Origin of the sequence: Solibacillus isronensis (genome assembly GCF_900168685.1) — a bacterium.
Classification (GTDB): domain Bacteria; phylum Bacillota; class Bacilli; order Bacillales_A; family Planococcaceae; genus Solibacillus; species Solibacillus isronensis_A.
Genome location: NZ_FVZN01000013.1, coordinates 1 through 57,671 on the forward strand (window position 1 = coordinate 1; position 57,671 = coordinate 57,671).

Here is a 57,671-nt window from a genome sequence, read left to right on the forward strand (position 1 = left end):
AAGGTGCAAGCACCAATAAAATTTCCGCTCGACTTGCATGTATTAGGCACGCCGCCAGCGTTCGTCCTGAGCCAGGATCAAACTCTCCATAAAAGTAGTTTGAAAGCTCATTTGCTTTGCTAGCGATCCAACTTCGTTAGAAGTTGAAATCTATTGTTTGCTTCATTTAAGAAGCTTGTTTCATTAACGTTGCTTGTTCAGTTTTCAAGGTTCATTGTGCTCCGAAACGGAACTTCTCAATGTTATCATTTCATAACTATTATGTCAATAACATTTTTTAATATTTTTTCGCTTCAGTAGCGACTTCAATCAGTATATTACAATGTTTTATTGAAGTCAATAATTATTGTAAAATATTTTTGAAGTAACTATCCTCTTAAGGACAAATAATAATATACCTCAAAAGGATAGCTAAAATCAAGCTTTTTTTCTAAAAAACTTTTTCAAGTCTACTACAAACAACATAATCCCCAGAATAACGACCAATCCGCCTACTATTTGGGAAACAGTCAAATATTCATTGAAGATAAAGATCGCAAGTAGCGCTGCACCAACCGGTTCGAATAGAATGGCAATCGAAATTACATTCGTACTTGTCCATTTCAATGCCCAGTTGAAAAGATTATGCCCTAATAAGTTTGGTATAATCGCCAATAAAATAAACCACATCCAATCAATCGCCGGATATGGACCGAATGATTCCCCTTTTATAATAATATAAAAGAATAAAGTAATTGTACTTACGGAATACACGACCATCGTATAAGTAACAAGAGACAATCTTTTCCGTACATCTTGCCCGAACAATAAATAACCCGTTATTAAGGCACATGCAATCAATGCTAATATATCTCCATAAAGTGCCGTACCACTAATTTGAAAATCTCCCCAGCTAATAAGGACGCTGCCTAAAATCGCAATGCCGCCAGCAATAAATGTCTGGAGCGTTATTTTTTCTTTGAAGAATAGATACGTTCCGATAAATGCAAATAGCGGCTGCATCGTTACCAATACAGTAGAACTTGCTACAGATGTGTAATTTAACGATTCAAACCATAATATAAAATGAAATGATAAAAATACCCCTGCGATTGACGAAAATATCCAATCACGTTTTGACAGCACTTTTATTTCATTGCTATATTTCATTAAAAACCACGGGAGCATTATCAATATCGAAAACAGCATTCGGTAAAATGCAATAACTCCAGCATCTGCAGTTGATAGTTTTACAAAAATCGCAGAAAGGGAAACAGAGATTACGCCAATAATAATAGGAATATACGGGTGGATTGGTGGTCTTTCCACTAAAACCCCTTCTTTCTATATAATATATCATCTAATACGAAATATTTTGCGATACCTCATATTCACATTATCAAACTATACCTTATAAAAGGTTTTTTTTCGATAGAATTTGAATTCCATTTTTAATGAAGGAGATGTTTGGATATGGAATGGTTAGCGAATGATAAATTTACGCTAGAAATTTTATTAAAATTACTAATTGCGGCTACACTAAGTTTAATTATTGGTATCGAAAGGGAATTGAAAAAGAAGCCAGTCGGTCTAAAGACAAGTTTAGTGATCGCGACATTCAGTTGTTTACTTACAATCATCTCAATTGAGACGGCCTATTCAACTCCTGCACGTGACGATATTAACATTACGATGGATCCGTTGCGTTTAGCCGCGCAAATTGTAAGCGGTATTGGTTTTTTAGGTGCCGGTGTTATTTTGCGTAAAGGGAATGACAGTATTACCGGACTTACGACAGCCGCCATGATTTGGGGAGCTGCCGCTATCGGAATTGCTGTGGGTGCAGGTTTTTATATTGAAGCATTTATTACTGTCCTTATAGTCGTATTGGGAATTGAACTTCTTGCTCCTTTCTTATTGAGGTTCGGTCCAAAGCGTCTAAGAATGCGCGAAGTTTCTTTAATTATTAATACCGACCAAGCAGACAATATAAAAAATGTCGTGGATTATTTGAGGGAGCATGATATGTATATCGATAATATTTCAATTCGTGATGTACCATTTTCCGAAAAACTATTACATGAAATCGATATACGATTATCTACCGTCGAAACGAACCATACTATCGAACTTTATAACCGGCTTAGAAAATTGGATTATGTAGTAAATATTAAAATCGAATATTTAGATTAACGGAGGAAAACGCAATGGGAGAATTTTTCAGATTACTAAAGGATGGCAATAAACCATCCTTACTCGCAGCATTCGTCAATACATTTTTAGGAACAATCAAGGGGGTTGCGTTCTTCTTTACAGGAAATGTTGCGATGTTTGCCGAAATGATGCACTCTTTCGGGGATGCCGCAAACCAATTTTTCGTATTCATAGGCTCTGCCTTAGCAAAAAAGGCTCCTACTCCAAAATTTCCGAATGGATACGGACGTATTGTTAATTTAGTCTGTTTGGGGGCTGTTTTGATTGTAGCAATCCTTTCATATGAAACAATTAAAGAAGGATGGCATCATTTTATCCATCCTGCATCGGAATCGTCAGGAATTTGGATCGCTCTTGGTGTATTGGCAATCGGTATTATCTTGGAAGGCTTTGTTTTAAATAAAGCAGCTAAAGAAGTGCTTCATGAAGTTAGTGTAGAACCTAAAGGAATTATAATTCTCCAGTCCGCAAAATATTTAAAGCGCGCAAAACCGGCAACAAAGCTTGTATGGATGGAAGACTTAGTAGCAACTTCAGGTAATGTCCTGGCGTTTTTAGCAATTATCATTGCGTATTTTACCGGTTTCTACCGATTGGAAGGATTTATTTCAATGGTAATCGGTTTAATGATGTTTTATGTAGTAGGTCGTGTCTTTTTAGATAATGCGCGTGGTGCAATCGGTGAAACGGATGAGGAAATGCTTGTGCATATCGGAAATCTTGTTATGGAAGATCCGCATGTAACGGATATCGCACGACTAGAAGTAATTAAAGAAGGCGAATTTTTACATGTTGAACTTATTGCGGAGACAGATCCGAATTTATCACTCGCCTATTTAGATGATGTACGTGACCATTTAACAACACTGCTGTTAAACCAAAAAGGTGTAACAAAAGTTACGATGGCGTTTGATGAAGATAATGGCGAACGCAGCTGGACACATATCGCTACAAAACCTGAATCAGAAAAAGGCATGATTTAATTGAATCAAGTAAAAAGGAAGCTGGTCCCACTATCCGACCGCTTCCTTTTTTTACGTTCTTATAAAGACATTTCTAAAATTTTGCGTACATCGTCTGCTTCAAGTTTATTGAAGTTGCCGAATGGACCATATACCAGGCAATGCTCAACCATTTCTTCGAAGTGTGTAGCATCAATATCATAGTCAGCTAATCGATTCGGAGCACCAAGAGATGTCCAGAATGCTGATAATGCCTCAATACCTTCCAATGCAACTTGTTCTTCTGTTTTGTTTGTCGGATCGACATTGAATACATTTACGGCTAATTTTGCAAAACGGGAAGGATTCACATGTAAATTATGCTTCATCCAGTTCGGGAATATAATAGCTAAGCCGCCTGCATGTGCAATATCGTAATACGCTGAAACTGCATGCTCAATATTATGTGTTGCCCAGTCACCGCGTGAACCTAATGCAAGGAATCCATTCAATCCGATTGTTCCTGCAAGCATTAATGTTTCACGATGCTCGTAGTTAGACGGATCTTTCAATGCTTTTGGCGCAACATCAATAAGCGTACGTAAAATTCCCTCGCTCATTTCATCTGTAATCGGCGTGTTTGTCGCATTGTTGAAGTACTGTTCAAAAATATGCGACATTGTATCAACAACACCATTTACAGTTTGGTTTGCCGGCACTGAATAAGTATAAGATGGATCTAAAATCGAGAATTTCGGGAAAGTTGCCGGACTGCCCCAACCATACTTCTCTTTTGTTTCTAAATTTGTAATAACCGAACCTGAGTTCATTTCAGATGCTGTTGCAGCTAATGTTAAAACAGTTGCCAATGGTAATGCTTCAGTTGCCATTACTTTTCTTGTAACAATATCCCAAGCATCCGCTTCTACCTTTGCACCTGCAACGATTAATTTAGAGCAGTCAATTACCGAACCGCCCCCTACTGCCAACACGATATCAACCTGATTCTCTTTACAAATTTTAATACCTTTACGAGCTGTTTCTACACGAGGGTTAGGCTCGACACCTGATAATTCGAATACGTTCATATTCAAGTCATTTAAAATGGCCATAATATCATCGTACACACCATTTGATTTAATACTTCCTCCACCATACACGATTAAAATATTCTGGCCGTATTGAGGAAGTTCTTTTCGTAAATGTTCGATACTCCCTTTACCAAAATGAATCTTTACTGGATTATAAAATGAAAATTCGTTCATCAATGGTTCCCCCTATTTTTCAAAAAAGTCCCACTCCAATAATAGGAGTGAGACTTAATAATATAATGATTATACCCATCCACGGAAGCGAGAGGCCTCGGCAGTGCGGCGAACACCTACCATATAAGCAGCTAAACGCATATTAATATTGCGGTTTTGTGCTGTTGTGTAGACATTTTCAAACGCAGCAGTCATTTTTGAATATAATTTTTCACGTACTTCTTCTTCCGTCCAATAATAACCCATATTGTTTTGAACCCATTCAAAGTAAGACACCGTTACACCACCAGCCGATGCTAAAACGTCTGGTACAAGAAGAATACCGCGCTCTGTTAAAATCTTTGTCGCTTCAGCTGTTGTCGGACCGTTTGCTGCTTCTACAACAATGTTTGCTTTAATTTGATGTGCGTTGTCTGCTGTAATTTGATTTTCAATGGCAGCAGGAACTAAAATATCGCAATCCAGTTCTAAAAGCTCTTTGTTTGAAATTGTGTTTTCAAACAATGTCGTAACTGTTCCAAATGAATCACGGCGATCTAATAAGTAATCAATATCCAAACCGTTCGGATCATGCAACGCACCGTGTGCATCTGAAATACCAATAACTTTTGCGCCTAAATCACTCATAAACTTCGCTAAGAAACTACCTGCGTTACCGAAGCCTTGAATAACAACTCGTGCACCTTTAATATCGATATTGCGTTTTTTTGCAGCTTCTTCGATGACAATTGTAACACCTTCTGCAGTTGCACGGTCACGACCTTGTGAACCGCCAAGAACGATTGGTTTACCTGTAATGAATCCTGGCGAGTTAAATTCATCCATACGGCTGTACTCATCCATCATCCAAGCCATAATTTGAGCATTTGTAAATACGTCTGGTGCGGGAATATCTTTCGTCGGACCAACTACTTGACTAATCGCACGAACATAGCCGCGACTTAATCGTTCAATTTCGCCCATTGACATTTCACGCGGGTCACAAATAACGCCACCCTTACCTCCACCATATGGAAGATCAACAATGCCGCATTTTAACGTCATCCACATCGAAAGTGCTTTCACTTCTTCTTCCGATACCATCGGGTGGAATCGTACGCCACCTTTTGTTGGACCTACTGCATCATTATGCTGTGCACGGTAACCAGTAAATACTTTTGTCGTACCGTCATCCATTTTTACTGGAATACGCACAGTCAACATACGAACCGGTTCTTTCAATAATTCATACATTGCTTCATCATAGCCTAGTTTATTTAATGCCTCATGAATTACTTCTTGAGTTGATGTAAATAAGTTCAAATTTTCAGCCATTTTATAATTCGCCTCTTTAAATTTTGATGTATTTGGGTCTTTCCGCCAACATTGTAACATACTTTATTCAGAGTTTGTTAAATATTTAGCCACATTTTATACACTTTTAATATTTTCGTTGATAATTAACGAAGAAAGCGCTTTTTTCACGAAATTTGCTCAAAACTGACCAATTTACCCCATAAAAAAACATGTCCAACTTATTTAAAAATAAATTGAACATGTCCTGCTTAATGTCCAGATTGTTCGATCCAATCTTTCAATTTTTCCTTTAAAACTTGAAAGCCATCCGCATCCACTTCATCAACCCGATCTTGCAAAGTACGCCGTGGCGGCATATCCCTTTTCCGGTGGAACGGCACTTCCTGCAACTCGCGTATCGATAGGCTTATTTTTTTTTGATCTGTATCCACATCCAGAACTTTAACTTGTATTTCATCCCCGACGGATAAAAAATCACTTACATCCTTCACAAAACCGTATGTGATTTCAGAAATATGCACAAGTCCCTGCGTATATTCATCTAAAGCAACAAAAGCTCCGTATGGTTGAATTCCTGTCACTTTACCCGTTAGCACGTCACCCACTTCAATTTTTTTTGCCATACTTTGTTCCTACCTTCTTTTCGTATATACGTAAATGTCATGTTAAATTATAACATATGAGACGGGCTGTAACAAAGAATCGCTTTAATCTAGCGTTTTTAAGTCATTAAATAAGAGTCTTTTAAAATAAATGTGAAAATTTTTTCTCTTTCTATATTTGCATCCAATAAATTCACAAAACTTTTTGCTAAATACATGAATCGTACTGTAAAATGAGTAATTGCATATATATGAGGAGGTTTTGTTTTGTCATCTAGAGATCAATTTACATCTAAGATAGGATTCATACTTGCGGCAGCAGGAAGCGCAATCGGTCTTGGCGCGATTTGGAAGTTCCCCTATATGGCGGGCACGAATGGCGGTAGTGTATTTATTATTTTGTTTGTTATATGTACAGTTTTAATTGGCTTGCCGATTTTAATTGCGGAATTTATGATTGGACGACGCGGTCAGAAAGATCCGATTACATCGTTTAAAGAACAGGCTCCAAATAAACCATGGTTTATGATCGGTTGGATCGGCCTTGTTGCTTGTGGGTTAATATTATCCTTCTATAGTGTTGTAGGTGGTTGGATATTAAGCTATATACTTCGGGCTGTTAGTTTTTCACTTACAGGACAAGGGGTTAATTTCAGCACTTTGTTTTCAGATATTATTTCCAATCCATGGGAAGTGTTAATCGCACAAGGTGCTTTCATGCTTCTAACATTATTTATTGTACAAGCCGGGATTAAAAACGGAATTGAAACAGCAAGTAAATGGATGATGCCGATTTTATTCCTATTTTTCATTTTGCTGTTTATCCGTTCCATTACATTGGATGGTGCGATGGAAGGCGTTAAGTTCATGTTCATTCCAGACTGGTCATACTTGAACGGCGATACGTTAATGTTAGCATTAGGTCAGGCATTCTTCTCTCTTAGTATTGGAGTTGCGGCAATGATAACATACGCATCTTATTTATCTAAGAAAGAAAAGATTGTAACTTCTGCAGTCAATGTAGCAAGTATGAATATCGCGATTTCTTTATTGGCGGGCCTTGTAATATTCCCTGCTGTATTCGCATTAGGCTTCTCTCCTACAGAAGGACCGGGCTTAGTATTTATTATGATTCCAGCTGTTTTTGAGCAATTGCCATTTGGCGGTTTTTTATTGTTGGTATTTTTCATCTTACTTCTTTTTGCGACAGTCACATCAGCGATTGCATTGCTGGAAGTGGTCGTTTCAATTGGTATTCGAGAAAAAACTGCCCAGCGTAAAAAAGCATCTTGGTTATTAGCATCAATTATTTTTGTCATCGGTATCCCTAGTGCTTTATCATTCGGAATTTTATCGGATATCACCATTTTTGAACGTTCCATTTTTGACTTTGTTGATTATGTAACAAGCGCGATTTTAATGCCGATCGGTGCATTTTTAACTTCTATTTTTGCCGGATATTATTATTCAAAGAAAATTTCTCGAGAAGAAATGATGACATCACCAGCTGTTTATAATTGCTGGCTTTTCATTGTACGCTATGTAGCCCCACTTTCAATTGCGGCTATCTTTATTAATAAGGTGTTCTTTAATTAAACTTGAAAAACTTGTTCGATTAAATTCGGACAAGTTTTTTTATTTTACAATTAAGAGGACTTTATAAGTTGTTGTTCATATGATAGTAAACATACGGGGAGGAGATGGGAAATGAAATTGCAGTTTCAGGAACAGTTGAAAACTTTACGCTCGGAAAAGAATTTATCAATTGAAGAGCTTTCATTACGAACACAAGTAAGTATTGAAAAACTGACAGCCTACGAAAACGGTGAGCGAATTCCTTCAACCCAAACCATTTTGATTTTATCGACTGTTTTGGAAGTACCGGTTTCTAACTTAATAGACGGATTACATTAAAATGCGGGCGACCTCAATTACAGGTCGCCTGCATTTTTATATAATACACTTCGCTTCGAATTTTACGGCAATTAATTTATATGCGATGGCAACACATTGCTCAAAAGGAATCCATTGTTCAAAAGAGTATTCATAAACTCTTTGAATGACTTTCGCCAATATTGTTGGATCGTCAATATTTTGAAGCGCAGCGACAACATCTGCCGTTTCAGTAGCATAACTTTCGGAACCGTAGCTAAAAGGATCCCACTGCTCTAATAAATGTACACACTTTTGATTCATTTCAATATTATCCATTTGATTCACCTTACTACCTCTTATAATAGTTAGTATGATACCATAATTTGAAAGAAAGCATAAGAAAAGAGGGTTCAAATGTCTATTTTTAATAAAGTTCATGAGCGTCGCAGTTCCGCATCTGTAAAATGGGATATGATGAATGTCGTCTACAATTTGAAAGATACAACAGAATTACTGCCGATGTGGGTAGCAGATATGGACTTCCCTCCACCTGCAGCTTTAACAGAAGCGTTAAAAACTCGATTAGAGCATCCTATCTTCGGCTACACTTTTGCCGATGATGATGTAAAAAATTCGATTGTTCACTGGTATAATACTCGCCATCAATGGACGATTGATCTAAACACGATTATTTTCCAGCCTGGTGTTGTCCCGGCAATCGCAACCGTTATCGAAACCTTTACAGAGGCTGGCGATAAAATCGGAATGTCCACACCGGCGTATCCTCCATTCACAAATGTACCTGCTGCTCAGCAACGTGAAGTCGTGACATGTGAATTAACCGAACAAGATGGTCATTATACGATGGATTTTGATAAGCTTGAAGAAATATTCCGCTCCGGTATTAAACTGTTTGTTTTATGTAATCCACATAACCCTATCGGTATTGTATGGAGCCCTGAAGAATTGGAACAACTGGTTGCATTATGTATTCAATATGATGTGTATCTATTATCCGATGAAATCCATGCTGATATTTCAATTCTAAAATCGTATACACCAGTCTTAACATTAGCGAATGCAAACGAAGCAAAAATTATCACATGTATTGCACCAACTAAAACTTTCAATATTGCCGGAATTCATGCTGCTATGATTGTTGCACCGGACAGAAAACTATATACGGCAATCGAGAAAAATACACAGGCGCACGGGAACTTAGGTTTAAATACATTTGCTTCCACTGCTGTAAAAGCTGTCTATACAGATGGCGCACCTTGGTTGGACGAGCTTCTTAGTTATTTAAAAAACAATATGGAATATGTTGTGAAAGAATTGAACGCTATTGAAGGACTTAAAGTAGAGATTCCTGATGCAACGTATTTAATGTGGATTGACTACCACAAGACAGGGATTGAAGAAAAGGAACTAATGGGACGCCTACTATCGGTAGGACAAGTTGCGTTAGATCCAGGGACAAAATACGGGGAAGCTGGAAGAGGCTTCTTACGTATAAATGTTGCTTGTCCATTTGAACTGTTGCAGGACGGGGTTGAACGCATTAAACGAACGATGGCTACATTCGAATAAGCAAGCAAAAGGGGTAGCCCGGGATTAATAATTTCCGGACTGCCCCTTCTTCTATTACATCATTTTGATTATTGTTTTTATTGTTCTTCCTTAGCGTTTTCTTTAGTGATACGTGCATCACGTTCTTTTAATGCGCGTTCTTCTAAAATTTTAGCCTGTGCAGCCTGGCGAGCAGCGATGCGGCGGACGAACCGGAATGTAATAAAAACAATAATCAGTAGAATGGCGAATTCAATTGCAGCGGGAAGATACAATGACTTGTCTTCCGGGAAATATAAAAAGCCACCAGAGAAATTCATTAAATATTGGTTCACTTGCCCACACGTCCTTTAAAAATTAGTCAATTACTGTGATTGACTCAATCTTAACATCTTCTTTAGGCTTATCGTGCATATTTCGGTCAACTTTAACAATATTGTCAACAACATCCATCCCTTCAACAACTTGGCCAAATACTGTATGCTTGCCGTCTAACCATGGTGTACCGCCGTTTTGTTTGTAAAACTCAACTTCTTCTTTTGACCAGCCGCGCACTTCCATTTGTTTTAACATAGATACTTCAACTTGAGGTGCTTGAACGATGAAGAATTGAGAACCGTTCGTACCAGGACCTGCATTGGCCATTGATAATGCGCCACGGATGTTCATTAGTTCAGGAACACACTCATCTTCGAATGTACCGCCCCAAATAGATTCGCCGCCCATACCAGTACCAGTTGGGTCGCCACCTTGTACCATGAAGTTAGGAATTACACGGTGGAAAATAATACCGTTATAGTAACCTGATTTTGCATGACCTAAAAAGTTTTCAACTGTTTTTGGTGCGTGCTCCGGAAATAATTTAATTTTGATTGAACCCATAGTTGTGTTCATTTCTACCATTACTTCACCTGGATTTAATTCTTTCGATAATTGTGGAAACATTTTTGTCTCTCCTTTAAATAAATTGTGGAATGGATGGGTATAGGTATAGAAACCAAACTTCCCCTTTAATACCAAGTCCAAGTTTACCATAACTCTAATATTTTAAGCCAATAACTTGCGAAGAACTTCCTTCGTATTCCGAAATAAGTTATACTAAACTCTAAATTAAAAAGGAAGAAAGTGATATTTTGAAAAAAAATATGAGACATAATTTCATCATCATTTTAATCGCAAACTTTATTGTTGCGGCTTCTGTTACGATGATTATGCCGTTTTTGTCTTTATATATCGATACACTCGGCGACTTTACAGATAGTTATGTACAGACATGGGCAGGAATAATCTTTGCGGCAACATTTATTACTGCATTTTTAATGTCCCCGATTTGGGGGAGGATTGCTGACAAATACGGGTACAAGCCTATCATGATCATCAACTGCTTCGGCGTTGGGTTAAGTATTTTTTTAATGGGCTACGTTCAAAATGTCGAGCAGTTCTTTTTACTGAGGCTTGCGATGGGTGTTGTAACGGGCTTTATCCCTACTTCCATTGCGTTCATTAGTAAGCATACTCCGAAAGAAGTGGCCGGGAAAACGCTCGGGACATTGCAGATGGGCAGTGTTGGCGGAACATTATTCGGTCCTGTATTAGGAGGCTTAATGGCAGATACTTTCGGGTTTAAGTACACTTTTATCATTACAGCAGTCACAATTACAATTGCGGCAATTATTATTATTTTCGGCATTCATGAACCGACCATTATCCGTAAAGTCAAAAATGCTATTTATTCAAGAAAAAATGTAATTTGGGCTATTTTCCATCATCGCCTTATATTAAATGTCATGTTCGTAACTTCACTCATTCAGATCGGGAACTTTAGTATTCAGCCATTGCTGTCCCTTTACGTATCTGAACTTACCCCTTCTCAGGAAGTAGCCATGCTCGCCGGCATTACCTTTAGTGCTGCCGGGCTCGGGAATATATGTTTCGCAAGATTTTGGGGGAAATTGGCTGACCATTATGGATATGAAAGAATTTTATCGTACTTGTTAATCCTTGCCGTCATTTTCATCATTCCACAGGCATTCGTTACAGAGTTATGGCAGCTTATCATACTACGATTCTTATTTGGTATTATATCCGGCGGTCTCATTCCGATTACGTCCGCACTAATTCGCCGTGAAGCACCGATTGAAGTGCAAGGCGAAATTATGGGTTACAACCAGAGTTTCCGTTTCCTTGGCAATATTATCGGACCGGTATTAGGAGGGATTGTAGCAAGCTTTGGCGGAATTCATTCCGTATTTTATACGACCGGCCTATTATTTTTAATCGGCTTTGTCATTATGTCCTTTTTGAAAAAGCTTCCGAATCAGTACATGGACGAGATGTTGAAAAAACATGCTTAAATGTTCAATGTATATATGGTATCCTTTAAAAAACAACAAGTGATTACGCTTAATACGTTTTCATTTTGTTGTTTTTTGTTTGGACAATTATAATGAATATCCTATTTGGGGGCCAATTATCCATGAAACAACTTTTCGGCTACATTGTCATTTTATGTAGCATTCCTTTACTTCTTCTAATCGGGAATGGGGCTTGGAAAGAAATTGCGAAAGCGGAGCAGTATGAACAGCTAATCAAGAAATCGATCGAGCTCCCTGAAGTAACTTCCACATCGCCCATTACTTTATATGATGCAAACAGCAAAATTTTCAGTGAAGAATATACTGAATGGTCACAGCCACTTTCGCTGGATGAGGTCCCTGAAATTGCAAAACAGCTATTTATATACAGTGAAGATGAAAGTTTTTATGAACATATCGGTTTTGATGTGAGTGCAATTGCCCGCGCGCTCATCACAAATAAATCGGAGCAGTCCATAAGGCAGGGCGGTTCTACCATTACACAACAGCTTGTCCGTATGCGGTATTTAACAACGGACAAAACATATGAACGGAAATTGATGGAGCTTTTTTATGCCTATGAAATCGAGAAATCCTTTTCAAAAGACGAAATTTTTGAGATGTATTTAAATGAAATGTATTTCAGCAATCAAGTATATGGAATCGGAGCTGCGGCAACTTATTATTTCAATCGGCCGTTATCAAAACTTTCCATTCCTGAAATCGCTTTTATATCGGCTATCCCGAACAATCCCTCATTATATGATCCGGTCGTGCACTTCGAAAATACAAAAAGCAGGCAGGAACGGTTAATCGATAAGCTGACAGAGCATGGGGTTCTTACAGCTGATGAAGCAAAAACGTATAAAAAAGAACCGATTCAATTAACTATTAAACAAAAAGCACAGCAGTATCCGAGCTACAGTACATTCGTTTTACAGGAGCTGAAATGGCTCATTGCCGAACAAACGGGTTACCGAGAAAAGATTGACAATACACCTGATAAAATGGAAAAGGAATTTCTACAATTAGAGCTGAAGAAAAAAACGGACGCAATTTTACGTCAAGGTGTTCATGTATATACTGCACTGCAACCTGAAAAACAGCGACAGGATGAAGAGGCCATCAACCGGATTTTGCCGAATTCCGATTTACAGGCAAGTGCAACGATTATTGATAATGAAACACGTGAAGTGATCAGTATTTTTGGCGGGAAGGATTATAGAAAGCACGATTTGCACCGTGCATTCCAATCTCCAAGACAGCCGGGTTCTGCATTTAAACCGATCAGTGTATTTGCACCTTACTTTGAAGAAACCTCCGCAACACCATATTCCATTGTAAACGGCGGTCCGTACTGTGTCGGGAATTTCTGTCCAGAAAACTATGGTCGCATTTGGTACAACAATATTACCGTGGAAACAGCTTTCAAAAACAGTGTTAATACCAGTGCTTTACGATTGTTTAATGCCATCGGGGTTGATACAGCATTTCAGTATATTAACCGGTTCAGTTTTGATTCGATCATAGAAAAAGACCGTACATTTGCTGCAGCATTGGGCGGGTTAACATACGGTGTGACTTCACTGGAAATGGCCGATGCATACTCCAGCTTTATCGACGGCTATTATGTACCTGTTCACAGCATACGTAAAGTAACGGACTTAACAGGAGAAACGATTTTTAGCTGGCCGCATAAACGTGAGGAAATATGGTCTGCATCGACAGCGAAAACGATGCGCAGCCTTTTGAATGAAACGGTGGCTACCGGAACAGGGAGAGGTCTTTATAGCTCATCCGGCTATATCGGAGCCAAAACCGGAACGACGAATGAATTTAAAGATTATTGGGTTGCCGGATTGACAAATGACTATACGGCAGCTGTCTGGATCGGCTATGATCAGCCCCGTTCAATGGAAGCAATCGAACGCGCAAAAATTCATTTTTCTATATTCAATGCAATAACAGAATAAAAAAGCTTGTTAGTTTTAAAGAGCGCACCTCCCCCGCTAAAATCCTAACAAGCTTTTTTTATACTATGCGAACGGCAAGCTCGCAAGAATTCCGTTGTACAGCTTAATAACGGCATAGACGACGAGAGCCAATAATAGAAACCAGGTAAGCACTTCATAAAAGATTAATCCGATCACACCTGGAATGGACATATACTGACTCTTCTTATAAACGTTGTAAATAAAATAACAAAAAATCGTGAACATAAAAATGCCGACTAAAATCGGTAAGGATTGACTCCCAATTACCGAAGCAAATGCTCCAAAAAAGAAGATGACATATCCACCGCGTGCAGCATGAATCGTTTGCCCTTCTTTATCTTTTGAGAAGAACAGCATTCCAAGCTCATGTATCGTTTCCCCGATCAGCTTCAATGCTGAAAAAATCATGAAAAATAGTAGCACAAATACAATCAGTAATACGAAACGCAGCTCCAAATCCGATAAAAACTCACGCATTCCTTTATAGATACCGATTGCATGAAGTAGTTGTAACGATTCTGATATGGCTAACATACTGAATGAAAAACTGAATAATATAATTGTAATGAATGGTAAGTAGCCATACAAATATGGATTTTTCATAATTTCGTTCCCTCAAAACTCGTAATATTCTTTTTCCCATCATAGCTAACATTGAGGGGACGAGCAAGCCTCTCCTTATCTACTTACCGCATTCTTACCAGTAGCGTCTCGGATAGCGCGGATAGCGCTGATAATAAGGTGGATAGTAGTAATTAGGCGGATATGGTTGATAATACGGCGGATATGGTCCGTAACGATTATTCAATGAACCTCCTAAAAAACCTCCTAAAAAGCTCCCTAAAAAAGGAACCCCAAATGGATACCCGAATCCAAAACCTGGATTATAGCGATTAACCATGTTCATGTCCTCCTCCCTTATGAATAGTGTATTCATAATTATGAGAGCCGCTAGTCACCCGCCTAAAAGAAAAAGATGCCTTGCAAGTTTTTTATTGCAAAGCATCCTGTCATGTTAATTAGTTATCGCGTAATTCCACCAGGGTTGCCAAAGTACGCACCATCGCACCTGTGCCGCCTTTTGGTCCTAATGCATGCGGTGCATCCGCATCAGAAGTTCCTGCAATATCAAGGTGAACCCAAGGAGTACCTTCTGCAAACTCTCCAACGAAGCCGCCGCCGAAAATCATATGGCCGTCACGCCCCGGAGAATTGTTTAAATCCGCCACTTCCGATTTACGGATACGCTTTTTATCGCTTTCCGTTAATGGTAAGCGCCATACGAACTCACCTGTTTCAAGTGCCGCGCCCATAAACTCTTCGAAAAATTCTTCGTTATTTGTTAAAGCACCTGTTTTATCTTTGCCTAATGCAACGATTACTCCGCCCGTTAATGTCGCTACATCAATTAAATAGTTGGCACCTTGCTGTTTCGCATATGTCATAGCATCTGCCAATACTAAACGGCCTTCAGCATCTGTATTTAATACTTCAACCGTTTTGCCGTTGTACATAGTAATAACATCATCCGGCTTAAATGCATCCCCTGATACCATATTGTCTGTAGAACCGATTACGGCAACGACATTTTGTTTCGGGCGTGTTTCACCGATAATGCGCATTGCACCAAGAACAGCGGCTGCACCACCCATATCACCTTTCATGCCGACCATGCCTTCACGCGGTTTTAATGAGTAGCCGCCCGTATCGTATGTTACACCTTTTCCGACAAAGCCGATCACATCTTCCCATTCCGGTTTCCCTTTATATTTCAATGTAATTAGACGAGGCTCTTCTACAGAACCTTTATTCACAGATAAAATACCGCCCATACCCAGTTCTTCCATTTGGGCTTTGTTTAAAATCTCAACCTCTAAACCATAAATATTGGCAAGTTCTGTAGCATAATCTGCCAAATCACTTGCTGTCAGTAAATTAGGAGGCAAGTTGATTAATGTACGCGCTTCATTTACCGCATCCGCATAAATTTTCCCTACTTCGAAATTACCGATCACATCTTCCATATTCGCTTCTGTAACAAATTGAATTTGATCAAAATACGTTTTCGGCTCATTTGAAGTCGTTTTATAATTTTGTACTGAATAATAGCCTAGATTTAAACCTTCTCCAGCTAAATACGCAACTTCCGCTTCCTCCAGCTGATCTGTTGTAAACGATTCTACCCAAACTGCCGCGTCGCTTACTTTTGATGCCTTCAGTTCTTTACCAACTGCTGCAAATACTTCACGTAATTCGTTTGCTGTTATATTTTTACGTTCACCGAGACCAACAAAGTAAATACGTTTAAGTGATGAGTGGCTGCCTGAATACGGTAATTTTGTAATTTTTTTTGTGTCTGATGAAATTTCACCTGCATGTAGCCATGTATCAATGATATCTCCATAAAATTCACTGAACGCCGACCAGTTTTTCATTTGTTCACGATGTTTTTGTACTCCGATAATCAATGTTTCAGAAGTTTGTGTTTCAAACGTTTTTGCTGTTGATTCAATATTCATAGTTAAAAACCTCCTAATGTATAGTTTCATTATATACAATTTTTTTAATTCGGGTAACGAAACATCCAATAATTTTTATTTTTCTGCAAGTTTAAATTCAAACGATTATAGGGAAAATGATATAATTATAGCAATGAGGAGAAAGTAGGTGTAATTATCGAACTTCTACAAAATACGCCGCTTTGGCTTGGGGTTTTTGCGATTGTTTTTGCGCAAATTTTAAAAGTACCGATTCATTTTATCGTAACGAAAAAAGTGGATTGGAGCTTACTGACATCTACCGGCGGAATGCCAAGTTCCCATTCTGCAGCTGTAACAAGTGTTGCGACGGCGGTCGGTATCGAGACCGGATTTGATTCACCAACTTTTGCTGTTGCAGCGATGCTGGCCGGAATCGTCATGTACGATGCGAGCCATGTCCGCTTTCAGGCTGGACAACATGCGGCCGTTTTAAACGAACTTCGCCACGATCTCCGTTTGTTTTTTGATGAAATTAAACGTTGGCCGGAAATGAATGAGCAAGAAAAAATAGAGGATTTAAAAACATTATTAGGTCACAAAAAAAGTGAAGTATTCATCGGGGGATTGGCAGGAATTGTTTTTGCGGCTTTATGGTACACCATTCAAGTGTTATAAAAAAAGGGGTATGTTAAAGGCTAAACCGGCTTTTAACATACCCCTTTCTTTTTCGTTGCGGATACTCCGCTGAAGTAAACTAAAACATGCGATATCCTGCTTTTCGCAGCGCAATCATAACAAAGCCCGATACGATTGCCCCGCCAAAACCACCTGATAAGACAACAATATCAACAATCTGTAATGCTTGAATTTTATCGATTAAAGCCGGAAATGCTGTCCCTGCCTTAAAGAAATAATCCAAAAAGCTTACTTCATCAATGATAAAAATAACGACAACCGGATAGACAATAGCCATTAACCATGTCATCCGCAATAACATATTCAATAAAAAGCCGATACCGAAAAACATGACAAAAAATAATACGACGGAAATGATTACTTGTACTAGCGAAACATCATTCATGTTATGTATACCCCCATTAATCTATCATAATTTTACATGATATAACGGGTCCTTTCAATTCAACATCCAAAATAACGTATAGAATACTAATATTGTCAGAAATCCTTCATAAAGTAAATTGTTTATTTTTTGAAAAACAGATGGTATTCGCTGTAGCCGAAGACGTCCCCCGGATTCACACCTTCAATAATCGGGTGAATATGCTGTGCTGCATGCTGGTTTGCCATTTCTCTTAGCATCACTGATGACAGTTCATGGTGAATAATTTCACTCGGTGCCATCCAGCATGCTTCGCCGATTTCTCTTTCCTGCAAAGTAAAAGGCTGATCATTATCGACCGGCTTACAATAAAAAATCGCCATATTATCACTAATATCATTCAGAATTACACCGGAACGGAAACCGACAAGTCCCTTTACTTCGCACAAAATCCCTGTTTCTTCCAACACTTCGCGCATCGCTGCAGTCGTAACGGTTTCGGCTGGCTGAACAAATCCTGCCGGTAAAGACCATGCCCCTTTTAATCCCCCGTATGTTTTTTTTACGAGCAGCCATTCTCCTGCTGAATTTTCAACAATTGCGGCAACTCCAAGCCAAACTTTTCCTCGATCCTTTTTCATAAATATCAATCCCCTTTGCTATGCTGATAAAAAAACTTGCAAAGGAAGCGTTACACTCTCGTTTGCAAGTTTGAAGTTCGTTTATATAAATTTGAATTTCCCTTTTTTCAACGTTAAACCGACACCGCCGACTAAATATAATGCGCGGTCATCTACGACTTTCTTTAATGCCGATGCTGGCTTCCCTGTAAATTTACGACCAAACGCTGTTCCGATTGCATCTTCTTGACCTAATGAACAAACAGCTCCTTTATCATCGTAAGCAAATACTTCTGTCGGGTCATCATTCATTAAATGCTTTATATTTTTGGCAATAATCTCACCTTGCTGCATCGCGATTTGAGCTGTTGGCGGGTAAGGTCTGCCTGCTTCCTCATTTAATAAAAATGCGCAGTCTCCCACTACAAAGACATCGTCAAAGCCTGGTGCGCGCATATCATCACGAACTGCAATACGTGCGCGGTTCGATTCAATGCCGGAAGATTCGATTAAAGCATTTCCACGTACTCCCGCAGCCCATACAACTGTACCGGCTTTAATGAATTCCGTGTTTTCTTCATCTTTTTTAATGTTCACACCTTCTGCTGTTGCTTCCACAATCGGTGTACCGATAGAAAATTCCACACCTTTTTTACGCAGCTGTTCCTGCGCATAATCGACTAATTCCGGATCAAATCCAGGTAATACAGTCGGTGCTGCTTCTACACATAGAAGACGTACTCTTTCCTGAGGAATATCAAACTCTCGGCAAAGCTCAGGAATCCGGTTACCGAGCTCCCCTAAAAATTCTATGCCTGTAAAGCCGGCACCGCCTACGACAATCGTAAGTTTACTGTCGTCTTTCACTTCATCCAATGTCCAAGAAGCAAACTGATACTCGATATGCTCACGGACTTGGCGTGCAGTATTAATATTCGTTAATGACAATGCATGTTCCTTCAGACCAGGAATGCCGAAAGTTTCCCCTTCGAAACCTAAGCCAATTACTAAATAATCATACGAAAACTCACCAGCTGATGTTTCTACTTTCTTTGTATTGACATCAATGTTTTCTACATTGGCAATGACGAACGTTACATTGTGATTAATAACTTTTGAAATCGGATAACGTGCTTTATCCGGTGAAATCGTACCTGCCCCTACTTCATGCAGCCAAGTTGTTTCATAATGATAGTCGTTTTTGTTCACTAAAATAATTTCCGCTTCATTTGAATTGATTAACTTTTGAAGATTTACAATCGTTGTTAATCCTCCGTACCCTGCGCCTAATACTAAAATTGTCGGTCTCTTCATTCAATCAAACCCCTTCATTTTAATGAACCGGCGCTATAAATCTATTTGCCATTTTTATAGAACGCCAGTAAACGGTTTTTTACTGAAATACTAACATAATAGTAGCGTTTTTCCTGTGTGATTTCAAACATATGGATATTATTCGTTCCGTCAATTTACAATATTATGTTCATATAAATAATCGTACTTAATATCAATGAATAAAAACTCTTCGTTTGAAATGGCCATTGAATACGTGCGTGTCAACTCGCCTGTTTCAATATCACTGTAAACGGAAGACAACTCGCCCTTATTGTCTTTTGTCATTTTAATAATGTTCAACAGGAAGTACGGTCGCCAGCTCCAGTTTTTACCGATGATTTCTTCTTGCTTTTCCCATTTCCCATCGTTCCAGCGGATATTCGGAGATGTTTGAAAACCATTGCTGTCACAAATATATATACGAAATGCGCAGTTTTCCAAAGCGTTTGCCAGCTGCATCAGTTTATCAATCTGTGATGTAGATGGATTGACTTGATCAACTGTTGAACAAATCATACGTTCAAGACGTTTCATTTCCTCATACTTTTGCAGAAGCAATTTCTTTTCCGTAGCAATAAATTGCTCACAATCTTTGCGGAAACGTTCTTTTAAAGAATCACGTACTTGCAGCTCTTTATGCGGCAGTTGTAAATATGGTCCTTTAAAGTAACGGGTACCGTTTTTCCAGCCGTGCTGTAATTGATAGACTGTTTCAATATTTTCTACTAATAATTGCGTTCCCATCTTCACAGCAAGTGTACGAATTGTAGAAAACGCATGGTTTTGCGCACCCCATAAATTATAGTTTAACTGGCCGACATTAATTTTAAGAATAGCTGGTTCAAGAAGTAAAATATTTTCAAGCTGTGTTTGTGAGCCGACATCTGCCAATGCGATTTTAATGCCATATGTTTTAATATAGCGAATTAAATGCTGCAGCTGATTCATCTCCCCTTCGTAAAGATGCTCCGTCATGACAAGGGTAATATTTCGGAGGTTCGATTCAGCGACTGTTTCTTTCAGCATCGTAAAATAACTTTCCCCAAAATCCAGTAAAAGCAGTTCAGGGTTGCATGGAATATACAAGCCAACATCATCAATTAAATGGGCAACATTTTGCAACGATCTGCGAACAAAGATTTGCTCAATTTCCGCTCTAATATCTGCTGGTACGTCTTTTTCATATGTAAATTGCTCGATATTGATCGGCTCTTTTTCATTTTCAGTTTCTACTTGGCCTATTGCTTCATAAGCCACAATGCGATGTCCATCTGCACTATAGATTGGCTCATATAAAATTTCGATTTGATCTAACTTATCCAGTAATTCTAAAACACTCATTTAAAAAAGCCCCCTAGCAGTATGGTGATAAATCTATAATAATTCAAACCTTATAATAATACAAAACCATCCAATAAAACATAGTTATTTTATAGGAAATATAAGTTTTAAAATTTTGATAATTTACTCTGAGCATATGAAAAGATGATTTATTATAAAAAAACCTTTAACGGAAGTTCACCGCTAAAGGTTTCGAAAATGATTACATTTTATTTATATTGCTTGATGCTTAAAAATAATTAAAGTTTAAACTCTCTCACTAATGAATTGAGTTCTTCTGCCAAATTGGCTAGTTGTTTCGAACTTCCGGCTACTTCCTCCATTATACTGCTTGTTTGCTGAACAGATGCTGCTGTTTGTTCAATGCCAGCCGCTGATTCTTCGGATACCGATGCAACTTCTTCAACAGAACCATTCATCACTTGTGTACTAGCTGAAATCTCTGATAAGTTTTGTCCGATCGTTGTAATACTATTTACCATTTCCTGTACAGCATTACTAATTCCTTCGAAAGTTTCACCTGTTGATTCAATTTGTGTTTTTCCTTGCTCGACTTCTTTATATCCTAATTTTAATGAATCGGAAACGAAAAATGTTTCCTTTTGAATATTGTCTACAATACCCGTAATATCTGTTACAGAATTAGATACTTGCTCTGCCAATTTTCTTACCTCATCAGCAACTACAGCAAATCCTTTTCCGTGTTCTCCAGCCCTTGCAGCTTCAATTGCAGCATTTAAAGCAAGAAGATTTGTCTGATCGGCTACATCCTTAATGACGGTAACTAGGTTTGATATTTCCTGTGATTGCTTGTCTAAGCCTGCAACCTTTTGAACGGATTCATTTACAATGGAATGGATTTTTTCCATCTGTTGAATTGATTTTTTCATTAATTCCGATCCGTCATTAGTCATATTTAATACGTCTTTAGAATTCTCCTCTATCCGTAACCCATTTTCATTTGCATCATGGACTCTTTCGACGAAAGTATTCATTACCGATGCTAATTCGCTTGCATGATTAGCCTGCGTTTCTGAACCTGCAGCTAATTCTTGCATAGTAGATGCCACTTGTTCCGATCCCATTCTCACTTCATCGGCAGATTGTGATAGTTCTGCACTTTGACTAGTTAAAGACTCTGAAGTTTCGGCAACTTTTTTCATCGAATTTTTAAGATTTTTATGTAATAAATTAATGGCATCCGCCAATCTGCTTATTTCATCTTTTGATTTAACTATCAGCATTTCTTTCGTCAAATCACCATTTGCCAGATGTCCCATCTGTTCCGTTACTTTAATGATTGGTTTAGTAATTAAATTTGTATAGAACCAAATGATGATTACCCCTAAAATAATTGAAATACCCATAACAACAAGAATAATATTCAACAACTCTGTAGCAGGTTGATTAAAATCCATCATATAAGTACTTGCAGTCACTACCCAATCCCAGTTTGGATCTACTTTTGAATAGGAAACCTTCTCTTCAATTTGCTCTTTATTATTTGGTAATGCTGAATTATAAAAAGTAAAGCCACCACCGTCATTCGCTATTTTAATCATTTCTTGAGCGAATTTTACACCGTTTTCATCCTCATCATCCCATGCACTAGCACCCTCTTTAGATGGATGCGCAATACGAGTTCCATCTTGACTATACACAATCATATAGCCGTTTTTACCAAGATCAATCGAAGAGTTTATAGGTCGAATCCCATCCCCATTTTTTTCGCCTAAAATAATCTCCTTTACTTTCTCTTGAGCACTTTCAAGTGAAATATTTCCTTTTTCCACTTCCGAATTATAAGCATCAATTGTAGCTAGCGTAAATTCAACACTGTTTTGCAAGTTTGTTTTACCTATTTGCTCTAAGCTAGTAGAGCTTTTCTGGTAACTTGTCACTCCAATTACAATCATCGGAAAAATCAATAGTAAAATAGAGATTCCAATTAACTTTGATTTAATAGAAGAGCTAGATTTAGATTGCTTTTTCAATTATGTACACCCCTTATATTTAATTTTTTATTGGTTACTGAAACTAATTAACCTCCCAATCTATAGAATTAATTTACTATTACTTTTGATTAAAAAGAGTATAAATTACTCTTACACAACTTTAAATTATAGATAAAAGTACTAGTTTTAATTCCCGAATGTTATTTTAACCTAATTTTTTACTTTATCCAACATATTTTTACATAATATCCTCTTTCAGTTGTTTATTTTCTGTTTTAAGCATAAAAAAAAGCCTCCATGATTTGTATGTTTAATAACATCACAAATCAAAGAGACTCGCTATTCGCAATCCATTATTCACATGGTTGCTCTACTGCTGGTCGTGCTGCCGCTTTAAAGCTTGTGCCGCATCCGCATGAAGCAAGTGCGTTCGGGTTGTCGATTGTAAAACCGCCGCCCATTAATGATTGTTTAAAATCAATTTTCGTGCCTTGTAAAATGCCCGCATCTTCTTCGGATACGATAATTTGAATGCCGTGTTGGTTGTCAACGAAGTCATCGTCATTTATTGTTTGCTCAAACGCCATACCGTATGAAAGACCACTGCAGCCTCCGCCTTTTACAGCTACACGCAGGCTCGCATTTTCTTCTTCGTTATGAACCATCATTTCTTTGACTTGAAATGAGGCCGCTTCTGTTAAAATGATTACTTGTTTTTCACTTGCCATTCCAGTCACCTACTTTCTTTTATTTATCATATCAATTGTAAAACCTATCTGACAACAAAACTGCTCTACCTGATTATATTCCTGCATTGAGTAAAAACTTTCAAGGAAAAAATACCTAAAAATTTCACATCAATTCGGTATATTAATCACATTTTTTAATATTCCTTGCTATAATAAAGGAACATAATTAAATGAAAGGTATGAACCTTTATGGAAATTTCCCCATTTTACGAAAAGACAGTGAACTGTATTCATTGCAAGAAAAATTTTTCAACACTTAAAGTTCGTACCAAGTCCATAAAAATTGAACATACAGCATCCGACTTTCAACCAGTCTATACAGACAATAACGTGAATGCATTATATTATAATGTATTTGTCTGTCAGCATTGCGGGTTTTCGTTTACAGAGGACTTCAGTAAATATTTTGCTCCAGGTGTGAAAGAACAAATCAATGAAAAAATTTGCAATCTTTGGTTACCACACAGTTTCAGTAAAGAACGTTCTGTTTTTGAAGCAATTCAAACATATAAACTTGCATTGTTTTGCGCAACGATCAAAAAAGAAAAATTTGTCATTACTTCCGGACTGGCATTGCGTTTGGCGTGGTTATACCGATCAATAAAAAATATTGGACAGGAACAGCGCTTTTTAAAATTGGCCCGCGATCATTATATGGAAAGCTATTCAACTGAAGATTATGCAGGTACAACAATGTCCGGTGTACGAGTAGTATACATGATTGCTGAACTTTCCCGCCGCCTCGGGGATTATGAAAATGCAACACGCTTCTTTTCACGGGTAATTGAAAGCCAACGTGTTGGCGGTGAAGCCAAACTCGTCAATATGGCTAAAGAGCAATGGGAATTAGTACGTGAAGAGCGAGGTAAAATCGCCCAATAAAAGAGAGCTGCCAAGTAAGTAATAACTTTCTTGGCAGCTCTTTCAATTTGAATTAGAAAACTTGTTCTACTTCGACGATACCCGGCACTTCTTCTAGTAGTGCACGTTCGATACCTGCTTTTAATGTGATTGTAGAACTTGGGCAGCTACCGCATGCGCCTAATAAACGCAATTTAACGATACCTTCTTCAATATCTACCAATTCACAGTCTCCACCGTCACGTAATAAAAACGGACGTAATTTATCTAAAACTTCTTGTACTTGTGCATATTGTTCTGTTTCTGTCATTTTGCTCGACTCCCTTCATTAAAATCATTATAATGTGAAGGAGCAAAAAAATCCATTATTGAATAACGAAAGGTTGGAATTCCTATGTCACAATCTCATCCAGTTATAGAAGTTTTCGGCGCTGACATCATCTGTGCCAGCTGTGTAAATGCACCATCTTCCAAAGATACATATGAATGGCTTCAAGCGGCAATTTCACGAAAATATCCGGAACAGCCGTTTACTATCCGCTATATCGATATTGAAGGTGTAATTGATAATGAACGTGATCAAGATTATGCAAACCGTATTCAAGAAGATGAATTTTTCTACCCTTTAGTTCTAGTCAATGATGAAGTAGTTGGTGAAGGCTATGTGCAGATTAAGCCTGTATTTACAGCGCTCGAATCAGCGGGCTTTGTACCAACTGAAGAGTAAATTATAACATAAACAAAAAATTCAATTTTCTCCTCGAGGAAATTGAATTTTTTTGTTTAAAGTCAAATTGATTTCCTCTGCAGGAACGCTCAATTTTAGTTTTCGTTTTGCTTTTTATAGTACCAAAGCAGACCCGACTTCATAAGGCGTGCAATGCGTCCTGTAACCGTTGTATCAGCTAGATGAACGAAGCCTTGCTTTTTACCAAGGGAGCCCATAAAGCCTTTCATTTTGATTTCTGAAAGCTTTTCTGGAAGCGGCTCGCCTTTCCAGCGCATTTTTAGAACTTTAACGATACGTTCGCCTTGTTCTTCCGCCAATTGTGCTGTTGGAGGTAAATGAGAAGAAGCACAGTCACCTACTACAAATACATTTTCATCCCCAACTACATGGTAATGATCCGTAATGATCGGACGATTGAATTTATCCTTTTCAACATCCAGTTCACGAACGATTTTCACAGGCTGTACACCAGCTGTCCATACGATTACGTCAGCTTCAATTACTTCATCATGGTTGTATAAACGGCCTTCTTCAACGCGAGTGATATTTGATTCTGCAATTACATCTACGTTGTGTTTAATAAACCAAGACTTAATATACTCACTTAGCTTTTCCGGGAAATCGCGTAAAATACGGTGTGAGCGGTCAAATAATTTAATTTTTAAATCCGATCGGCTTTCACGTAGTTCACTTGCAAGCTCGATTCCTGAAAGACCTGCACCAATAATGGCAACTGTCGAACCTGGAGCCAATCCGCATACTTTTTCAAATGTTTTACGTGATTTGGCGATTGTTTGAATACTATATGTGAATTCATCGGCACCCGGCACTCCATGATATTTATCAATACAGCCTAAGCCAATAACAAGCTGATCATAAGAAAGCTCTTCGCCGTCACCCAAGTAAATCTTTTTATCTTCACGGTCGATGCGTACTACTTCTCCGTACACGCATTTTAAGCGCTCATGTTCCGGAAATGCAACACGGATTTCCTTATCTGTTGATGTACCTGCAGCAAGTGCATAAAATTCTGTTTTCAAACTATGGAATGGTGTACGGTCTACCAATGTAATTTCTACATCTGCTGGTAAGCTTGGTAAAAGACGAAGTAAAATTCGCATATTTCCGTAGCCGCCACCTAATAATACTAACTTTTGCATAGCATATTCCCTCATATCTGTAAGTAATCAATTACGAAGCCTAGAAGCTTCATAATTGTGTTCACAAAGTTTCCATAAGTATTATAACTGTTTGTGATAAGTTTCACAATATGTTAAACGATATTTTGTGAATTTATTCACATAAGTTTTTTATTACCCTATTTTATTTATTTTGATGCAATTAAAGCAGATTCAAACATATTGTGAAAGATATTAAATCGGAGAAATTGACGTTCGCAGCAAAAAAAAGTAGGATTGCTAATAGTGAGGTGACAACATGTTAAATCCATTAGTCGAATTTTGCATCAGTAATTTAGCAAATGGTGCGCAACAAACATATGAACAACTGGAGCAAGATCCTGATATTGATGTATTGGAATATGGCTGCTTAAGCTACTGCACGAAATGTGCCGAAAACTTTTATGCCGTTGTTAACGGGGATATAGTTGAGGCGGATACTCCAGAAGAGCTGACGAAGCGCATTTATAAATATATAGAAGAAAATCCGATGTGGTAGTCGACCCACATCGGATTTTCCCTTTATTTAATAAGTTCCAACAAATTTTCTACACAATAAGTAGGCAGCTTGGCTTGCTGTTTTACAATTTCGGTAGGAGTAACTCCCGTATTGACATGAATCGTATCACAGCCGAAGTTGATGCCACATAAAATATCGGTATCATAATTGTCCCCGACCATGACCATTTCGCTCTTTTCAAAATGATGCTCTTCAGCAATGATCTGCAGCATAACCGGTGATGGTTTCCCTACGAACGTTGGTGTAACCCCGGATACATTTGCTACTAGTTGAACAAATGACCCATTCCCGGGAGTAAAACCCGTTTCTTTCGGAAATTTAATATCACCATTTGTTCCAATGAGCTTCGCGCCATTTTGGACATAGTCACATGCTCTTACAAGTTTCTCATAGGAGATTTGACGGTCAATACCCATTACAAGGACATCGCTCTGCTCGTCGGTAATCTCTAATCCTTGCTCGATTAAAGCCGTACGAATGCCAAGTTCACCGACAACATTCACTTTTTTATTGGCACTCATCTTAGCTACATAGGCTGCCGTTGCAAGCGAGCTTGAATAAATGTGATCAAGTGGTGCATTTACGCCAATATCTTGTAAAACTTGCTGCAATCTTTCGCGGGTTTTCGATGAATTATTCGTTAAATAATACGGCTCAATTCCGTTTTCCTGCAGTAGGTGAACAAATTTCACGGCAGAATCGATCGCTTCACTCCCCCGGTAGATTGTCCCATCCAAATCAAAGCAATACGCTTTATACGGGAACATTATGCCTCATCCTCTGGTAAAAATGCTGAAACTGGTCCTAATTCATTCGTTAAGTAATCGTGAACTTTTGGAGAGAATTGCTTTAGTATATTTAAGTTTGCTGTTAATACATTTAAAATTTCTTCACTATCTACAGCGATAAATTCACGAACGATCATTTTGCGTAAACCGACAACCGCTTTTAATGGTGCATCCATCTCTTCTGTAATCACTTTTTCATCAACGAAAATATCGATAATGTCTTCGTAGCTTCCAGGATCACGCATAATAAAGCCGTCAATCACCAAGTTTCCTACATCCATCATCGCTTCCATTACATTATGGCCGATTCGTTGTAATGCCAGCTTATGAATATCATCTGCCAACCAGTTCTCAGTCGATTCAAAGATCGCCAATAACTCGTCCAAGTGTGCTAAGTTGTTTGTAATTTTATTTCTATCTACGAAGTACATAGATAAAGCCTCCATTCAATCAATAAAAGTTGATAGTGTTTTCCTTTATATAGTACCATATTCTATAGAGATGGAAGGGGTACAAAACAAAATGGAACGATTTTTCTTATATGATGATGTAGAAGATACAAAAACGCGCTTCGTCAGCTTTGCCGGAAAAACTCAGCGTTATGATTTAGCCATATTACAAAGTAGTCGCTTTTTCGGAAAAGTGCTCGTTCTTGATATCCAGTTTGGCCGTTTTGCCATTATTGGAGCAGATGATGTGGAAGAGCCTGGTTACTTAGAGCATGTATACAACCGTACAGAAGAAGAGACGGAAGACTTACGTGAATATTTACGTGAACTATTAAGCTAAAAAAAAAGAGGGGGCGCTATATGACGCCTCCTCTTTTGTACGTTATTCAGCTGATTCAACCGGCTCTTCTGCCTCAGTTTGTTGTGCAACTATTTGTTCTTTCTTTTGTTCTTGTGCACGGCCTGTTTTTTGAATTATAAAATAGGCGCATCCAAAATTACAATATTCGTACAAATAGTCTTGAATCGTACTAATTTTTGTATCAAACGTGGATTTTTGATTTTTATCGTCAAAAAATCCTTTTAAACGTAGCTGACCGTAACCCCAGTCCCCTACAATATAATCATATTTCGATAAAATATCTGAGTATCGTGCGATAAATGCATCTTCCTGAAAACCTTCCCGCACATTTTCGATCACTTCATAAGCATACCCATCTGCAATAATCAAACTAGACACCACCTATCTATTTCCATGTTAATGAATATTGAACATGAAAGCAATATTCACAACAAATTTTGTAGGTAAATATGGCGAAATCAGCTATAGTCCGTTTACCGCGAGTATTATGAGGCCCGCATAAATAATTTAAACGTCTATTTTCTACAATGTAACACTTGATTGTTTTGCTGCATTCACTTGTTCATCCGCATGATAACTACTGCGCACTAATGGACCCGCTTCACAATGGCTGAAGCCTTTTTCCATAGCAATTTTACGCAGCTTGCCAAACTCGATTGGCGAGTAATATTTTTTTACCGGCAAATGTTTTTTTGTCGGCTGTAAATATTGGCCGATAGTCATAATATCAACATTGTTTGCACGCAGGTCATCCATTACTTCATAGATTTCCTCTAACGTTTCCCCTAAACCAATCATTAAAGAAGATTTTGTCGGAATATTTGGCTGCATTTCTTTTGCTCTGCGTAAAAACTCAAGTGAACGGTCGTATGTCGCTTTTGCCCGTACACGTGGTGTCAGACTGCGTACTGTTTCGATATTATGGTTTAATATATCCGGCTTTGCGTCCATTAAAATCCGTAAACTTTCTTCACGACCGCTTAAATCGGATGGTAGTACTTCCACAGAAGTTAACGGGCTTTTACGGCGGATTGCACGCACCGTTTCTGCCAATACTTCCGCGCCGCCGTCTTTCAGGTCATCACGCGCTACCATTGTAATAACAACATGCTTTAAATTCATTAACGCAACTGAATCTGCTACGCGCTCTGGTTCTGCCAAGTCCAATTCATTAGGCAAACCAGTTTTAACTGCACAGAAACGACATGCACGCGTACATACAGAACCTAAAATCATCATTGTTGCTGTACGACGCTCACCCCAGCATTCGTGAATATTCGGGCAGCGAGCTTCCTCACATACCGTATGCAAATTATTGTCTCTCATTAGTTTTTTTAATGCTTTGTATTCGTCATTGGTATTTAGCTTGATTTTTAGCCACTCCGGTTTGCGCAAGTGTTCTTCCCTAGGATTAGTTGGTTTACAAGATGTCATATCATTTACTCCCCTCACTCAAATGCTACGATGTTCTGATGTCAGAGTATCATATTAACAACTTTCCAACAACAGAGTATTCTTATAATTTTAATTTATCATAATTAAGTTACTATTCGTAAGGGATTGGTACTTCGATAGACGGCTGCGCCCCTTCACCTGCACTATAAATATGCGGCACTGTTCCTCTTACTAAACCAATTGCTATAGGAATTTTCTGTTCAACCGATGCAGATTTACTAGCAAATGGCACGATAATTTGTACATTAACTCCAATGAGCAAATTCACTTCTACAATTGCATTATTTATACCGAATTCACTTACTGTGGATTCAACATTGCTATTTACATTCCCAATAATATGAAAGCGAATCGGTATTTTCGGCCCTAAATTCCCGATAATCGGAAGGTTTAAAGCCTGCCCTAACGGTACAAAAAATACGATTCCGTCTCCTGCTTCCATTTTTCCTACGTCATATTCTACATTTTCCAAATTAGGCAAATGTGATAAATCTCCATTTTCGGCCTGTTCTAGATACTCTTTAACTAATGCTGTCGTTTCTGCGCGAACTTGGTTAATGATTTCTGTATTAAATTTTGTTGTAATCATATCGTCTGATTGTGTAGGTAAATCGACGATGACATCATTTACATCAAGTACACTTGATGTTCTGGAATTAATTGCTTTACTCACAACATACGAAGCTACTTTAAATGTTTGGACTTCGGCGTACTGTAAATAGGTTGGCATTAATCGATCGTTAATAACATATATACTAAAACAAACCATAACGAGAATACTGACGATAACGATTGTTACGGCATTATGCATTTTACCTTTTTTCCTGCCATAGGAATTCCACTTTCTTTTACGAAAACGCAAAAAAAATCCTCCTTCCCATAAAATATGAGATGGAGGATTTTTCTATTCTATATTTTCATCAAAATCTACATCAACTTTTTTAATGTCGACTGTCGGGTAATCACTTAAACATATTTCATATGTAGCGTCCAACATTTTGCCATTTTCCTGGAAAATACGTATCCAAGGACGTGCCACATCCACAAGATTCTGTTTTGATACAATTCCACGTCGTCCATCTGACAGCAATAGAATTGATCCATTTGCGTAATGGACGATGCTCCGTCTAAATGCCTCCATTACCTTTGCATCAAACTGCTTCCCGTCGCCTCTACCAATAATCGAAATCGCTTCTGACGGCAACATTTTCTTTCGGTATATCCGATTGGATGTCAATGCATCAAACACGTCTGCAACAGCGATAATTTTTGCAAACGGATGAATTTCATTGTTAACAAGCCCCCGTGGATAACCGCTTCCATCAATTCGTTCATGATGCTGAAAAGCGCAATGTGCTACAAGCAATGATACTGAATGTAAATTGCGTAATAAGTCAAACCCGTAACGGGCGTGATTCTTCATCTCGTCGTATTCTTCATCCGTTAAGTTACTCGGCTTTAATAAAATATCAGGCGAAATAAGCAGCTTGCCCACATCGTGTAAAATAGCCCCAATTCCAATTAATCGTATGTCTTCGTAAGAATAGCCCATTTCTTTAGCAATCGCGATTGAATATAATGCTACTTGGAATGAATGCTGGTAAATATATTTGTCATACAAATAAGCATCAGTCAGAACCATTAATACTTCCTCGCTATTAATAATGGCATTCATAATATCATCGACAATTAAGCCAATTACTTTGGACTGTTGATCCAGCACATAGGATGCCTGATCCCGTTTTGCTTTTTTTACATTTTCAAACGATTTCGCCATGTTTTTAACGGCTTCCATTCTTTTTAACGGTGCAATCGTTTCTTCTATTTCGATTCCGGCTGAAAGTTTGTCATCAATGTATAAATAATGAATATTCAGATCTCGCAGCCTTTCAATAATTCGGCTTGTTACTATGACATTTTTATGAAGCAGTGGATGACCGGCTTCATTCCAAATAGTTCTGCCGACTGCCATACCTTCTTTCAAAACATTTATCGATATTAATCGCATCTATACTAATTTCTCCATTCTACTATTACGTTCATTATATAATTGGAAAGTGGCTCTTGGGAAATTTACTGAAACTTTTTTATACAATAATTTTTAAAGACATCCCGGATAAATTCCGGTAGTAAATATTGTTTTTTCGCATATTTAAAGCTTGGGAAAAAATAACCGAATGTAAACAGATCCAGTGTTGCTAATCGGTAAATCCGATCTGGCTTCATGAGTTGCCCGTTTATATATAACTCACGCTGCTTCGTCATTTCAATACCATAATTCAATATTTTTCCGAAAATAATACCTCTAAAACCAAGGCCTTTTAATTCAAGACGCGGCCATTCTTCATTTTCGGATTGAGTGAAAATTTCTTTTAATTCATTGCCGGTTATTTGCACGACACATATATTTATCGGATGGGGAAAAATTTTATGAATATCATATGTAGAAATTAGCCCTTTACGCAGCGGTTCGACAAAAATTCCAGCATTGAACATAACACAATCCGCTTCTGTATAATCATACATACATTCTGCAAATAAATCCGATAATTGAGAACGGTGAAACCATTCTTTGTTGTAAGGTTTCGTTAACGTGAAAATAGGTTTTTCCAATATAGCCTTTGCTTCTTTTTGAAGATTGGACAACCACAGTTCTTCTTCTTCGACAGTTGGTAAAAGTGCGTTTTCAAATAATTGATCTGATTTTTCTACTAATTTACGGGACGCGTGGTCAAATTCCATCGTTAACTGACCGGTATACTGCCCAAATTTACCTCCTCCAGTTAAAAGTACATTGTTTTCCACTTTACCTTTTTCAAACACATGATGTGTGTGCGAACCGAAAATCACATCGATAATCGGGCATTCCTGTGCCAGCAATTCATCTTCGGTAATCCCTAAATGTGATAAACAAACAATTATATCCGCCTGCTCCTTTAATTCAAATGCAAGCTTCACAAGCTCTTTACGCGGGTTTGTTACGTCCCACCCAAGCTCCTTATAGAAAAGGTCAAACGGAGCAGTCGCAGCTATCACAGCGATTTTGGTGCCATACTGGGTAGTCAATATTGTGTAAGGTTTCATCCACCGGGGATTTTCTTCTGATTGTGAATACAGATTTGCAACAACTACATCGAACTTTGCATCATCATATAGGTGATAGAGCAAATTATAGGACAGCGTTATGCCTTCATTGTTTCCAATTGTCACAACATCATAATCTGCATCATTCAGCATTTTAATATTACCCTTGCCCAGTGTTGCCTCTGTATATAAATTTGAACGGTCCAAATGATCTCCTAAATCGATCAAGAAGCTAGTTTCACCTTTATCGGCCAGTATTTGACGTTGTATTTGAATAAACGACTGACTGCGCTTCCAGTACGTAAAATGACTATGCAAATCATTCGTATGGAATATATGAATTACTTCTCGCACTTTTGCATTGCCACCTCGCTCTACGTTATTCTTCAAAAAGACCTAATTGCTTTGGCGCTAAACCATCAAATTCAAGATCAAGAATTTGCTGCATTCGTTTTGCATTTTTCGCTGCATGCCCACCCGAATTATTATTAAATAATACGAAGACATGTTTTGATTGGCGTGCCAAAAATTTAACTTCCTCTGCAAGTTTCTGCAGCTCTTCTTCATTATAATCATATAAAAACCGCACTTTGCGCCAGTTTTCCCCATGTCCTATATTTCGCCATCCATGAACATTGCGCCCATGAATACGTACGAGCACCTTCTCACTAGTAGCGATTGGTACTAAAGGAGCGGAGCCGCTTCCTGCCTGTGGTTCATCACAAACTGTATGAATCAACTGATGGTCTTTTAAAAATTGCAGTGTCTTTTCTTTCATTTCCGCACTGTACCAAGTTTGGTTTCGAAACTCAATAGCAATAGGATACCCTTGTAATTGTTGCTTTATATAGCGAATATATTGAACATTTTTTCCTTGGCAGTCAAACCAAGGTGGAAATTGAACTAGTACCATTGCAAGCTTACCGTGCTTTTTAAATGTATCTGCACAATTACGGAATGCGTTGAACATATCATTTTTCGTCTCAAATGGCAGTTCATCGCGTAAATGGCCTGTCATGCCCTGATAAGCCTTTACGACAAATTGAAAGCTATCCGGTGTATCTTTACACCATTTTTCTACATTTGCCGGTGAAGGAATCGCATAAAAGGACGTATCTAATTCTACGACAGGGAAATGCCCGCTATAATCAAATAATTTATCTTTTGCTGCAGTAACTTCACTATATACTTCCGGGTGATCTCCCCAACCAGTTAAGCCGATTGAAATCATCGTACTTCACCTCTCTTGTATTGTATAATACCTTACCCTTTTCAATGGTCATTCATTGCAAAACACTACATTTCACATCATAATAATAGAAAAAAGGAGGACAAGTTTATGCATATTTTACAATCAACAGAGGAATTCGAGCAATTTAAAAGCAGTTCAGCAGTTATTTTCGAATTTACAGCGGACTGGTGCGGAGATTGTCGTTTCATTGATCCGTTTATGCCGGAAGTCGTTGAAAAATTTCCGGAATATAAATTCGTTAAAGTAGACCGCGATAAGTTTTTAGATTTATGTATTGATTTAGGAATTATCGGTATTCCTAGCTTTTTAGCTTACGAAAACGGCACGGAGCTTGGACGTTTTGTCAGCAAAGACCGTAAAACACAACAGGAAATCGAAAACTTTATTTCCAACTTAAAATAGAAAAAAGCTTCAAACGCATAAGTAGTCGTTTGAAGCCATTTTAATATTATTTAATAATACCTTCATGCTCTTCATTTTTCATAATCTTACCGTTTTTCTTTTCCCCTAAAGCCCAAAAAGTAAGTGCTACCGCTACTACAACTACAGCACCAGGAACTCCTAAAACTACAGGCCAAAATAAGTTTTCCATTTTTGTCGCCCCTTTATATACATTCTTCTCATTCTATTATTCCATCTAATACAATTATTGTAAATGTATACTCTGCGCTTTCTTAAATCTTTCTAGTAAAGTTGTTTATTTCTTCACGAATTCAACACAATTTTGCTAAATGAACAGGTTTGCATTTAAGGTGTGGGACGCCCGGCAAATTATTTTAGTCAAATTAATTACTTTTTTAGTCATCTTATTTAGCAATATAGCCAACTTCGGTATTATTTAGTCATACTAAGAGAGATTTTAGTCAAAGTACATAATCAAGAGACGTCCGGCAATAAAAAAACCTGTCTCCGATAAATCGGAGACAGGTGCCTGGATAAAATTATCCGATTGAACCTTCCATCTCGAACTTGATTAGACGGTTCATTTCTACTGCATATTCCATTGGTAATTCTTTTGTGAATGGCTCGATGAAGCCCATTACGATCATTTCTGTCGCTTCTTCTTCAGAAACACCACGGCTCATTAAGTAGAACAATTGCTCTTCAGATACTTTAGAAACTTTCGCTTCGTGCTCTAAAGATACGTTATCATTTAAGATTTCGTTGTATGGAATTGTATCAGAAGTAGATTCGTTATCCATGATTAATGTGTCACACTCGATGTTTGAACGTGCACCTTTAGCATTTTTACCGAATTTTACTTGACCAAGATACGTAACTTTACCACCTTGCTTAGCAATCGATTTTGAAACGATTGTTGAAGATGTGTTTGGTGCTAAGTGAATCATTTTCGCACCAGCGTGTTGGTGTTGACCTTTACCTGCAATGGCAATTGATAATGTCATACCACGTGCGCCTTCACCTTTAAGGATACAAGCAGGGTATTTCATTGTTAATTTTGAACCGATGTTTCCGTCGATCCATTCCATTGTACCGTTTTCTTCAACAACTGTACGTTTTGTAACAAGGTTATATACGTTGTTCGCCCAGTTTTGAATCGTTGTGTAACGGCAGTAAGCGTTCTTTTTAACGATGATTTCTACTACAGCCGAGTGTAGAGAGTTTGTTGTGTAAACAGGCGCTGTACAACCTTCTACGTAGTGTACAGATGCATCTTCGTCTACGATAATTAGCGTACGTTCGAATTGACCCATGTTTTCAGAGTTAATACGGAAGTATGCTTGTAATGGTGTGTCTAATTTAACGCCTTTAGGCATATAAATAAATGAACCACCAGACCAAACTGCAGAGTTTAATGCTGCGAATTTGTTATCTGTATAAGGGATTACTGTACCCCAGTGTTTTTTGAAGATTTCTTCGTTTTCTTTTAATGCTGAGTCAGTATCTTTGAAGACAATACCTAAATCTGTAAGGTCTTGTTTCATGTTGTGGTAAACTACTTCAGATTCATACTGAGCAGATACACCTGCAAGATATTTTTGTTCAGCTTCCGGGATACCTAATTTATCGAATGTTGCTTTGATTTCTTCAGGTACTTCATCCCAAGAACGTTCAGTTGCTTCAGATGGTTTTACATAATACGTAATTTCATCGAAGTTTAATGACGCTAGGTCACCGCCCCATTGAGGCATTGGCATTTCATAGAATTTTTCAAGAGCTTTTAAGCGGTAGTCAAGCATCCACTGCGGCTCTTCCTTCATACTTGAGATTTCACGAACGATATCTGCTGTAAGTCCACGTTCAGAACGGAAAATAGATACGTCCTTGTCATGGAAGCCATACTTGTAATCGCCGATTTCAGGCATTTTTTTAGCCATGTTGTCTCCTCCGTTCATTATCTTAAAGTGTTCAAGCGCTCGTTCAGCTGTGACAGACGTTGGAGAGTCCTGACAAGTGTGCTCGCACACGCAGGAAGGAATCGAAACGTCCGAACAGCTAGCGCTTTGACCTGGATAAATAGAGAAGTGCTAAAATGTGCATAAACACACTTTAGCCTTACTACTATTTATTTCTTTTCGTTGTTTACGCCTTTTTCCATCGCTTTCCAAGCTAATGTAGCGCATTTTATACGTGCCGGGAATTTTGCCACACCTTGCAGCGCTTCAACATCCCCAAGATCGTACTTTTCATCGTCAAAGTCTTCGCCCAGCATCATTTTTGAGAAAATATCAGCCAGTTCCAAAGCTTCGTCCAATTTTTTTCCTTTAACGATTTGAGTCATCATAGATGCTGAAGACATGGAGATTGAACAGCCTTCCCCATCGAACTTCGCATCTTCCACGATACCATCGTTCAGCTTCAATGTTAAATGGATACGGTCACCGCATGTAGGGTTATTCATATCGATTGTCACACTGTTTTCTTCAAGAGACCCTTTGTTACGAGGGTTTTTATAGTGATCCATAATTACGGAACGATAAAGTTGATCTAAATTATTAAAAGACATCGCCAAAATACTCCTTCGCTGAGCGCAATCCTGCAACTAAACGATCAACATCTTCTTCATCATTGTACATGTAGAAGCTTGCTCGAGCTGTTGCTGTTACTTGAAGCCATTTCATTAAAGGTTGGGCGCAATGATGTCCTGCACGAACAGCGATTCCACTCATATCCAATACTGTCGCGACATCATGTGGATGTACGTCATCTAGATTGAATGTAACAAGTCCGCATCGTTTCATTGGGTCACGTGGTCCGAAAATCTGAAGACCATCAATCGTTTCCAATTGATCCATTGCATAACCTACCAACTTATGTTCGTGGGCTGCAATATTGTCTAAACCGATTTCCTCTAAAAAGTCGATTGCAGCACCTAAACCAATTGCACTTGCAATGATCGGTGTACCACCCTCGAATTTCCACGGTAACTCTTTCCATGTTGATTCATTTAAACCTACGAAATCAATCATTTCGCCGCCAAACTCTACTGGTTCCATTTCTTCAAGAAGCGCCTTTTTACCATATAGTACCCCAATTCCAGTAGGTGCACACATTTTATGTCCTGAAAATGCTGCGAAGTCAACATCCAAATCTTGAATATCGATCTTCATATGCGGTGCTGCCTGAGCTAAATCAGCAACTACTACCGCACCATTTGCATGGGCAATTTGTGCAACTTCTTTAATAGGATTGATTGTACCTAATACGTTGGAAACATACATCATAGAAACAATTTTCGTTTGTGGCGTTATTGTTTCACGTACTTTTTCCAATGAAATTGTACCGTCTGCTTCAAGGTCGATATATTTCAATACCGCGCCTTTTTCTTTTGCAAGCTGTTGCCAAGGAATAATGTTTGAATGGTGTTCCATGTACGTAATGACAATTTCATCACCTTCTTGTATATTCTGGCGACCATAGCCTGCAGCAACCGTATTAAGTGCTGTTGTTGTACCACGAGTGAAAATTACTTCTTGTGTTGAACTAGCATTAATGAATTTACGAACTTTTTCACGTGCACCTTCATAGGAATCCGTTGCACGGTTACCAAGTGTATGGACACCTCGGTGAACGTTTGAGTTATCTAAATTATAGTAATTTGAGATTGCTTCAATTACTTGAATTGGCTTTTGAGATGTAGCCGCACTATCCAAATAAACTAAAGGATGTCCATTGACTTCCTGATTTAAAATTGGAAAATAACTTTTAATATCGTTAGGTATCATTATCGAACTTTCCTTTCGATAACCTCCGTCAGCTGCTTTTTAACGCCTTCGATTGGCAATTTAGCAACAACTGGCGCAAGGAATCCGTGAATTACAAGGCGCTCTGCTTCTGCTTTAGAAATACCACGACTCATTAAGTAGTACAGTTGAGTTGGGTCAACACGTCCAACAGATGCCGCGTGTCCTGCTGTTACATCGTCTTCATCAATTAACAGAATCGGGTTAGCGTCACCGCGTGCCCCTTCTGAAAGCATCAGTACGCGAGACTCTTGTTCTGCGTTTGCTTTTGTACCACCATGCATAATATGACCGATTCCGTTAAAGATTGACTGTGCAGAATCTTTCATTACACCGTGTTTTAAAATTTGACCGTCGGAATTTTTACCCCATTGACGGATTAATGTTGTGAAGTTAAGTTTTTGATCTCCGCTACCTACTGTTACCATTTTGAAATCTGAAGTAGAGTTATCGCCAACTAAGTTTGTAGTATTTTCATAAATTGTATCTGAGTTTGTCATTAAACCTAATGCCCAGTCAATTTTTGCATCGCGCTCAGCATGTCCACGGCGGTTTACATAAGCAGTATAGCCATGTGCCAAGTTGTCTACTGCACCGAATGTTACTTGTGCATTATCTTTTGCGATTACTTCTGTTACAACGTTTACTTGACCATGTGCTTCATCAAATGTAGAAATGTAAGTTTCAACATAAGTAACAGCCGAAGATTCTTCTGCTACTACTAACACGTGGTTAAATAATGAAGCTTCTGCATCGTCATTTAAAAATACAACTTGTAGAGGTGCTTCGATTACAACGTTGCGTGGCACGTATACGAAAATACCGCCGTTTACTAGTGCTGCATGGTAAGCAGTTAATTTATGCTCGTCCACTTTTACAGCTGTCGTCATAAAGTATTTTTCTACTAAATCTTTATGATCGCGAACCGCTGTTTGAATATCCGTGAAAATTACACCTTTGTTTTTCAGTTCTTCTGAAACTTTAATGTACGCTGGTGTATTGTTGCGTTGGATATACAGGTTTTCTTGTGTTTCAATATCAACTACTGATTTCACCTCTAAAGGCAGCTCTTCCAATGAATTGAATGGAGCGCTTTCTACTGTGTGGTTCGGGAAATCAATGAAGTTCCACTTGCTAATGTTCGTTCTGTCTGGTTTTGGTAAGTCAAGCGCAGCAGCTTTTTCCATTGCGCTCACACGGAAATCAGCAAATGTTGCTGGTTCAGCATGTTTTTGCGAGAACGAGCGTACTTCTTCTGCTGATAACGCTAATTTTGTTTCAACCGTCATCTTCGTCGTCCTCCTTAATTATGCTTCTGTTACTTCTTCAGTATCTTCAATACCTAATTCAGCTTTAATCCACTCATAACCTTCTGCTTCCAAGCGTTGTGCTAATTCAGCACCACCTGATTTTACAACTTTACCTTGCATCATTACGTGAACATGGTCAGGTGTGATGTAGTTTAATAAACGTTGGTAGTGAGTGATCATTAGGCAGCCGAAACCTTCGCCGCGCATTTCGTTAATACCTTTTGAAACTACTTTTAATGCATCGATATCTAAACCAGAGTCGATTTCATCTAAAATACCGAATGTTGGTTTGATCATCATCATTTGTAGAATTTCGTTACGTTTTTTCTCACCGCCAGAGAAACCTTCGTTTAAGTAACGTTGAGACATTTCTTCAGGCATTTCTAAGAATTCCATTGTTTTATCTAATTCACGGATGAATTTCATTAATGAGATTTCTTGTCCTTCTTCACGACGAGCGTTAATAGCTGAACGTAAGAAGTCGGCGTTTGTTACACCAGGAATTTCTGATGGGTATTGCATAGCAAGGAATAAACCAGCTTGTGCACGCTCATCTACTTCCATTTCTAATACATTTTCACCATCAAGGTAGATTTCGCCTGATGTTACTTCATATTTTGGGTGACCCATAATTGCAGAAGCTAATGTCGATTTACCAGTACCGTTAGGACCCATGATCGCATGTACTTCGTTTGTATTGATAGTTAGATTTACACCTTTTAAAATCTCTTTTCCGTCGATTTCAACGTGAAGATCTTTAATTTCTAATGTTGACATTAAATTACCTCCAAATATTCATTTGCATACTTTTTGTACGCCAAATTAAGTTCATTACCAATCTTACCCGAAATGAATGTTGGTTGCAAATAGTTTAGAATGATTTTAATTAAAAAATATCTATCATTCTCGGAAAACGCTTTACTGCAGTTTATTTCTACTATTTTAGTAGTAATAATTTTGCTTTCCATTTTTTCAATAGCAATCCTTTAATTGAGAATCAATTTCACTTATTCAAATGATTGATTCTATAATTCCTAAAAAATATTTAAAGTTGGACCATAACTTAAAAACGCCATTTTTCTCTGGGAGAAAAATGGCGTTTTTTAGCGGTGTGTAAAATTGATTTCCATTCCGGGACGCTTTCCGCGGGCACGGCCTGAGCCTGTAGTCTCAGGCGTCGTGCTGTTCCCGCTGGAGTCGCCCTCCATTCCAATCAATTTTATTAAAATATCCGTTCTTACTATCCTATTAACTTTTCACTAACATTTCATTTAAATAATAATGAACACTTGCGGCAACTCCACGTCCTTCTTTGATTGCCCATACGACAAGGCTTTGGCCTCGGCGTGCGTCACCGGCAGCAAAAACGCCGGGAATATTTGTTTCGTAGTCTTTAATCGATGCACGGATGCGGTTATTCGTTAGTTCTAGTCCGAAATGTTCTGGCGTTTCTTTTTCGGCACCTTCAAAGCCGATTGCTACAAATACATGCTGTGCCGGCCATACTTTCTCAGTGCCAGGCAGCTCTTTAAAGTAGTGGAAGCCATCCTCACCCAGAATCTTTTCCATTTGAATTGTGTGAAGTGCTTTTACATTACCATTGCTATCTTTTTCTATTTTAGTAGTTTGAATACAATATTCCCGTGGATCACGGCCAAATTTCGCATCGGCTTCGGCATAAGCATAATCCATTGTATAAATGTTCGGATCTTTTGGCCACATCGTTTCGTCTGTACGAGTTGTCGCTTGTTGCGGATGTTTACCAAATTGGTATACTGAACGGCATTTTTGACGGAGGGCTGTTGCTACACAGTCAGCCCCTGTATCACCGCCACCAATTACAATGACATCTTTTCCTTCAACATTTAACGCCTGATTATCCGTAAAATCAGAATCTAGCAGGCTTTTTGTAACATCCGTTAAATAATCCATCGCTAAATGAATATTGCCTGCATCACTTCCTTCTAAATGAAGGACCCTTTGTTTTTGTGCTCCCGTACATAAAATTACAGCATCAAAATCAGCTTGTAATTGCTCTTTCGTGATATCTTTACCGATTTCCGTGTTTGCAACGAAATCGATTCCTTCTAATGTTAATAAGTGGACACGACGTTCAATCACATCTTTTTCAAGCTTCATATTCGGGATTCCGTACATTAATAATCCGCCAAATCGGTCAGATCGTTCGAACACCGTTACGGAATGGCCAAGCTGGTTCAGTTGATCAGCTGCTGCTAAGCCTGCAGGACCTGAGCCGACAATCGCCACTTTATAGCCAGTTCTTGAAGCCGGGATACGCGGTGTGATCCAGCCATTTTCAAATCCTTTATCAATGATCGTACGTTCGATCGATTTAATTGCGACAGCCGGATCCGTAATGGCAAGTGTACAAGACCCTTCACATGGAGCAGGACAGACACGGCCAGTAAATTCAGGGAAATTATTCGTCATATGCAAACGTTCCAACGCTTCCTGCCATTTCCCTTTATAAACTAAGTCATTCCATTCAGGGATAACATTTTGAATCGGACATCCTGCTGCAGTACCGCGAATTTCAATTCCCATATGGCAAAATGGCGTTCCACAATCCATACAGCGCGCACCTTGTGTCTGTAATTTTTCATCAGATAGTTTGCTTGTATATTCACCCCAATTTGAAAGACGCTCTAGTGGTCGTTGCTCCTGAACTTTCTCTCGTTTAAATTCCATAAAACCCGTTGCTTTTCCCATGCTAGAAACCCCCTCTTATTTTGTGCTCACAAGCTTCTTCTGACTAGTCGTCACTTCCGTAAATGCCTGCATTGCTGCATCGTCCTTTGTAGAACCGGTTGCAGTGTAGTGGTTTATTTTATCCACCATTATTTTATAATCTGTCGGCACAACTTTTACGAACTTCGGAACAAACTGCTCCCACTTCGCTAATACATCCAATGCGTAGGAACTATCCGTTTCTTCCAAATGTTGAATAATTAATTGGCGAACAGATTCAATCTCCGCTTTGTCTGTCAGTTTTTCAAAATGGATCATTTCCATATTGCATTGTGCTTTGAACTTTTTCTCATCACTCGGCAGAATATAACCGATTCCTCCGGACATTCCGGCACCAAAGTTTTGACCGACATCCCCTAATATAACGATTTTCCCGCCAGTCATATACTCACAGCCGTGATCTCCAATTCCTTCAACAACGATCTCAGCACCTGAATTACGAACACCGAATCGATGTCCTGCACGTCCGTTGATAAAGGCTTTACCGCTCGTTGCCCCGTATAAACAAACATTTCCGGCGATGACGTTTTTCTCCTGTTCACCTTTGATCGGTGCAATGGCTGTCACTTTCCCTCCTGACAAGCCTTTACCGAAGTAATCATTAACATCCCCGACTACGCGCATCGCCATTCCTCTTGGGATAAATGCGCCGAAGCTTTGACCAGCATGGCCTGTAAACGTTAAGTTAATTGTATTATCAGGTAAGCCTGCTTCCCCATATTTGCGGGAAATTTCACTGCCGACAATTGTTCCAATTACACGGTCTGTATTCTTAATTGGATAATTTAATTCGATACGTTCATTTCCTTCTATTGCCTTTGAAACTTGCGGCAATAACTCGCGTAAATCAAAGCTTCCCTCAATATTATGGTTTTGCTGATGCTGCTTCGTGCGTGTACCTTGGATTTGATGAAGCAGTGCTGTTAAATCAAGCTGGCTTGCTTTCCAATGTTTTGCCGTACGATCTGAAATTTGCAGTACATCTGTACGACCTACCATCTCTTCAACAGTACGGAATCCTAAAATACTCATATATTCACGCATTTCTTCTGCAACAAAACGCATATAATTGACAACATGATCAGCTGAACCCATAAATTTAGCACGGAGTTCCGGATTTTGTGTTGCTACACCTACAGGACAAGTATCCAAATGACAGGCACGCATCATGACACAACCTAAAACGATTAGCGGTGCTGTCGCAAAACCAAATTCCTCTGCTCCTAAAAGTGCTGCCATTACGACATCTTTCCCTGTCATGAGCTTGCCGTCCGTTTCCAGTGTCACTCGGTCGCGCAGTCCGTTAAGCATTAATGTTTGGTGCGCTTCAGCTAAACCGAGCTCCCACGGTAAGCCAGTATGCTTAATCGATGTTTTCGGTGATGCCCCTGTTCCGCCATCATAGCCCGAAATGACGATGACATCTGCTGCACCTTTAGCAACGCCTGCTGCAATTGTACCAACACCCGCTTTAGCTACGAGCTTTACAGAAATTCTTGCATGACGGTTTGCATTTTTTAAATCATGAATCAACTGTGCCATATCCTCGATCGAATAAATATCATGATGCGGCGGCGGTGAAATTAACCCTACCCCAGGAGTTGAACCACGTACATCCGCTACCCATGGATATACTTTATTGCCTGGTAGCTGGCCGCCTTCCCCCGGTTTCGCACCTTGCGCCATTTTAATTTGCAGCTCATCGGCATTTACTAAATAATGCGATTTCACCCCAAAACGTCCTGATGCAATTTGTTTAATTACACTGCGCTTGTTGTCACCATTCGGTTCGATCATAAAACGGGCTGGATCTTCCCCACCCTCACCAGAGTTCGAGCGTGCGCCTAGACGGTTCATCGCTACCGCTAAAGTTTCGTGCGCTTCTTTCGATAACGAACCAAACGACATAGCCCCTGATTTGAAACGTTTCACGATTGAATCCACTGACTCGATTTCTTCCATCGGGATTCGACGCTCATTCTTTTTAAAGTCAAATAAATTACGTAAAAATCCGATTCGTTCCTCATTGGCCATTTCCGCATACATCCGGTATAATCCAAAGTCGTTTTTACGTGTAGCCCACTGAAGGGTATGGATTGTTTTCGGATTGAACGCATGATGCTCTCCGTCTGCACGCCATTGGAAATCTGAACCTGATTGCAGTTGCGCTGACATCGACTGCATTGCTTCCTCATGGCGGCGTCTCGCTTCTTCACCGATTGTTTGTAAGTCAATGCCATCAATTTGCGAAGCCGTACCTGTGAAGTATTCGTCAATCACTTCTTTTGAAATCCCGACTGCCTCGAATACTTGGGCACCGCGATAAGATTGGACTGTAGAAATCCCCATCTTCGACATTACTTTTACAACACCGTCTGCTGCACCTTTTCGGAATTTTTGAACCGCTTTTTCAAATGGTACAGATAAATGACCCTTTTCAATTGCCTCATCAATCGTTGCATATGCTAAGTACGGGTGAATCGCATCAACACCGAAGCCGATTAGTGCAACAAAATGATGAACTTCCCGAACTTCCGCACTGTTAACGATAATGCTCGCCTTTGTACGTAAACCGATTCGCACTAAATATTGGTGGATTGTACTCGCTGCCAGCAGGACAGGCATTGTTAACTGCTTAGCATCATCCATATAGTCTGATAGTACAATGATTGTCTTGCCGCCAAAGATAGCCGCTTCCGCTTCTGTCTTAATTCGGTTAAGTTCGCTTTCTAAATTTTCCGTGAATTTAAGAGAGATTTCCGCTACTTCAAAATGTTCTTCGTTATTATTTACGATTTGCTCATACTCTGCAGTCGTTAATACCGGCGTTTTCAGCAGGAGACGACGTGCATTTTGCGCATTCGGCTGTAATAAATCACCTTCCGCTCCAAGCAATGTCATTGTCGATGTCACGACATGTTCACGAATGGAATCAATCGGCGGGTTTGTTACTTGTGCAAATAACTGCTTAAAGTAATTAAATAATGATTGCGGTCTATCTGACAGAACAGCTAATGGTGTATCATTCCCCATCGAACCAAGCGGATCTTTTCCTTCATTTGCAAGGGGTACAATATATTTTTGAACGTCCTCAAATGTATAACCGTGAATTTTCTGGCGTAATGTAAGATCATTTATTTCTGGTAACTGCTCATTCTTTTCTTCAAGTTTGATCATATTTTCTTCCAGCCATGCTGCATAAGGTTTTTCTGCTGCGGCTTCGGATTTCAGCTCGTCATCCGAAATGATTTTCCCTTGTTCTAAATCAATTAACAGCATGCGACTTGGGCTTAATCGGTCTTTATAAAGAATGTCTTCCTCAGCGTAATCGACAACCCCTGTTTCTGATGAGAAAATAACATGATCGTCTTTTGTCACATATAGTCTTCCCGGGCGCAAACCATTACGGTCTAGAATCGCCCCGATCTGTTTGCCGTCCGTGAAACAAATAGCGGTAGGTCCATCCCAAGGCTCCATCAGGCTTGCATGATATTGATAAAACGCTTTGCGGTCTTCATCGATGCGCGGATTTTCTGTCCATGGCTCCGGAATCATCATCATCGCTGTCTCTGCAGGTGAACGTCCAGCCAATACAAAAAATTCAAATGCGTTATCTAGCATCGATGAATCAGAACCCGTTGTATCAATAATCGGTAACAGCTTTTCAAGGTCATCCCCAAACGCTTCAGATACGAACTGTTGCTCACGTGCACGCATCCAGTTAATATTGCCGCGCAATGTGTTAATTTCCCCGTTATGGATAATGTAGCGGTTCGGATGGGCCCTTTTCCAAGATGGGAATGTATTCGTCGAGTAACGTGAATGCACGAGCGCCAATGCAGATACAAAGCTATCATCCTGCAGATCCATATAAAATTCACTTACTTCTTCCGGTGAAAGCAACCCTTTAAAAACAATCGTCTGACTTGAAAGACTTGGAATATACAGTTCGAATTGTTGTTCCGTTGCCCAATGTTCCAATTGTTTTCGAATGACATACAGTTTTCGTTCGAACGTCTTATTATCGTTTTCGTTTGAACGAATAAATACTTGGCGAACAACCGGTGCAGTCGATTTAGCAATCTCACTTAAATTTTCCTTATTTGTCGGCGCAGTTCTCCAGCCGATCAGTTGCTGATTTTCCTGTTCAATTAATTCGTTCATCTTTTGTTCAATTTTAAGGCGTTCGTTTTCATTCTCTGTGAAGAAAATTTGACCAACACCATATTCACCCATTTCAGGTAAATTTAGTTCCGTACAGTTTTGTTGAAAGAAAGCATGTGGGATTTGAACTAACAGCCCTGCCCCATCACCTGTCTTGCCGTCCCCGCCGCGTCCTGCACGGTGTTCTAAGCGACATAACATTTCCAATCCTTTTTTTACAATCTGATGTGAAGGTATTCCTTTTATATTTGCATACATGCCGATTCCGCATGCGTCATGTTCAAATTCAGGATTATATAACCCTTGTGCTTCTGGTAACTGATGAAAACTCATATTCATTCCCCCTCATTCTTTCAATCCCGTATTTACATTTTAAAGTTTTCGAAATAATATAAACAATATATAGTTTGGATATAAACAATCTACTTTTTAGATGAATGGGGTGGAAATTGTGGAATTAAGACAGTTACGTTACTTTGTAGAGGTGGCAGAACGGGAGCATATTTCTGAAGCAGCGGAGCATTTACACGTTGCCCAGTCTGCAATCAGCCGGCAAATCGCCAACTTGGAAGAAGAACTCGGCACACCGCTTTTTGAACGGATTGGGCGTAACGTAAAACTGACGCCGGTCGGGAAGATTTTTTTGGAACATTGCATTACCGCACTCAAGGGAATTGATTTTGCTGCAAAGCAAGTAGAAGAATATTTAGACCCGGCAAAAGGGACGATTAAAATTGGTTTCCCTACAAGTTTAGCGAGCTATGTATTGCCGACCATCATTTCTGCATTTAAAAAAGAATACCCGGAAATTTCTTTCCATTTACGCCAGGGCTCCTATAAATATTTGATCGAGGCTGTTAAAAATCGTGAGCTGAATTTAGCTTTGCTTGGACCATTACCACCAAAAGACGAAGCAATCAATACGACCGTGCTGTTCAGCGAAAACATCCATGCTTTGTTGCCCGCAACACATCCACTAGCCAAAAAAGAATCGATTAACCTTGTCGATTTGCGTAATGACCAGTTTGTACTCTTTCCGGAAGGCTATATTTTAAATAAAGTAGCTGTTGATGCATGCCGCTCTGTAGGTTTCATGCCGAATATTACTTCCGAGGGAGAAGATATGGATGCTTTAAAAGGTCTTGTCGCAGCAGGAATCGGTGTGACACTTTTACCGGAAAGTTCACTCTACGATTCAACACCGCGCATGACCGTCAAAGTGCCGATCGCCATCCCTAATATAAGACGCACAGTCGGTATCATTGCACCAACATCAAGAGATCTTGCCCCATCCGAAGAAGTATTCGTCAAATTTATTTCCAGTTTTTATTCACGATTAACACGATTCCAATAATAGACTGCGACAGAAAGATAAGGAGAAATCCCTTATTCATTTTAAGTCCAGAAAAAAACCATTTTCTCCCCGAAGAGAGAAAATGGTTTTTTGATTATTTTATTCGCCTGAAACAGGTACTACTGAGCCGCCCCATTCTTCAACGATAAAGTCTTGAACTTCTTTTGAACGTAAAGCATCTACTAATGCTTTAATTTCTTTTGAATCTTCTTCACCAGATTTTACTGCAATAATGTTTACATATGGTGATTCACTAGATTCGATTGCGATTGAATCTTCCAATGGGTTAATGCCGTTATCGATTGCGAAGTTCGAGTTGATCAATACAGCATCGCCTTCTTCATTTTCGTACATTTGCACTAATAATTCAGCTGCAGTGTTTGCATCGAACACGAAGTTCTTAGGATTATCTACAATGTCTTTTGTTTCAGCTTTTGTTTTATCAATACCTTCTGCTAAAGTAATTAAACCTTGTGCTTCAAGTAATGAAAGCATACGACCATGGTCTGCTACTGAGTTAGAAAGTAAAATTGTTGCACCTTCAGGAAGCTCTTCTAAAGATGAATATTTTTTAGAGTAAACACCGATTGGCTCGATGTGAATACCGCCAGCATTTGCGAAGTCATAACCGAAATCTGCTTTTTGTGCTTCGAAGTATGGAATGTGCTGGAAGTAGTTTGCATCTAAATCGCCGTTATCTAAATCTTGGTTTGGAAGTACGTAATCTGTATATGATTCGATTTCCAGCTCAATACCTTGTTCTTCTAAAATTGGTTTAACTTTTTCAAGGATAACTGCGTGTGGTGTATTTGAAGCACCCACTACTAATTTTTCATCTTCTCCGCCACATGCTGCTAAAGCAAGTACTGAAGCTCCTAAAATAACGCTTGATAATAATTTCTTCATTTGTTTTACCTACCCTTTTTTTAGTTTGTTCAGTTTATCGAAACCTTTTTTATATTCAGATTATTTTTCTTGTAGACGCGCACTTTTTTAAAGTTTGCGTCCATATTGTTTCGATGCACCAATATATAATTACGGCCTTAGAAGCCACTAACTATCGTTTGTCCACTCTTGCTGTAATGAAATCCCCAATATACTGGATGATGAATACGACAACTAAAATTAAAACCGTTGCCATTAATGTCACATCTGTTCGGTTACGCTGGAAACCGTCAAGGAATGCCAGGTTACCTAAACCACCCGCACCGATAATGCCGGCCATTGCTGTATATCCTACTAATGCCACAGCTGTAACCGTAATACCTGAAATTAATGCCGGTAAGCTTTCCGGGATCAGCACTTTCCAAATAATCGTAGAAGTTTTTGCTCCCATTGAGCGGGCCGCTTCAATGACACCTTTATCAATTTCTCTTAATGCTATTAATACCATGCGCGCATAAAACGGTGCTGCCCCAATAATTAGCGCAGGTAATGCTGCATTGGCTCCACGGATTGTTCCAAGTAAAAACTTTGTGAACGGAATTAATAAAATGATTAAGACGATAAATGGAATCGAACGGAAAATATTTACGAGTGATCCTGTCAAAAAGTGTACAATTTTATTTGCCCATAATTGATTGTCACTCGTTAAAAATAAGACTATCCCAATCAGAATTCCAAGTATAAATGTAATGACTGTCGCAACAGCCGTCATATAAATTGTTTCATATGTTGCTTCGAGCATTTTACCCCAGTCGACGTTCGGAAATAATTGATTAAACATGCTCAATCACCTCCGTTTGAATTTCTTGCTTCGCTAAAAAGCTTAATGCTTCCGCTACTGCTTTAGGCTCTCCATTGATATGAATAAACAATGTACCGAATGAACCACCCGTTGTATTCGAGATTTTACCATGCACAATATTTACAACTACGTCAAATTGCTTAATCATTTGCGAGATGACAGGCTGTTCTGTCGTTGCCCCCGCAAATATTAATTTGGCGATTTTGCCTCCTGGATAGTTGGCAAAAATTTGTTCTAGTGATGCTTGTGTTTCCTGTGTTTCACCAGAAGCTTGTGATACGAAGTTTTTCGTAATTGGTGCTTGAGGATGCTGGAACACTTGCAATACATCACCCTGTTCCACTACTTTTCCGGCTTCCATTACCGCTACTCTGTTACAGATTTTGCGGATAACATGCATTTCATGTGTAATGAGTACAATTGTAAGACCGATGTTTTTATTAATATCAAGCAATAATTCCAGAATCGAATCCGTTGTTTCCGGATCAAGGGCTGAAGTTGCTTCATCACATAAAAGCACTTCCGGGTTGTTTGCCAACGCTCGTGCAATGCCTACTCGCTGCTTTTGCCCGCCTGACAGTTGAGAAGGATACGCTTTCCCTCTTCCTTTTAAACCAACGAGTTCAATTAGCTCTTGTACTCGCTTTTCACGATCAGCTTTTGAAACACCCGCAATTTCAAGGGGAAATGCGATGTTTTCTTCAACTGTACGTGACCAAAGCAGATTGAAGTGCTGAAAAATCATACTTATTTTTTGACGTGCTTCTCGTAATTTTGCCCCGGAAGCTTTTGCGATATCCTGGCCACCTACAAGGACAGAACCTGTTGTTGGCTTCTCCAAACCGTTCAGTAGGCGGATCATTGTACTTTTACCGGCACCACTGTAGCCGATAATTCCGTATATCTCTCCTTTGTTAATCGATAAGCTTACATTATCAACTGCTGTAAGCTTACCGTTTTTCGTGTTATACACTTTAGTAATATTTTGTATATCAATCATCGGTTGTACTCCTTCTAAATCGAAATAACCTGCCTGCTATTTCAAAATCATGTTCTTTTTTCATCCAAAACCTCCGTTGAATGAAAAAAACCTTTCTACCAAGACAAGTAGAAAGGTTTCACATACATTTATACGGTAAACCGTTCTCTCATCTTTCAAAGTTTAAACTTTGTGTGAATTGGCACCTTTGCGTAAACGCTGGTTGCCGGGCTTCATAGGGCACTTCCCTCCACCTCTCTTTATAAGAGCAACGTTATTAAGTTTTATTATTATGAATGTTACTTTATCACGACAAAGTGACTACGTCAATTACTTTTTTTTAATATTTCATACAAAAACGGTACGGATTTAAATGCATAAATCTTATTCGTTAGTTCTCCTTTGTCTGAAACGATTAAACAAGGTACACTTTCAATTTTCAATTCATAGGGTAAATCCCCCATATAATTGATATTTGCCATACCAAGCGGAAGATCTGGGAGTAATTTCTCAATTACATCCAACATTTTTTCCGACACTTCACATGTGCCGCACATAGGCGTATATAAGAAAAACGCTGTCTGATCATTCTGTTGTACATTCTGTTCCCACTGCTGTTTCGTCCATTGTTCCATTATACTGTCATCCTTCTTTTACTAAAAATTTTGCCTGTAGTAAAATATCCCTTAAGATTTTAGTAGGTGTTTTTTCTACTTCTACATATTCATGAGGTATGATAAGCTGTGTCGCTTCGGGATATGCACGGTTCATCAGTTTACGTAACTTTTCACCGTTTTTATCTGCATCAAACATTGTGATAATTTCATCTTGCTCATATTCTTCCAATAAATCAATCAAATTGACTTCGCTTATTGTGCCATTTGTACAAATAATCGTCACGTCCTCAGCTAATATCGGGAGTAATCTCAGTTTATCGGCACGACCTTCTACAACGATGCACTTTCCCATCCATACACGCTTCCTTTCATCCGTCACCTTTATATATAGAATAACAAAAAAACACTAAAACCTTTACTTAGAAGGCTTTAGTGTTCTAGATTATTGTTCGATTAAAGCAGTGTAAGCGTCTGCGTCTAATAATTCATCAACTTCTGCTTCACTTGTTAACTCAACAGTAACCATCCATGCATTGCCGTATGGAGATTCATTTACGTATTCTGGATTGTCCAATAATTCTTCGTTGATTGCTACAACTTTACCAGAAAGTGGTGCATATAGTTCAGAAACTGTTTTTACAGATTCTACACTACCGAAAGGCTGATCCTTTGAAATTTCATCGCCTACTTCAGGTAACTCTACGAATACGATATCGCCTAATTCAGATTGTGCGAAATCCGTAATGCCGATTGTCGCTTTACCGTCTTCAATTTTAACCCACTCATGCTCTTTTGAATAACGTAATTCTTTAGGTGTGCTCATTCGAAAACCTCCATGTTATATGTAGTACATTCAAGTTCATTTTGCCATATTTCGTTCGGAAATACAATGTGAATAACTGTTTATTTCCAAGTTTCTAAGAAGTCAGACTCCTTAAATCCTAAAGTTAATTTTTTACCATCTGTAACGATCGGTCGCTTAATTAACATACCATCCGATGCCAATAGCTCTAATTGCTCATCCTCGGACATTGTCGGTAATTTATCTTTTAGGCCTAATTCACGATATTTCATGCCAGATGTATTAAAGAATTTTTTCAACGGCACTCCACTTGCTTCATAGATTGCTTTAAGTTCCTCTTTAGATGGTGTCTCCTCAACAATATGAATATTTTCATAGTCCACACCTTGCTCATCTAGCCATTTTTGCGCTTTTTTACAAGTTGTACATTTTGGATATTGGATGAATTTTACTGTCATGTAAGTACTCCTTTTTGCCCTGGATTTTCCTATATTGTAACGGATATAGAAGGACAAATCAAAAATGTGTTCGCATTATCGGAGTTTTAGTAGTTATGGTTTTTATTAGAAGATGTGTGAAGATATTAGAACATGCCGGACTTATATTAGAAGAACGGCTTCACTTATTTGAAACTCTGAGTGACATATTAGAAGATACGGTACTTATATTAGAACTTCCCAGATATATTAGAACTTCTGAAATTATATTAGAACTTCTGAAATTATATTAGAACATTTTACGTTTTATTAGAAAATACATAGAAAAACCGGGTGCAAAGCAATGCACCCGATTACAAACTTTATTAAACTACATATTTTTCTGCTTCGATTAGTTTCGCAGCAGCTTCACGTTTTTTCGGAATTAAGTTGTAAGGGTTGTTGCGCGTTAATTTACGTAATGCTGATAAAATCATACGTGCATCGTCACCTTCAACTGAAGCGATTAATGTTTCTTTTGCTTCTTTTTCGATTTCTCCGAATGCTTCTTGACAGAAAATTTGAGTGTAAAGTATTTTTTGTGCTGCTTTTTCTTCTCCGTCACGCTCGATTGCTTTTTGTGTACGGATCACTGCAGATTCCATTGCGTATAATTGGTTTGCAATGTTCGCGATGTTCACTAACAGCTCTTGCTCCGCATCCAGTTTTGCACCGTAGCGTTGAGCTGCTGCACCTGCTGCAAGTACTGCGATCTTCTTCGCATTTTTCACTAAATATTTCTCTTGCTCTAAAGCACCTTGGCCAATTTCTTCAGGCATAAGCATTAGTAGCTCGTTTTGCAGTCCTTGTGCTACTTGTAATAGCGGTAACTCACCTTTTAATGCTTTTTTCATAAATGTGCCAGGTACGATCATACGGTTAATTTCGTTTGTACCTTCAAAAATACGGTTAATACGAGAGTCGCGGTAAATGCGTTCAACTTCGTACTCCGCCATAAAGCCATAACCACCGTGTAATTGAACCGCTTCATCCGCTACGAAATCCAATGTTTCAGAACCGAATACTTTTGCGATTGAGCACTCAATAGCATATTCAGCGATTGCTGCTGCGATTGATTTGCCGTCTTTTTGCTCTTCATCAGATAACTGGCTTAAACGGTCTTCGAAGTAACCAACTGTACGATAGTTTAAAGATTCAGATGCATAAATGTGAGAAGCCATTGATGCGATCTTTTCTTTCGTTAAATTGAAGTCCGATAATTTTGTTTTGAATTGTTGACGTTGGTTTGTGTAAGCAACTGCTAATTCAAATGCACGTTTTGATGCACCTACAGTACCTACCCCTAATTTATAACGTCCGATATTTAAAATGTTGAACGCGATAATATGACCGCGTCCTACTTCACCTAGTAAGTTTTCTACAGGCACTTCTGCATCTTCTAAAATTAATGTACGAGTTGAAGATGATTTAATCCCCATTTTCTTCTCTTCCGGACCTACAGAAACACCTGGGAATGAACGCTCAACAATGAATGCAGTGAATTTATCGCCATCGATTTTTGCGTATACAACGAATACATCTGCAAAGCCTGCATTTGTAATCCATTGTTTTTCGCCATTTAATACATAGTGTGTGCCTGCTTCATTTAACTTAGCCGTTGTTTTAGCGCCTAATGCATCCGAACCTGAACCTGGCTCTGTTAATGCGTATGCCGCGATTAATGCGCCTGAAGCTAACTTCGGTAAGTACTTCGTTTTTTGCTCATGGTTACCGAATAATACGATTGGTAATGAACCGATCCCTACATGGGCACCGTGAGTGATTGAGAAACCGCCAGCCGGTGACATTTTTTCTGCGATTAATGCAGAAGAAATTTTGTCTAAGCCTAAGCCTTCGTATTCTTCAGGCACGTCAGCTGCTAGTAAACCTAAATCTCCCGCTGTTTTTAATAGACGTACAGAGTGATCAAACTCATGGTGCTCCAAGTTTTCAACTACCGGTAATACTTCGTTCGTTACATATTCCTGTGTTGTCTGAGCAATCATTTTTTGCTCATCTGTGAAATCTTCCGGTGTAATTACGCGGTTAATATCCACGTCCTCGATTAAAAAGCCGCCACCTTTAATAATGCTGTTTGTTGTTTGTGCCATTATAAATTCCTCCCTAGTTTCCTTTGTGATTGTTTATTTCCCCAGACAATTAAAGAACTTCAAATACCCCTGCTGCGCCCATTCCGCCGCCGATACACATTGTTACAACACCGTATTTACCGCCGCGGCGTTTTAATTCATTGATTAGCTTCACTGTAAGGATCGCACCTGTTGCACCTAGTGGATGACCTAATGCGATAGCCCCTCCGTTAACATTCACTTTCTCCATATCAATACCTAGCTCACGAACTACTTGAATTGACTGTGATGCGAATGCTTCGTTAATCTCCCATAGGTCTACCTGATCTTGTGTAATCCCTGCAATTTCAAGTGCTTTCGGTACTGCTACGATTGGACCGATACCCATTACTTCCGGTGGAACTCCGCCGACAGCAAATCCTAGGAATTTCGCCAGTGGCTGCATTCCTTGTTTCTCTGCTTCTTCACGGTCCATTACAAGTACTGCTGCTGCACCGTCAGAAGTTTGAGAAGCATTTCCTGCTGTTACCGAACCTTTTACATTGAATGCTGGACGTAATTTTGCCAACGTTTCTACCGATGTACCTGGACGAACCCCTTCATCTGTATCAAAGATCGTAACTTTTTCTTTTAACTGGTTGTTTTCATCGACATAATATTCCGTTACTTCAACCGGAACGATTTCGTCTTTGAATTTACCTTCTTTAATCGCTTTTTCAGCTAATTCGTGTGAACGTACTGCAAAAGCATCCTGTTCTTCGCGTGTTACATTGTAGCGATTCGCTACCTCTTCAGCTGTGTGACCCATACCGATATAGTATTGTGGTGCCTCTTCAGCAATTTTCGGGTTTAGACGAACTGTATTACCAGTCATCGGTATCATACTCATCGATTCTGTACCACCTGCAACGATTGCTTTTGCATGGCCAAGCATAATGCGCTCTGCTGCATAGGCAATTGTTTGCAGCCCTGATGAACAGAAACGGTTCACTGTTAATGCCGGTGTTTCATCCGGTAACCCTGCCAATGCCCCAACTAAGCGGGCAACATTCATCCCTTGTTCTGCTTCTGGCATTGCACACCCCATAATTAAATCATCAACCGGACCTTCATAGCCCGCGCGTTTTAATGCTTCTTTTACTACTACTGCACCAAAATCATCTGGGCGAGTGTTCGCAAGTGACCCTTTTTTCGCACGTCCGATTGGTGTTCGTGCTCCTGCAACGATAACGGCTTCACGCATAATGATGTTTCCCCCTTGTGATTAGCCGGCAAGTAAACTCGTAAGCTAGTTGCCGGCAAAATATTTCAACTGATTCAACGATTTAAGATAAAGTCTGTCGCTTTTCGCGGCAATGACTTCTATTAGTTACGTAAAGGCTTTCCTTTTACAAGCATGTGCTGCATACGCATTTGTGACTTTTGGTCTGCAACCAGTTCCAGGAATGCTTGTTTTTCCAGGTTTAATAAGTACTCTTCTGACACTTCTGTTCCGTATGGTACTTTACCGCCAGCGATTACATATGCAAGTTTCTTCGCGATTTTCAAGTCATGCTCTGTAATATAGCCTGAATCAAACATTCCTTGTGCACCTAACAGCAATGTTGCATAACCTGGTGCGCCTACTACTTTCACCGGCTTTTTCACCGGTGCTGTATAGCCTGCTTCTGCAAGTGCAAGTGCTGCCTGTTTTGCATCATAGATTAAATGATCCGGATTTACTGAAATACCGTCCGCAAAGTCCAGGAAGTTATTTTCACGTGCTTCTTCACCAGAAGTCGAAACTTTCGCCATTGCAATCGTTTCGAATACTTTGTTCGCGATTTGCTGGTAGTCTACATCTACGCCATTTGGCAAGCCTTTAATGAACTTTTGGTAAAGACCTAAGTTACCGCCGCCTCCTGGGATTAAGCCGACACCAACTTCTACAAGACCCATATATGTTTCAGCCGATGCTTGAATATGTGCAGCAGGCAAACATACTTCCGCTCCGCCGCCTAGCGCCATTTGGAATGGTGCCGCAACAACCGGTTTTGTAGAGTACTTAATACGGCGCATTGCCTGCTGGAATGACTTAATAACAAAGTCCAGCTCGAAAATATTATCATCTTGCGCTTCCATTAAAATCATGGCAAGGTTGGCACCGACACAGAAGTTTTTGCCCTGGTTCCCGATTACGAGACCTTTAAAGTTTTTCTCCACTTCATCAATCGCATAGTTGATCATCTGAACAATGTCTAAACCGATTGCATTTGATTTTGAGTGGAATTCCAGTAATGCGATTCCGTCACCTAAATCGATTAGGCTTGCACCTGAATTCGATTTGATCACACCATATTTCTTCTTGTAGCGTCTTAAGTCGATCGCTTTTTCATTTACAGGCACTTTTACATATTCGGAACCGTTGTAGTAAGCTAGATCGCCATCGATTTCTGAGTAGAATGTTTTCAGGCCTTTTTCTAAAAAGCCAGTAACGAATTCAGGAATTTCACGGCCTTCTTCTTTCATTTTAGCGACTGATTTTTCTACGCCGATTGCATCCCACATTTCGAATGGACCTTGAGCCCAGCCGAAGCCCCATTTCATCGCATTGTCAATTGCAACGATGTCATCAGCAATTTCACCTACTAATTTTCCTGAGTAAATTAATGTCGGTGCAAATGAATTCCATAATAGTTCCCCAGCTCGGTCATTTGCATAAATTAAAACTTTTAATTTACCACCTGGACCTTTTGCTTGTTTTGCCATTTCTAGTGACGGAGCAACTAGTTTAGTAGTCGGTTCATATTCAAATGTCGATAAATTCAGTTGCAGAATTTCTTTCCCGGCTTTTTTGAAGAAACCTTGGCCC

57 protein-coding genes, 1 rRNA gene, 1 pseudogene and 1 riboswitch (1 of these 60 running past the window's edge) are annotated in these 57,671 nt (G+C 39.0%); of the genes and pseudogenes, 14 read left to right on the forward strand and 45 right to left on the reverse strand.

Going from position 1 to position 57,671, the window contains the following annotated elements; genetic code table 11:
- Both B5473_RS06650 and B5473_RS06655 read right to left on the reverse strand, forming a co-directional pair.
- A 16S ribosomal RNA gene (locus tag B5473_RS06650) occupies positions 1-93 on the reverse strand; the annotation flags it as partial.
- A gap of 324 nt (positions 94-417) precedes the next feature.
- Positions 418-1,308: a DMT family transporter gene (locus tag B5473_RS06655; RefSeq protein ID WP_079524153.1), complete on the reverse strand. Its 891-nt coding sequence runs from the start codon at positions 1,306-1,308 to the stop codon at positions 418-420.
- A 144-nt stretch (positions 1,309-1,452) separates the two neighbouring features.
- Between B5473_RS06655 and B5473_RS06660 the strand changes: the two genes are divergently transcribed.
- Positions 1,453-2,172: an MgtC/SapB family protein gene (locus B5473_RS06660; RefSeq protein ID WP_079524154.1), complete on the forward strand. Its 720-nt coding sequence runs from the start codon at positions 1,453-1,455 to the stop codon at positions 2,170-2,172.
- 14 nt (positions 2,173-2,186) lie between these two features.
- Positions 2,187-3,176: a cation diffusion facilitator family transporter gene (locus tag B5473_RS06665; RefSeq protein ID WP_079524155.1), complete on the forward strand. Its 990-nt coding sequence runs from the start codon at positions 2,187-2,189 to the stop codon at positions 3,174-3,176.
- 59 nt (positions 3,177-3,235) lie between these two features.
- Here the strand turns inward: B5473_RS06665 and B5473_RS06670 are convergent, their stop codons facing one another.
- The 3 genes from B5473_RS06670 to yugI form a co-directional block, all read right to left on the reverse strand.
- The gene (locus B5473_RS06670) at positions 3,236-4,399 is read right to left on the reverse strand and encodes an iron-containing alcohol dehydrogenase (protein ID WP_079524156.1); all 1,164 of its coding nucleotides are present in this window, start codon (positions 4,397-4,399) and stop codon (positions 3,236-3,238) included.
- Between the two features lie 69 nt (positions 4,400-4,468).
- Entirely contained in the window at positions 4,469-5,713 is a 1,245-nt protein-coding gene (locus tag B5473_RS06675; RefSeq protein ID WP_079524157.1) for a Glu/Leu/Phe/Val family dehydrogenase, read from the reverse strand.
- A gap of 230 nt (positions 5,714-5,943) precedes the next feature.
- Entirely contained in the window at positions 5,944-6,318 is a 375-nt protein-coding gene (gene yugI / locus B5473_RS06680; protein ID WP_079524158.1) for a S1 domain-containing post-transcriptional regulator GSP13, read from the reverse strand.
- A gap of 246 nt (positions 6,319-6,564) precedes the next feature.
- Here yugI and B5473_RS06685 point away from each other — a divergent pair, with 246 nt between their 5' ends.
- A complete protein-coding gene (locus B5473_RS06685; protein WP_079524159.1) occupies positions 6,565-7,893 on the forward strand; it encodes a sodium-dependent transporter in 1,329 nt (442 codons plus the stop codon).
- Positions 7,894-8,004: 111 nt separating this feature from the next.
- Positions 8,005-8,211, forward strand: coding sequence for a helix-turn-helix domain-containing protein (locus tag B5473_RS06690; protein ID WP_079524160.1), 207 nt, complete (start codon positions 8,005-8,007; stop codon positions 8,209-8,211).
- A 36-nt stretch (positions 8,212-8,247) separates the two neighbouring features.
- Here the strand turns inward: B5473_RS06690 and B5473_RS06695 are convergent, their stop codons facing one another.
- Positions 8,248-8,508, reverse strand: a complete 261-nt coding sequence (locus tag B5473_RS06695; protein ID WP_176142056.1) for a DUF1871 family protein — start codon at positions 8,506-8,508, stop codon at positions 8,248-8,250.
- Between the two features lie 78 nt (positions 8,509-8,586).
- On the opposite strand from B5473_RS06695, the gene B5473_RS06700 reads away from it, so the two are divergent.
- Positions 8,587-9,762 (forward strand): MalY/PatB family protein, encoded by a 1,176-nt coding sequence (locus B5473_RS06700; RefSeq protein WP_079524162.1) that lies wholly within the window; start codon positions 8,587-8,589, stop codon positions 9,760-9,762.
- Positions 9,763-9,839: 77 nt separating this feature from the next.
- Here the strand turns inward: B5473_RS06700 and B5473_RS06705 are convergent, their stop codons facing one another.
- Positions 9,840-10,076, reverse strand: coding sequence for a hypothetical protein (locus tag B5473_RS06705; protein ID WP_079524163.1), 237 nt, complete (start codon positions 10,074-10,076; stop codon positions 9,840-9,842).
- A 22-nt stretch (positions 10,077-10,098) separates the two neighbouring features.
- Complete coding sequence (locus tag B5473_RS06710) at positions 10,099-10,686, reverse strand: peptidylprolyl isomerase (protein WP_079524164.1); 588 nt, start codon at positions 10,684-10,686, stop codon at positions 10,099-10,101.
- A 200-nt stretch (positions 10,687-10,886) separates the two neighbouring features.
- Here B5473_RS06710 and B5473_RS06715 point away from each other — a divergent pair, with 200 nt between their 5' ends.
- Together B5473_RS06715 and B5473_RS06720 are read left to right on the forward strand one after the other, a co-directional pair.
- A complete protein-coding gene (locus B5473_RS06715; RefSeq protein WP_079524513.1) occupies positions 10,887-12,095 on the forward strand; it encodes an MFS transporter in 1,209 nt (402 codons plus the stop codon).
- Positions 12,096-12,217: 122 nt separating this feature from the next.
- Entirely contained in the window at positions 12,218-14,068 is a 1,851-nt protein-coding gene (locus tag B5473_RS06720) for a transglycosylase domain-containing protein (RefSeq protein WP_079524165.1), read from the forward strand.
- A 63-nt stretch (positions 14,069-14,131) separates the two neighbouring features.
- Here B5473_RS06720 and B5473_RS06725 read toward each other — a convergent pair whose 3' ends face one another.
- The 3 genes from B5473_RS06725 to B5473_RS06735 form a co-directional block, all read right to left on the reverse strand.
- The gene (locus B5473_RS06725) at positions 14,132-14,692 is read right to left on the reverse strand and encodes a YufK family protein (protein WP_079524166.1); all 561 of its coding nucleotides are present in this window, start codon (positions 14,690-14,692) and stop codon (positions 14,132-14,134) included.
- A gap of 94 nt (positions 14,693-14,786) precedes the next feature.
- Positions 14,787-14,990 (reverse strand): hypothetical protein, encoded by a 204-nt coding sequence (locus B5473_RS06730; RefSeq protein WP_079524167.1) that lies wholly within the window; start codon positions 14,988-14,990, stop codon positions 14,787-14,789.
- Between the two features lie 118 nt (positions 14,991-15,108).
- On the reverse strand, positions 15,109-16,608 hold the full coding sequence (locus B5473_RS06735) for a leucyl aminopeptidase (RefSeq protein WP_079524168.1): 1,500 nt from the start codon (positions 16,606-16,608) through the stop codon (positions 15,109-15,111).
- A gap of 156 nt (positions 16,609-16,764) precedes the next feature.
- On the opposite strand from B5473_RS06735, the gene B5473_RS06740 reads away from it, so the two are divergent.
- The gene (locus B5473_RS06740) at positions 16,765-17,244 is read left to right on the forward strand and encodes a divergent PAP2 family protein (protein WP_079524169.1); all 480 of its coding nucleotides are present in this window, start codon (positions 16,765-16,767) and stop codon (positions 17,242-17,244) included.
- A gap of 79 nt (positions 17,245-17,323) precedes the next feature.
- Here the strand turns inward: B5473_RS06740 and B5473_RS06745 are convergent, their stop codons facing one another.
- The 6 genes from B5473_RS06745 to B5473_RS06770 form a co-directional block, all read right to left on the reverse strand.
- Entirely contained in the window at positions 17,324-17,650 is a 327-nt protein-coding gene (locus B5473_RS06745; protein WP_079524170.1) for a YuiB family protein, read from the reverse strand.
- Positions 17,651-17,772: 122 nt separating this feature from the next.
- On the reverse strand, positions 17,773-18,270 hold the full coding sequence (locus B5473_RS06750; protein ID WP_079524171.1) for an NUDIX domain-containing protein: 498 nt from the start codon (positions 18,268-18,270) through the stop codon (positions 17,773-17,775).
- Between the two features lie 81 nt (positions 18,271-18,351).
- Positions 18,352-19,563 carry an NAD(P)/FAD-dependent oxidoreductase gene (locus B5473_RS06755; protein ID WP_079524172.1) on the reverse strand — a complete coding sequence of 404 codons (1,212 nt, stop codon included), beginning with the start codon at positions 19,561-19,563 and terminating at the stop codon, positions 18,352-18,354.
- A 150-nt stretch (positions 19,564-19,713) separates the two neighbouring features.
- On the reverse strand, positions 19,714-20,925 hold the full coding sequence (locus B5473_RS06760) for an EAL domain-containing protein (protein WP_079524173.1): 1,212 nt from the start codon (positions 20,923-20,925) through the stop codon (positions 19,714-19,716).
- Positions 20,926-21,164: 239 nt separating this feature from the next.
- A complete protein-coding gene (locus B5473_RS06765) occupies positions 21,165-22,919 on the reverse strand; it encodes a methyl-accepting chemotaxis protein (protein ID WP_079524174.1) in 1,755 nt (584 codons plus the stop codon).
- Positions 22,920-23,233: 314 nt separating this feature from the next.
- Positions 23,234-23,608, reverse strand: a complete 375-nt coding sequence (locus B5473_RS06770) for a HesB/IscA family protein (protein WP_079524175.1) — start codon at positions 23,606-23,608, stop codon at positions 23,234-23,236.
- 210 nt (positions 23,609-23,818) lie between these two features.
- On the opposite strand from B5473_RS06770, the gene B5473_RS06775 reads away from it, so the two are divergent.
- Positions 23,819-24,511, forward strand: a complete 693-nt coding sequence (locus B5473_RS06775) for a DUF2225 domain-containing protein (RefSeq protein ID WP_079524176.1) — start codon at positions 23,819-23,821, stop codon at positions 24,509-24,511.
- A 52-nt stretch (positions 24,512-24,563) separates the two neighbouring features.
- Here B5473_RS06775 and B5473_RS06780 read toward each other — a convergent pair.
- A pseudogene (locus B5473_RS06780) lies at positions 24,564-24,856 on the reverse strand (NifU family protein).
- 28 nt (positions 24,857-24,884) lie between these two features.
- On the opposite strand from B5473_RS06780, the gene B5473_RS06785 reads away from it, so the two are divergent.
- Positions 24,885-25,217 (forward strand): YuzD family protein, encoded by a 333-nt coding sequence (locus tag B5473_RS06785; RefSeq protein ID WP_008409039.1) that lies wholly within the window; start codon positions 24,885-24,887, stop codon positions 25,215-25,217.
- A gap of 95 nt (positions 25,218-25,312) precedes the next feature.
- On the opposite strand, the gene B5473_RS06790 is transcribed toward B5473_RS06785, so the two are convergent.
- Positions 25,313-26,380 carry an NAD(P)/FAD-dependent oxidoreductase gene (locus B5473_RS06790; RefSeq protein ID WP_065216297.1) on the reverse strand — a complete coding sequence of 356 codons (1,068 nt, stop codon included), beginning with the start codon at positions 26,378-26,380 and terminating at the stop codon, positions 25,313-25,315.
- Positions 26,381-26,657: 277 nt separating this feature from the next.
- Here B5473_RS06790 and B5473_RS06795 point away from each other — a divergent pair, with 277 nt between their 5' ends.
- Positions 26,658-26,897 (forward strand): YuzB family protein, encoded by a 240-nt coding sequence (locus B5473_RS06795; protein WP_079524177.1) that lies wholly within the window; start codon positions 26,658-26,660, stop codon positions 26,895-26,897.
- A 23-nt stretch (positions 26,898-26,920) separates the two neighbouring features.
- Here the strand turns inward: B5473_RS06795 and B5473_RS06800 are convergent, their stop codons facing one another.
- The gene (locus B5473_RS06800) at positions 26,921-27,685 is read right to left on the reverse strand and encodes a TIGR01457 family HAD-type hydrolase (protein WP_079524178.1); all 765 of its coding nucleotides are present in this window, start codon (positions 27,683-27,685) and stop codon (positions 26,921-26,923) included.
- Positions 27,685-28,137: a DUF86 domain-containing protein gene (locus B5473_RS06805; protein WP_079524179.1), complete on the reverse strand. Its 453-nt coding sequence runs from the start codon at positions 28,135-28,137 to the stop codon at positions 27,685-27,687. Before B5473_RS06805 ends, B5473_RS06800 begins: the two co-directional genes overlap by 1 nt.
- 91 nt (positions 28,138-28,228) lie before the next feature.
- Between B5473_RS06805 and B5473_RS06810 the strand changes: the two genes are divergently transcribed.
- A complete protein-coding gene (locus tag B5473_RS06810; RefSeq protein WP_008408657.1) occupies positions 28,229-28,495 on the forward strand; it encodes a DUF3055 domain-containing protein in 267 nt (88 codons plus the stop codon).
- Between the two features lie 42 nt (positions 28,496-28,537).
- Here B5473_RS06810 and B5473_RS06815 read toward each other — a convergent pair whose 3' ends face one another.
- The 6 genes from B5473_RS06815 to B5473_RS06840 all read right to left on the reverse strand — a co-directional run bounded on the left by B5473_RS06815 (position 28,538) and on the right by B5473_RS06840 (position 34,286).
- The gene (locus tag B5473_RS06815; protein ID WP_079524180.1) at positions 28,538-28,885 is read right to left on the reverse strand and encodes a YutD family protein; all 348 of its coding nucleotides are present in this window, start codon (positions 28,883-28,885) and stop codon (positions 28,538-28,540) included.
- Positions 28,886-29,038: 153 nt separating this feature from the next.
- A complete protein-coding gene (gene lipA, locus B5473_RS06820; RefSeq protein ID WP_079524181.1) occupies positions 29,039-29,950 on the reverse strand; it encodes a lipoyl synthase in 912 nt (303 codons plus the stop codon).
- Between the two features lie 112 nt (positions 29,951-30,062).
- Positions 30,063-30,833, reverse strand: a complete 771-nt coding sequence (gene yunB, locus B5473_RS06825) for a sporulation protein YunB (RefSeq protein WP_079524182.1) — start codon at positions 30,831-30,833, stop codon at positions 30,063-30,065.
- Between the two features lie 42 nt (positions 30,834-30,875).
- Positions 30,876-31,955: an HD-GYP domain-containing protein gene (locus B5473_RS06830; RefSeq protein WP_254865264.1), complete on the reverse strand. Its 1,080-nt coding sequence runs from the start codon at positions 31,953-31,955 to the stop codon at positions 30,876-30,878.
- An 89-nt stretch (positions 31,956-32,044) separates the two neighbouring features.
- Complete coding sequence (locus B5473_RS06835) at positions 32,045-33,409, reverse strand: bifunctional metallophosphatase/5'-nucleotidase (protein ID WP_079524184.1); 1,365 nt, start codon at positions 33,407-33,409, stop codon at positions 32,045-32,047.
- A 25-nt stretch (positions 33,410-33,434) separates the two neighbouring features.
- Positions 33,435-34,286, reverse strand: coding sequence for a DUF72 domain-containing protein (locus B5473_RS06840; protein ID WP_079524185.1), 852 nt, complete (start codon positions 34,284-34,286; stop codon positions 33,435-33,437).
- A gap of 69 nt (positions 34,287-34,355) precedes the next feature.
- On the opposite strand from B5473_RS06840, the gene B5473_RS06845 reads away from it, so the two are divergent.
- A complete protein-coding gene (locus B5473_RS06845; RefSeq protein WP_413078752.1) occupies positions 34,356-34,709 on the forward strand; it encodes a thioredoxin family protein in 354 nt (117 codons plus the stop codon).
- A gap of 46 nt (positions 34,710-34,755) precedes the next feature.
- On the opposite strand, the gene B5473_RS20635 is transcribed toward B5473_RS06845, so the two are convergent.
- The 8 genes from B5473_RS20635 to gltB form a co-directional block, all read right to left on the reverse strand.
- Positions 34,756-34,899 (reverse strand): hypothetical protein, encoded by a 144-nt coding sequence (locus B5473_RS20635; protein ID WP_176142046.1) that lies wholly within the window; start codon positions 34,897-34,899, stop codon positions 34,756-34,758.
- Positions 34,900-35,248: 349 nt separating this feature from the next.
- Positions 35,249-36,646: a Fe-S cluster assembly protein SufB gene (sufB, locus tag B5473_RS06850; protein WP_079524187.1), complete on the reverse strand. Its 1,398-nt coding sequence runs from the start codon at positions 36,644-36,646 to the stop codon at positions 35,249-35,251.
- Positions 36,647-36,834: 188 nt separating this feature from the next.
- Positions 36,835-37,275, reverse strand: coding sequence for a Fe-S cluster assembly sulfur transfer protein SufU (gene sufU / locus B5473_RS06855; protein ID WP_079524188.1), 441 nt, complete (start codon positions 37,273-37,275; stop codon positions 36,835-36,837).
- A complete protein-coding gene (locus tag B5473_RS06860) occupies positions 37,265-38,494 on the reverse strand; it encodes a cysteine desulfurase (protein ID WP_079524189.1) in 1,230 nt (409 codons plus the stop codon). Before B5473_RS06860 ends, sufU begins: the two co-directional genes overlap by 11 nt.
- Positions 38,494-39,801, reverse strand: a complete 1,308-nt coding sequence (gene sufD, locus B5473_RS06865) for a Fe-S cluster assembly protein SufD (RefSeq protein ID WP_079524190.1) — start codon at positions 39,799-39,801, stop codon at positions 38,494-38,496. The genes B5473_RS06860 and sufD overlap by 1 nt, the downstream gene beginning before the upstream one ends.
- Positions 39,802-39,819: 18 nt before the next feature.
- Complete coding sequence (gene sufC, locus B5473_RS06870; protein ID WP_008408673.1) at positions 39,820-40,599, reverse strand: Fe-S cluster assembly ATPase SufC; 780 nt, start codon at positions 40,597-40,599, stop codon at positions 39,820-39,822.
- A gap of 471 nt (positions 40,600-41,070) precedes the next feature.
- Positions 41,071-42,552, reverse strand: coding sequence for a glutamate synthase subunit beta (locus tag B5473_RS06880; protein WP_079524192.1), 1,482 nt, complete (start codon positions 42,550-42,552; stop codon positions 41,071-41,073).
- Between the two features lie 15 nt (positions 42,553-42,567).
- Positions 42,568-47,088, reverse strand: coding sequence for a glutamate synthase large subunit (gltB, locus tag B5473_RS06885; RefSeq protein WP_079524193.1), 4,521 nt, complete (start codon positions 47,086-47,088; stop codon positions 42,568-42,570).
- Between the two features lie 118 nt (positions 47,089-47,206).
- On the opposite strand from gltB, the gene B5473_RS06890 reads away from it, so the two are divergent.
- Positions 47,207-48,109 carry a LysR family transcriptional regulator gene (locus B5473_RS06890; RefSeq protein ID WP_079524194.1) on the forward strand — a complete coding sequence of 301 codons (903 nt, stop codon included), beginning with the start codon at positions 47,207-47,209 and terminating at the stop codon, positions 48,107-48,109.
- Between the two features lie 99 nt (positions 48,110-48,208).
- On the opposite strand, the gene B5473_RS06895 is transcribed toward B5473_RS06890, so the two are convergent.
- From B5473_RS06895 to B5473_RS06940, 10 genes are all read right to left on the reverse strand, one after another.
- The gene (locus B5473_RS06895; protein WP_079524195.1) at positions 48,209-49,015 is read right to left on the reverse strand and encodes a MetQ/NlpA family ABC transporter substrate-binding protein; all 807 of its coding nucleotides are present in this window, start codon (positions 49,013-49,015) and stop codon (positions 48,209-48,211) included.
- 151 nt (positions 49,016-49,166) lie between these two features.
- A complete protein-coding gene (locus B5473_RS06900) occupies positions 49,167-49,835 on the reverse strand; it encodes a methionine ABC transporter permease (protein ID WP_079524196.1) in 669 nt (222 codons plus the stop codon).
- Positions 49,828-50,856 (reverse strand): methionine ABC transporter ATP-binding protein, encoded by a 1,029-nt coding sequence (locus B5473_RS06905; RefSeq protein WP_079524197.1) that lies wholly within the window; start codon positions 50,854-50,856, stop codon positions 49,828-49,830. Before B5473_RS06905 ends, B5473_RS06900 begins: the two co-directional genes overlap by 8 nt.
- A 145-nt stretch (positions 50,857-51,001) precedes the next feature.
- Positions 51,002-51,104: riboswitch (SAM riboswitch) on the reverse strand.
- A 57-nt stretch (positions 51,105-51,161) separates the two neighbouring features.
- Positions 51,162-51,470 (reverse strand): thioredoxin family protein, encoded by a 309-nt coding sequence (locus B5473_RS06910; RefSeq protein ID WP_079524198.1) that lies wholly within the window; start codon positions 51,468-51,470, stop codon positions 51,162-51,164.
- Between the two features lie 7 nt (positions 51,471-51,477).
- The gene (locus tag B5473_RS06915) at positions 51,478-51,804 is read right to left on the reverse strand and encodes a toprim domain-containing protein (protein WP_079524199.1); all 327 of its coding nucleotides are present in this window, start codon (positions 51,802-51,804) and stop codon (positions 51,478-51,480) included.
- 90 nt (positions 51,805-51,894) lie between these two features.
- Complete coding sequence (gene gcvH, locus B5473_RS06920; RefSeq protein ID WP_079524200.1) at positions 51,895-52,275, reverse strand: glycine cleavage system protein GcvH; 381 nt, start codon at positions 52,273-52,275, stop codon at positions 51,895-51,897.
- Between the two features lie 80 nt (positions 52,276-52,355).
- The gene (locus B5473_RS06925) at positions 52,356-52,712 is read right to left on the reverse strand and encodes an arsenate reductase family protein (RefSeq protein WP_079524201.1); all 357 of its coding nucleotides are present in this window, start codon (positions 52,710-52,712) and stop codon (positions 52,356-52,358) included.
- Positions 52,713-53,056: 344 nt separating this feature from the next.
- Positions 53,057-54,841: an acyl-CoA dehydrogenase family protein gene (locus tag B5473_RS06930; RefSeq protein ID WP_079524202.1), complete on the reverse strand. Its 1,785-nt coding sequence runs from the start codon at positions 54,839-54,841 to the stop codon at positions 53,057-53,059.
- A 49-nt stretch (positions 54,842-54,890) separates the two neighbouring features.
- Positions 54,891-56,063: an acetyl-CoA C-acetyltransferase gene (locus tag B5473_RS06935; protein WP_008408694.1), complete on the reverse strand. Its 1,173-nt coding sequence runs from the start codon at positions 56,061-56,063 to the stop codon at positions 54,891-54,893.
- 122 nt (positions 56,064-56,185) lie between these two features.
- On the reverse strand, positions 56,186-57,671 hold the 3' portion of the coding sequence (locus tag B5473_RS06940) for a 3-hydroxyacyl-CoA dehydrogenase/enoyl-CoA hydratase family protein (RefSeq protein ID WP_079524203.1). The gene runs 899 nt beyond the window's last position; only the last 1,486 of its 2,385 coding nucleotides appear in the window; its start codon lies off the right edge, out of view; it ends in the stop codon at positions 56,186-56,188.

Bases quoted from the DNA above. Each gene is read 5' to 3' on its own strand.
- B5473_RS06660 (WP_079524154.1), top strand. From the start codon at position 1,453: ATGGAATGGTTAGCGAATGATAAATTTACGCTAGAAATTTTATTAAAA.
- B5473_RS06665 (WP_079524155.1), top strand. From the start codon at position 2,187: ATGGGAGAATTTTTCAGATTACTAAAGGATGGCAATAAACCATCCTTA.
- B5473_RS06670 (WP_079524156.1), bottom strand. From the start codon at position 4,399: ATGAACGAATTTTCATTTTATAATCCAGTAAAGATTCATTTTGGTAAA.
- B5473_RS06675 (WP_079524157.1), bottom strand. From the start codon at position 5,713: ATGGCTGAAAATTTGAACTTATTTACATCAACTCAAGAAGTAATTCAT.
- yugI (WP_079524158.1), bottom strand. From the start codon at position 6,318: ATGGCAAAAAAAATTGAAGTGGGTGACGTGCTAACGGGTAAAGTGACA.
- B5473_RS06690 (WP_079524160.1), top strand. From the start codon at position 8,005: ATGAAATTGCAGTTTCAGGAACAGTTGAAAACTTTACGCTCGGAAAAG.
- B5473_RS06695 (WP_176142056.1), bottom strand. From the start codon at position 8,508: ATGGATAATATTGAAATGAATCAAAAGTGTGTACATTTATTAGAGCAG.
- B5473_RS06700 (WP_079524162.1), top strand. From the start codon at position 8,587: ATGTCTATTTTTAATAAAGTTCATGAGCGTCGCAGTTCCGCATCTGTA.
- B5473_RS06710 (WP_079524164.1), bottom strand. From the start codon at position 10,686: ATGTTTCCACAATTATCGAAAGAATTAAATCCAGGTGAAGTAATGGTA.
- B5473_RS06715 (WP_079524513.1), top strand. From the start codon at position 10,887: ATGAGACATAATTTCATCATCATTTTAATCGCAAACTTTATTGTTGCG.
- B5473_RS06720 (WP_079524165.1), top strand. From the start codon at position 12,218: ATGAAACAACTTTTCGGCTACATTGTCATTTTATGTAGCATTCCTTTA.
- B5473_RS06725 (WP_079524166.1), bottom strand. From the start codon at position 14,692: ATGAAAAATCCATATTTGTATGGCTACTTACCATTCATTACAATTATA.
- B5473_RS06730 (WP_079524167.1), bottom strand. From the start codon at position 14,990: ATGGTTAATCGCTATAATCCAGGTTTTGGATTCGGGTATCCATTTGGG.
- B5473_RS06735 (WP_079524168.1), bottom strand. From the start codon at position 16,608: ATGAATATTGAATCAACAGCAAAAACGTTTGAAACACAAACTTCTGAA.
- B5473_RS06745 (WP_079524170.1), bottom strand. From the start codon at position 17,650: ATGAATGATGTTTCGCTAGTACAAGTAATCATTTCCGTCGTATTATTT.
- B5473_RS06750 (WP_079524171.1), bottom strand. From the start codon at position 18,270: ATGAAAAAGGATCGAGGAAAAGTTTGGCTTGGAGTTGCCGCAATTGTT.
- B5473_RS06755 (WP_079524172.1), bottom strand. From the start codon at position 19,563: ATGAAGAGACCGACAATTTTAGTATTAGGCGCAGGGTACGGAGGATTA.
- B5473_RS06760 (WP_079524173.1), bottom strand. From the start codon at position 20,925: ATGAGTGTTTTAGAATTACTGGATAAGTTAGATCAAATCGAAATTTTA.
- B5473_RS06770 (WP_079524175.1), bottom strand. From the start codon at position 23,608: ATGGCAAGTGAAAAACAAGTAATCATTTTAACAGAAGCGGCCTCATTT.
- B5473_RS06775 (WP_079524176.1), top strand. From the start codon at position 23,819: ATGGAAATTTCCCCATTTTACGAAAAGACAGTGAACTGTATTCATTGC.
- B5473_RS06785 (WP_008409039.1), top strand. From the start codon at position 24,885: ATGTCACAATCTCATCCAGTTATAGAAGTTTTCGGCGCTGACATCATC.
- B5473_RS06790 (WP_065216297.1), bottom strand. From the start codon at position 26,380: ATGCAAAAGTTAGTATTATTAGGTGGCGGCTACGGAAATATGCGAATT.
- B5473_RS06795 (WP_079524177.1), top strand. From the start codon at position 26,658: ATGTTAAATCCATTAGTCGAATTTTGCATCAGTAATTTAGCAAATGGT.
- B5473_RS06800 (WP_079524178.1), bottom strand. From the start codon at position 27,685: ATGTTCCCGTATAAAGCGTATTGCTTTGATTTGGATGGGACAATCTAC.
- B5473_RS06805 (WP_079524179.1), bottom strand. From the start codon at position 28,137: ATGTACTTCGTAGATAGAAATAAAATTACAAACAACTTAGCACACTTG.
- B5473_RS06810 (WP_008408657.1), top strand. From the start codon at position 28,229: ATGGAACGATTTTTCTTATATGATGATGTAGAAGATACAAAAACGCGC.
- lipA (WP_079524181.1), bottom strand. From the start codon at position 29,950: ATGACATCTTGTAAACCAACTAATCCTAGGGAAGAACACTTGCGCAAA.
- B5473_RS06840 (WP_079524185.1), bottom strand. From the start codon at position 34,286: ATGATTTCAATCGGCTTAACTGGTTGGGGAGATCACCCGGAAGTATAT.
- B5473_RS20635 (WP_176142046.1), bottom strand. From the start codon at position 34,899: ATGGAAAACTTATTTTGGCCTGTAGTTTTAGGAGTTCCTGGTGCTGTA.
- sufB (WP_079524187.1), bottom strand. From the start codon at position 36,646: ATGGCTAAAAAAATGCCTGAAATCGGCGATTACAAGTATGGCTTCCAT.
- sufU (WP_079524188.1), bottom strand. From the start codon at position 37,275: ATGTCTTTTAATAATTTAGATCAACTTTATCGTTCCGTAATTATGGAT.
- B5473_RS06860 (WP_079524189.1), bottom strand. From the start codon at position 38,494: ATGATACCTAACGATATTAAAAGTTATTTTCCAATTTTAAATCAGGAA.
- sufD (WP_079524190.1), bottom strand. From the start codon at position 39,801: ATGACGGTTGAAACAAAATTAGCGTTATCAGCAGAAGAAGTACGCTCG.
- sufC (WP_008408673.1), bottom strand. From the start codon at position 40,599: ATGTCAACATTAGAAATTAAAGATCTTCACGTTGAAATCGACGGAAAA.
- B5473_RS06880 (WP_079524192.1), bottom strand. From the start codon at position 42,552: ATGGGAAAAGCAACGGGTTTTATGGAATTTAAACGAGAGAAAGTTCAG.
- gltB (WP_079524193.1), bottom strand. From the start codon at position 47,088: ATGAGTTTTCATCAGTTACCAGAAGCACAAGGGTTATATAATCCTGAA.
- B5473_RS06895 (WP_079524195.1), bottom strand. From the start codon at position 49,015: ATGAAGAAATTATTATCAAGCGTTATTTTAGGAGCTTCAGTACTTGCT.
- B5473_RS06900 (WP_079524196.1), bottom strand. From the start codon at position 49,835: ATGTTTAATCAATTATTTCCGAACGTCGACTGGGGTAAAATGCTCGAA.
- B5473_RS06905 (WP_079524197.1), bottom strand. From the start codon at position 50,856: ATGATTGATATACAAAATATTACTAAAGTGTATAACACGAAAAACGGT.
- B5473_RS06910 (WP_079524198.1), bottom strand. From the start codon at position 51,470: ATGGAACAATGGACGAAACAGCAGTGGGAACAGAATGTACAACAGAAT.
- B5473_RS06915 (WP_079524199.1), bottom strand. From the start codon at position 51,804: ATGGGAAAGTGCATCGTTGTAGAAGGTCGTGCCGATAAACTGAGATTA.
- gcvH (WP_079524200.1), bottom strand. From the start codon at position 52,275: ATGAGCACACCTAAAGAATTACGTTATTCAAAAGAGCATGAGTGGGTT.
- B5473_RS06925 (WP_079524201.1), bottom strand. From the start codon at position 52,712: ATGACAGTAAAATTCATCCAATATCCAAAATGTACAACTTGTAAAAAA.
- B5473_RS06930 (WP_079524202.1), bottom strand. From the start codon at position 54,841: ATGGCACAAACAACAAACAGCATTATTAAAGGTGGCGGCTTTTTAATC.
- B5473_RS06935 (WP_008408694.1), bottom strand. From the start codon at position 56,063: ATGCGTGAAGCCGTTATCGTTGCAGGAGCACGAACACCAATCGGACGT.